The sequence below is a fragment of the Metabacillus sp. GQ13 genome, assembly GCF_059758525.1.
Window position 1 is genome coordinate 1 of record NZ_JCAXET010000025.1, and the last position, 47,282, is coordinate 47,282.

The window sequence follows — 47,282 nt, forward strand, 5'->3', positions numbered from 1 at the left end:
TCTTCAGCGCCGATGGTAGTTGGGGGTCTCCCCCTGTGAGAGTAGGACGTTGCCAGGTAAAAAGAAATGAGATCAGTAGAGATACTGGTCTTTTTGTTGATTTTAAAGATTAAAGTGAAAAAACTAAGGAAAGTATAATAGCCTTCTGTGAGAATAGGATGTTGTCAGTATTTTACTAAGCAGAAGTTTTACCCACTAACAGGGATGGTTCTATTTGTTGGGGTATCCCTCAATTTAATTTGCAACAAAAAACACACGCAAACATCACATTCTTATATACTTGAATTGTCGAGAAACAAGTAGAGAAGGAGTTTGCGTGTATATGATTTTTCCCATGAATATCCCAGGTTTAAAAGATGTTAACATAACGAAGATTAAACAAGTTGGAGAAGTAGTAAAGTTATATATAGAAATGGAACAAAGGATTCATAAGCGTCCTAGTTGTAATAGATCAACAAAGCGAATTCTTGATTATCGTCTACAACGAATCCAACATTTAAAATGGTTTGAAAGAAAGACTCAATTATTATATAAAAGACGTCGTTACGTATGTGAATGAGGAAAACGATTTTCCGAGAAATCAAAATAGTTGATCGATATCATCTTACATCAGTGGAGTGGAATCAATCTATAACTAGATTAGCTGACGGTGTCACGAAAGAATCATTAGGTATTGAACAAACCGATATAAAAATATGTTTAAACAGTACTTACAAAGACATGGCGAAGGTTCAGGTGGTTGTCATGGGATATGGGGAGTATCGTTCATAATAATTCCATAACACCCACAATAATAGCAGTGCCTAATAATCTGCACTGCTATAGAAAGAACAATCATTTATTTATTTTCTTTAAAAACATCTCTTCCGATTGCTCCAACGGACATGTCTGTGTCACCAGTCGAATTTGCTTCGTCTTCATGTCTGTCTTTTTTATGTGAATTAGGTTGGTCTGAACCTAGGTATACACCTTTATGTTTAGCTTCTGTTTTGATAAATCGGTCAAAGTTTTGGTTCACCATTTAAACTCCATCTCCTTATTCTGTATTTATATCTTTCCTATAATAACCTCATTTCGACTTCTTCATGAAAAAAACATTTGAAAAAGACACCATTTAAGGTGTCTTTCTTCCATAAAATATTAAGTTTTATTATCTTGTTCCTCCACCCATTTGTTGCTGAGCAAAAGAAACTAAACGTTTTGTGATTTCTCCACCTACTGAACCATTTGCACGAGATGTTGTTTCAGCACCAAGGTTTACACCAAATTCTGATGCGATTTCTAACTTCATTTGATCGATAGCCTGAGATGCACCAGGTACCAATAGTTGGTTTGAGTTATTACCGTTGTTTGCCATATAAATCCATCTCCTTTAAATTTTTTGGAGGGTTAGTTTGGATTTGCACCAAGGAAGGTTAATTCCTACTAAGCTAACCCGCATTTTGAGGTTTTAAGTTTATTTGTTAATAATAATGTAAATGTTGATAATTAATATCTCACAATTTAGCTTTAATATTCTAGATTATAAAGGTAAGTTTATCCAACAAGGATAAATTAATTTACTTTAGGTGATATCAATGGGTGTTAATACGGCTAACATACTTTAATTGTGGAATAATACACATAATACAATTATTGATTCATTGGAGGTCATTACGTGCAAAGGGCAATTCTAAATAATCATAAACACATTTCATATGAAGATTTTGGAAGTGGTAAGCCAGTTGTTTTTATTCACCCTCCCGGTATGGGGCGACATGTCTTTTATTATCAGCGTAAGCTAAGTAAAAAGATGAGAGTTATTTTACCTGATCTGTCAGGACATGGAGACAGTTCACGTATAAATGTAAACGATATATCTGTTCGTTATTATAGTGAAGAACTAATTGAATTTCTAGACAAATTGAGGATTGAAAAAGCAATTTTTTGTGGTTATTCAGCAGGAGGGGCGATCGCGCAATATATTAGTTCTCATTATCCTGGACGAGTGGATGGGATAATTTTAATTGGAGGATATCCAGCAGTATTAAATTCAACGTTGAGAATAGAACATAAGATGGGGATGTATTTTGTGAAGAACCATAGAAGTATTCTTACGAAGATATTAGCTATCAGTCATACGACAAATCCAGGATATCAAAAATTACTAATCTCTCACATGAATAAAGCACAAGGTGATGCTTGGTATAAATATTATAAAGAAGTTCTCAATATCAATTTAATTAATGACATTAAAGATATAAATATTCCATTACTCATATTGTATGGAACGAAGTCTGATGCGATTAACAAATATTATTCGTTTTTTAAAAAAAGAACATCTCATCATCGCATTGTTTTCATTAAACATGTGAGTCACCAAATACCAACAAAAAAGTGGGAAATAGCAAATGGGGAAATTATCCAATATATAAATCGAATTGATTAAAAGATAGAAAATTGCTTAGTTTTTAAATTATTTGCTAATAGTTCTAAAAAAATTTACAGATCTTGCAGGAATTTCTGGGTGAATGAGTAATAGTATAGAGATTGATGTTTTTGAAAAAGAGAACCTGAGAAAATTTCTGGTTCAAGTAAAGATCATCTCAAGACATACTAAACGTTTTTACATGGAGGAGAAAAAGATATGAAGATTGAAAAAGGACATTTCGGGGATTTAAGAGGGGAAACTGTTTATTCCTTTGCTTTACATAATAGGAATGGTATGAAAGTAACATGCATTACACTTGGATGTATCATTACTGAAGTTCTCACCCCTAACAAAGCAGGAAAACCAGAAAATGTTGTACTCGGTTTTGATGATGTAGATAACTATATAGAAAATTCACCATACTTTGGAGCAGTTATCGGTCGTGTAGCCGGAAGAATAAACAACGGAAGCTTTAAATTAGATGGAGAAACATATACATTACCTCAAAACGAAAACACAAACCATTTACATGGTGGACCAGAAGGATTTGATCGTAAGCTTTGGGATGCCAAAACATTTGAAAACGAAAATGAGGTTGGTGTCGAATTTATATATATAAGTAAGGATGGAGAAGCAGGGTACCCTGGAAATGTAACTGTTAAGGTAACATATGTGTTAACGAATCAAAATGATTTACTTATCACATATAGTGCAACTACGGATAAGAAGACATTAATAAATTTAACAAATCATACATATTTTAACTTAAGTGGTAATGTTAAAAATGATATTCAAACACATCATTTAAAATTAAAAAGTAAACAAGCACTTGAACTTAATGATAATTTTATTCCGACTGGAAATTATATCGATGTAGAAAATACGCCATTTGATTTCCGGGGTGGAAAAGCAATAGCAGAAGGGTTAACATCTAATCATAATCAAATCAAATTAGTTGGTCAAGGGATAGATCATCCATTCTTATTGGAGGAAAATCATAACCAAGAAATCGTGTTAGTGGATGAGAAAAGTGGAAGAAAATTGGTAATTGAAACTGATGAGGAAAGTGTGGTTGTCTATACCTCAAATATGGTTGATGATAGTTTTCAAATTAGGGATGTACAGTCAAAGAAATATATAGGCATTTGCCTTGAAACTCAAGGTCTGCCAGACTCAATTAATCAGCCTAATTTTTCACCATGTATTTTAGATGTCGGAGATGAGTATAAAACGACAACAAAATATTCATTTTCAATTGATAAATAATGAGTTTTTAATAACAAAGAGTTAGGCTCAAAATCCACTATGGATTTTGGGCCTTTTTATAATTTATCCGTTCACTATATTATTCACTATACGGATAGGAAACGTGAATACTGTTAATTGTACCTGGCTCATCTTGAACAATGGTTAGCGATTGAATATAATGTGAAAGTTCTTTTTGCAGCTGCTTAGGTGCTCCTTCTTTTAGATGCCAGTTACCAGGCTCAGCAACAAAATATTCACTCTTAATGAAATCGGGTAGCTTTTTAGACATATTTGCTCCTCCAAATAGTTTTTCTCCTAATAGCTTCCCCTTTATTATTCAAGTTAGTAATACATAAATTTACACTGATGGTATAAAAATAAAGCCAACCGTTAATTAAAAAGGAGCTTGATAATAGATGATTTTCTATGCTTGTATTAAATATGAGGAACACCAACCAGATACATATAAAGGAATAGAAGTTACAACATTAGGAAATCAGAACGACGTTGTTGCAAGCTTTGGTTCATATGATCCATTGGAAGATTTCAGAAACTTTGTAAGTTGGTCAGAAAGTGTTGGCGATGATAATGTAGGATTTTGTGATAGTTTAAAGCACTTTGCAAAAGATTATGAGAAGGTTTCTGATCATGACTCAACCCAAATGTTAAGCATGGTTTATGGTGAACATCAGGATTGTTGATAGGTCATAGCTGTTGTCACTTTGTTTTATCAAGAAAAAGGAAAACTAGCTTAGAACTAGGAAAGAAAAATAAGCTGCTTTAACTGTCGTATTTATTTAGTGAATTTCATAAATAGACAAATTTAAATCAGCTTATCTACACAAATTATTTTGGAGTTGTCGTTTCTTTCTTCTTTTTTTCTTTATCAACTGTAATCTTTTGAATAAATCCAGTTTTTGAAAAAAGCTGTGTGATATACCCAGTTATTTGTTTATAATTTTCTTCAATTTTATCAACAACAAAGCTTATTCTCTCAAATAGTGTTGCTTTTAAATTATCTATTTCTCTTGACATCTTTTGATTTATGGCATCTTGATGATCTAGACGCTCTAATATAGTTTTATGAAAAGATTCCTGTAGTTCTATTGAGTTTAGAATATCTCCGTTTATTCTTATTTGTTCTTCTAATTGCTCAGTAAGGCTGTAATTTAAATCGCGATATTCTTCAACTTTTTTTGAAATTTGGTTAATTTCTGTATCTTGTATGGTAAGTTGATCGACAATTACTTGATTAATTAATCCTTCATTTTCATGTTTCTTTATTAATTTATCATTAAATTGATCAACTGCTTCAAATCGTTCCAATAAGGTGTGGTAGATCTCCTCTTGCTTGTTTATATTTTCAAGTAGTGGGGTGGTACGTTGATTCTGTTGATCTAGTTGCTTAATAACATGCGAAAATTGCTGTAATTGTTCAACCTTTGTTTCATTTACCAGCATATTTACTTCAATAGATGAGTTCTTTAAAGAAGCATTCATATCGGATTGCTTTTCGATAAATTCCTGCAAGTAATTTTTACGAAACGACTCTTGATTTGAAGATAGCTTAAGTGTAGAAGGATTTTTAAATATAGTTGGATTTGTCTCATTTTTTATAAAGACCAATAATTATTCACTCCTTTCCTCACTTAATAATAGGCTGTTTTCTCAAAGACTGTTACTCTTCGTAATACTTCTACGTATCTTTATGCTTTTTCGTTAAAGGACTCAGCTATTTCCATTTTCAAATAGCTTCTATTGATACGAAATAAATCCAATGATAAATTTGGTTTGGTAAGTAACAAACATTTAGAAAAGAGCATATATAAAATGATGATTATATCTTATGTATCTATATGTTAATGTGATTCCAATTATTTCGATTAGGGCTATTCCTTAAAAGAGCATTACATATTTGTAATTAAAAATCAGCATTGATAAAAAAAATATGCAGATTTTCTGATCTACTAGGACATACTAGAAATGAAAACATACGAAGGGTGGTTCAATGATGAGTATAGAATGGTTTGATCGTGTGAGTGGTGAATTGCAGGAGCATCTTGAATCAATTTGTGAAAAGTATGATCAAGTGGGTCATATGTCTATTGACCGTGGTGCCAAGCATCCGAGAATAGAATTTTTCGTTGAGACCGAAGATGACGATCGTGATTATTTCTGTACATTGTTTTTTGATCCTTATAATGGGGATTTCTATATTGAAACATTTGATTTTGAATACGAACAAACTTCTAGAATGATTCTTTCAGATATAGAGGATATTATTGATGCAGTTCATGAGAGCTTTCATATCTATATGAATGATGATTATGAAGAAGAAGATGAAGATGAACTGCTTGATGAAACAGTAGTTCAAGAGGATTCAATTTTTGAAGAAATAGATGTTGATTGGGAAACACCTGAGGTTACAGCTTTTACATATGAGAATGAAGTAGAGGTTACCTATCAATTTGGTGTTGTTCAAGAAACAGGTGATGGCGTTCTCCGTAGAATTAACCGGATTCGAACAGAGGAAGATGATTTAATTAAAGATGAGACCAACTTTATATTCAGTAAAGAAGAAGCTAGTACAATTATAGCAATGATAGCAAGTCATATGGATTCTCTATCTGAATTTGACTTACAGTGATATAGTTGACAAAGGCTCTATATGATAGTTCTTGAAAAAAGTTATGTAAGAACCCCCCATAAAAGGGGAGATATTATTTAAAAAGTTAACAATTATGTTAGCTTTTTTTTCCTTTTTTAATACTCTTTTTTGAAGGTTTTTTATCATATATAGCGAACTAATATAGTCTAAGATTTATTAGAATAATAATTCCTTCATTTAATTTTTCAAGGACAGTAAGTAGTAGGAAGATAAAGGCGGGTTATCATGAGTCAAAATAAAGTTGATCTAAAAGAAGAACAAGCGAGAATCGATAAAGTCATATCGAGAATGACTGAAGATGTTGCTTGGATAGAGAAGCAAACTTCTTCAGTTAAAACGGATGTAGTGAAAATACGTAAGGACTTCTGGGAAGATGTAACAGTCAATATGGATGATGCTGTCGAAGCAGGAGAAACGGCAACAAGTATAAGGCAACAAGCTGAATTTTTATCAGAACGAGAGCGTCGTCATCGTAATTTAGACCAAGACTTAAAAAATTTAAAAAGACTAATTGAAGCTCCATATTTCGCTAGGATTGATTTTTTAGAGGAAGATGAAACCTTGGTGGAGAGTATTTATCTAGGAGTTGCCTCTTACATTGATCGTAATTCAGATGAGTTTCTTGTTTACGACTGGCGTGCACCAATCTCTAGCTTATACTATGATTACTCAATTGGACCTGCCAATTTTACTGCACCTGGTGGTACAGTAAGTGGTGAATTAAAACTAAAAAGACAATTCATCATAAAAAAGGCTAAAATAATAGGTATGTTTGATTCAGGAATTACAATCGGAGATGAACTGCTTCAAGAGGTTCTTGGTAAACAATCAGATATACAAATGAAAAGTATTGTTGCGACGATCCAGCAGGAGCAAAACAAAGTGATTCGCAATGAAAAGGGGAAATTGCTAATTGTACAGGGTGCGGCTGGAAGTGGGAAAACGTCTGCTGCACTTCAAAGGGTAGCTTATTTACTATATAAATATCGTGAAACATTAAATGCAGAAGAAATTTTATTATTTTCTCCAAATCCGATGTTTAACAGTTATATCAGAAATGTATTACCAGAACTCGGAGAAGAAAATATGCAGCAAACTACATTTCAACAATATCTACAGCACTCACTTGGTGATCACTTTAACGTCGAGGATCCCTTTTTACAAATGGAATATATGCTAACTGCTCATACAGACAGTCAATATCATGTCAGAAGGAAAGCGGCAAAATATAAATCGTCATTTCAATTTATGGAAACAATAGAAAAGTATCTTACTCTTTTGAGTGAACAGGGATTACTTTTCAGGGATATAGTATTCAGAGATAAAGAAATTATCAGTTCAAAAGAGATCTACTCATACTTTTATAATCTGAGCTCTGGTATGTCAATTACTAATCGGATGAAACTTGTAACTGAATGGTTGCTGAAAGAACTAAAGAAATTCTCAAAAGGTGAATTTAAGAAAGAATGGGTCGATGCAGAAATTCAATATCTAAGTAAAGATGAATATCAGTTTTATTTTGAAAAACTAAGTAAACAAAAGAGGTTTTCACAAGACACATTTGATGATTTTGATCGTGAACAGGACATACTTAGAAAATATGTTGTAAAACGACGTCTCAGTAAGGTTCGTAAGTTTATAAAAGCGCATTTCTTTATAGATATGAGTGCAATTTATCAGCAATTATTCTTATTACCAAGGGACACGTACATTCAGGAGAAACGTTTTGATTCTGATTGGAATGAAATATCTACATTTACTCTCAGTGAGATAAAGAATGGAAATTTACCATACGAGGATGCAACACCATATTTGTATATGAAAGAGATGATTGAAGGATTTAAAGTGAATACAAGTGTGAAGTATGTTTTCATTGATGAGGCACAAGATTACTCAGCGTTTCAATTTGCTTTTATAAAGCATCTTTTCCCAAATGCTCGGCTAACGGTATTAGGTGATCTGAACCAAGCGATTTACACACATAATTCATATTCAGGTATTATAGCGTTAAAAGAATTATTTGAATCAGAACGGACTGAAATCATCGAGTTAAAAAGAAGCTATCGTTCTACACAACAAATTATTGAGTTTACTCGTGCTTTGATTGAGAAAGGGAAGGAAATTGAACCATTTAATCGAGAGGGTAGTAAGCCAGTAATTATTCGTAAGAATTCTACAGCTGAAATAATCAGAAGTGTAGTTCAAACGATCGAAAGACTCCAAACAGCTAAAACTATTGCAATAATCTGTAAGACTGCTAAAGATAGCGAAGAGGTTTATCATTTATTAAAAGATGATATTCAAATTCATCTGGTGGATAAACACAGTAATGAGTTTGATTTAGGTGTTGTTGTCATACCTGCATATCTGGCAAAAGGTATTGAATTTGATGCAGTTATTGTATTTAATGCTTCTAACGAGCAATATGAAGGGGAAGATGTAAGGAATCTTTTCTATACAGCGTGTACAAGAGCAATGCATGATTTAATTATTTTTTATAAAAATGAATTAACCCCGTTTATAAGTGAAATTCCGAGTCATCTCTATGTTACCGAATAAACAGATAAGCGTATATATGTAAAAATCAACCGTTATCCTATATAATTGGTAGCAATGGAGACTGCTTAAGTCTCTCATTTTGTCTAGTCTAGATCTATTCTTGATAAAATAGAACTTATTTATTTGATTAGCAGATAGTTATTCCTATAAGGAGGTCATTGTGGATATTATCGCGAATCAACCATATTTTACAGTAACAAGATTTATTGATGGAATTGTTCAGTATCAAAAGGAAGAACAGCATGAAATAACATTGTCCTCTAATTTTGTATGTACATCAAATGATACATTTTTAATGGAAGAAGTGTTAGATATATCTTTTCGTGCTTTTGCCGATAAAATGGGATTTCTTTATTTACATACAATTAAAGGGATGTATTCATACACAGTGAAAACACGCCCAGATACATTTATAAATGAATTTAAGCAATTAAAGGGATAAGTAGTAAAGGAATTTACAGAAAAAAAGGACCTGTTAGTTATTCAAGAGGCTTGAATAATTACCCAGGTCCTTTTTTTACTGTTTATTTTGATTAGAAGTCTGTTTTCCTTTGTTGTTGATAAAATGTTTAAATTCGTCTTTGTTTATGCCAGATGACATGGCTTCCTTTACAAGTTTAATCATTTCTTCATCACTGGAATTTCCTTCATGACGAAAACCATTTTTATTTTGTTCGATCATATATTACCCCTCCATATTTTAATTATTAAGCTCTTTTCTAAAAGAGCATGAAGGTATCCTTAAAACGTGTACATTAGTACTTTGTAAGGAAAACAACAATCTTTGCGAAAACAGCCCATTATTAAAGACAAGTTTGTGTAACCGCGCTTTTTCCAGATATGTTTACGATCCTTTTATTTAAATGGAAAAGGATTTAACCATTATGAATGATACCCTTAAAACTATCCAACTAAACCTATTTCCTTTGAAGTATTTCTAATTTTAGCGGGGGATTTATAAATGAAGAAGGAGAAAACTAGGATTGAGTGATCAAATAAATTCTAGTTTTTGATGTAAGCGGTAATTAAAGTAAGTAAATGATCGTTAGAAAAGGTAGTATATGTTAAAATTAGGCAGGAGAGATTCCTTTTCTAAAAGCAAAATCGATTCAAAAAAAAGATTTGAACTCAATAATCTTTCATCTATAACAGTTCAAGGGGTTAATGAAATTTAAATAAAAGCAGGACGACAAGATTGAATATGGCGCTTTATATAGTGGTGAAATTAAAAAATGAGCCCGTTTAAAAATAATGAGGAGCTAAAAAAATGATCGCTTGGGATATGGTTACCGACATGGGAGTAATGGATAAAATCAATAAAAAATTACTAGAGTATTGTTAAGGTTGCGCATAACTAATTGAAGTGCAACTTTTTCTAGTATTTGAATTTCACGAGATAAAAAGTAAGATTCTAATGCTGAAAAAATCCTAACAGAGTATACCTGTCAGGATTTAATAAGAACTACTTTTCAGCTAAATCTGTACTGATAAATCCTTGTTGTTTAAGCATCACAGGAACATCAGGATAATGATTGTTGTAATGGTGCCCTGCATAAAAACTTGCTACTTTTTTTGTCCAGGTTGCCGCATTTTGTCCGTTCGTTCTTTTTAACTGATAATTCTTATATACTTCATTATATGATTTTATGTAATTTTCCTGATTTTTGTTGTATGTTTCATTATGGATAAAAGCCTCTTTAGGTAATCGAGGATTTAGTTCGGTGTCACCAAGACCGTAACCAATACATAGTCCTGCGATCGGTATAACAAACTTTGGTAACTCTAACAGTTCTATCACACCTAACGGATTTTTTCGAATGCCACCAATTGGAACAATACCTAAACCTAATGATTCTGAAGCAGCAATTGCATTACTTAATGCGATTCCGACGTCTGTTGCACCAACTAACAAGGCATCAGCATCATTAATTGATTCAAACGGTACTTTTTCGAGATCACTTGCAATTTTCGCTCGATTAAAATCAGCACAAAACACAAGAAAAGTTGGGGCTTGATTAATATAATCCTGATTCCCACATAGCTCCGCTAATTTTCCCTTGCGTTGCTTATCTTGAACGACAATAACGGATACTTGCTGTCCATGGATCCACGTTGGTGCGGATTGTGCAGCTGAAAGTATCGCATCCAATTCATCATTTGCTAATTGACTTTGATCATCATACTTGCGATAAGAGCGATGACTTGTTAATGTTTTTATGACTTCATTCATTTTTAATACTAGCCTCCTCTATACTATTGAAGTAACTGTACTGTATTTTATACGGAATTTCAAAGAATTAGACTTTGCTGGTAAAAAAGATAATGTTTAAACCATAGAAATGGAGGAAATGACACATGAAAATGAACTCCTTGATAACAAAATTTCCTCAAATAATTAAGAAGAAACCAACACTTCAATCTTTTAAAAGTTTATTAGGGAGATATAACGGTAGTAAAAAAGAAGAGTTTTTAGTGATAGCACATAGAGGTGCATCAGGTTATGCACCAGAAAATACGATCGCATCTTTTAATAAGGCACTTGAATTAAAAGCCAACTATATCGAGTTAGATGTACAAATGACAAAAGATCATGAACTAGTTGTCATACATGACACGAATATTGATCGGACAACAAATGGGTCTGGTGAAGTAAGAGAATTTACCTATGAAGAACTGAAAAAGTACGATGCTGGAAAGTGGTTCCATAAAAAGTATTCTGGTCAAAAAATTCCAACTCTTCAGGAAGTTTTGTTAAAATATTATGGAAAAGTGGGGCTATTAATTGAGATAAAAAACCCTAATCTCTATCCTGAGATTGCTGAAAGATTAGCAACAGAGCTGAAAAGTCATGGAGTAGTTGGCGTTATAAATGATAAAGTGATTGTCCAATCTTTTGATATTGATTTGTTAAAACAATTTAAGCAGCTTATGCCAAATATCCCTCTTGGCCTACTCGTTAAATTTCGTATGCAGGGGATTTCGAATATACAGCTCAAAGTATGGTCTGACCTGGTCCATTTTATCAATCCAAATAAGGCACTCATTACAAAAAAATTAGTTAAAAGAATCCATGCACACGATTTAAGAGTTATTCCGTATACAGTGAGAGATAAGAAATCGATAAAAGGATTAATGGATGCAAGAATAGACGGGATTGTAACAGATTACCCTGATTATTTCTTGAATGTAACGAATGAAGTTAAAGAGGGTTAAACACCTAAAAAAGGCTCCATTAAAAATTACAAGTGGAGCCTGCAAGTTACATGGAGAGGTAGTAATTTGTGAGGACCATTAATTTGACTAACCTTTATAGCTTAGTTATGAATTTTCCCGTTGTTGTTCAATTTCCTTTTCAGCTATTCATGAATTTGCGACCTCTTGGTTTTTATGTTCATTTACTGAGTCTCCAGCTATATTCTTTAGGTTAGGATATGTGCTATCAGTTTGTAAGGTTATTTCTTCCTGTTTAGGTGCATGTGTAAGATAGTTCTTTTTATCCATTATTTACACTCCTTTTAAAGCTTAATATTCTTATTAGATAGTAGCTTGCACAAATATTTTCCTTTTCATTCTTTATCTTCTCGATACATTAAAAAGCTCGGACATTAGGCTTTAGTAAACTAACAGGTTAATAAGTAATAATCCTAGACCGGATAGCAAAATACTTCCGATTAAGCTTGCGATAAAGGAGTTCTTGCCTTTTTGTTTGAACGCTCTTATTTCCACGTTTATTCCTAACCCAGCCATTGCCATCCCCATAAAAACATAAGCTACGTTGGCTAACAATGACACAAGTGAATCTGGAACAACACCAATAGTATTAATAAAGCTCATAAGGAGAAAACCAAAAATAAACCATGGTATATGCAGGGATGACTTTTCGGCGTCTTTATGCTGATATCGAGTTATCCATGCTATCACGATAGCGACAGGAATAAGAAGGGCTACCCTTGTTAACTTAGCAATTAGAGCCATTTCTACCGAATTTTCTCCGGCAGGTGCTGCAGTGGCAATGACATGCGCAATTTCATGAAGAGTGCCACCTGCGAATAGGCCGTAATGTTCAGGGGATAAACCTATTTTTGAGACAAATAATGTGTAAATAAATGAAAAAATGGTCCCTATTATGCAAACAGTAGCAGCTGCGATTGCAGTGTCATTCGCTTTTGCTTTAATTTGTGATGAAATTGCGATAACAGCAGCAGCGCCACAGATAGCTGTTCCACATGCTGTAAGGAGGGCTAAATTTTTTTCAACTTTTAACAATCGAGCTAATAAAAAAACAAATGTCAAAGTGACGAAAAGATTTATGAAGGAAATCAGAAACACATTTACTCCTGAATCATAAATATCGATTATGTTTAACTTTAACCCTAAAAGCACAACTCCTACGCGTAATAAACTTTTACTTGCATATGCAACGCCATCCATGAGCTTTTCAGGTACTCCAATTGTTTCTTTCCATACGATTCCAATAAAAATGGCAAGGACTAACTGACCAATAATTGAAAAAAGAGGCAGAATTGCAAGAATACCGGCCAAAATTGAGATCAATAGGGTTAGTAAAAGTCCTTTTGTAAAAGATCCATGTTTTTGGACATATTGTGCTAGTTCATTCATCTATGCCACTTCCTTATATTTTAAATCCATATAACAACTTTAAAACAGTTCCTATTATTAGTAAAATAGTGATATATGATAGTAGTTATTAAAATTATTAATGATAAGGATTTGATTTAGTGTATTATGACGCTTTAAGGACATTTATTGCAGTTGTTGAAGAGAGGAATTTTACCAAGGCAGCTGAAAAGTTATTACTTTCTCAGCCGAGTGTTAGTGTACACATTAAAAATTTAGAAGCAGAATTTCAAGCAAAATTGTTTATACGTTCACCAAAGGTATTAAAAATTACACCATCAGGAGAAATTCTCTACGAACGTGCAAAACAGATCGTCCAAATATATGATAATACGAAAGAAGAAATAGATGAACTCCAACGAACAGTAAAAGGGACACTAAAAATTGCTGCTAGTTTTACGATTGGAGAATATGTGTTACCAGCGATTTTGGCGGATTTATATAAACAATATCCACAGCTCGACTTTGTTGTCACAATAGGGAATACTGATGAAGTTGTTAAGCATGTTCAATTTTTTCGAGCAGATATTGGGTTAATTGAGGGGAATACAGCTGAAAAAAATGTAAAAATCAACTCGTTCATGGAAGATGAATTAACGATTATTGCTTCACCTAATTACTACCTATCAAAGTCAAATAGGCTACAAACGGATGACCTCCATGATGAAATATGGATAAGTAGGGAAAAAGGATCTGGAACCCGAGAGTATGTGGAGCATTTTATCCGTACAAATGGATTGAAAATGAATAATCTCATTACAATTAGTAGTAATCAAGGTGTAAAGGAAATGGTTATCAACGGCTTAGGAATTTCGATCCTATCAACATTTGTCGTGAGACGAGAGCTTGAACAAGGGACTCTCATCGAAATTAAACCGAAAAATGAAGTGTTTAAGAGAAAGTTCTCCTATCTAATCTCACCCATTGCAAGCGAGAAAAAGATTATTTCACTATTATTAGAGGCTCTAATGAAAAATAGCCAAACTAATTAAGTTTTAAGTTTCATTCATTTGGATCAGAAAAAGAAAGAATGAGGTTGACTCTGGATAAGGTCAGCCTCTTGAAATAATAGTTATTGGTATTGTTCAAGCATAGAGAAGAATTCTTTTACAAATTTGTAGAAGACCTTTTCGGATGGTGCAAGTTCTCTTTTGTTAGAGATAATAATCCCAACAGTTCTTCTCACAATGGGAAGTTCGATTGGTATTTTTACTGTAAATCGAGGAATCGCCTCGTGGAATGTACTATCAGGTAATAAGGTAACGCCGATACCAGCTGACACTAGTCCTTTTATAGCATCTAGATCTTCCCCTTCAGATGAAATAGTAGGGATAAAACCAGCTTGCTTACATGCCTCTACAACAATATTTTGTAGAATATATCCTTTTGGAAATAAGACAAATTCATCATTCCTTAGCTCATTAAGAAGGATGCTTTTTTTTGTTGACAGTGGATGAGAGATAGGAAGTAAGGCAGAAATACTTTCTGAAAATAAAATGGTGCCTTCGACTTCAGGTATATTTAGTGGAACTGGACCTAAAAAGGCTAAATCAATTTCCCGATTGATCACAGATTCAATTAAGAATTTATAAGAACCTTGTCTTAAGTGAAAAGCAACATTTGGATATTTTTCTTTAAATGCAGAAATCACAGTCGGTAATAAGTGACTAGCTAGGCTTGTTGGAAAACCAATTTTAATCGAACCTCTTTCTGGGTCAAGATACTCATCTATCTGCTTTTTTGCATAATCGATCGCCTTTATAGCAGTTCTAGTATGAGTTAGAAAAATTTTTCCAACTGGAGTTAACTTTACATTTCGTCCTTCTCTTTCAAATAATGTAACACCCAACTCTGATTCCAGATTCGCTATTTGTCTACTGATCGCGGATTGAGCTACATGTAAATATTGTGCCGCTTCTGAAACATGTTCCCGTTCGGCAACCTCCATAAAGTAGTGTAATTGACGTAATTCCATCGTTCTCCTCCGATCATATATCTCAATATTAGATTGATCTTATCTAAATTATATATTGTTAGTATCAATTTGTGAATATATAATATATTTATCTTGGAAATAAACGGGTGTAAGAAAATATGACAGGGGGAGATATAAATGACATACAATCAAATTCCTAAAGCGCAAGGTCTCTACCGTCCTGAGTTTGAACATGACGCGTGCGGTATCGGTTTATATGCTCATATTAAAGGTTATGCAACACATGATATTGTTAAAAAAGGATTAAATATGCTTTGCCAATTAGACCATAGAGGTGGACAGGGAAGTGACCCATTAACAGGTGATGGTGCCGGTTTGATGGTTCAGATACCTGATGCATTCTTCAAAAAAACGTGTCAGGAAATGACCATTCCTGAAAGTGGACGTTATGGTGTTGGTATGATGTTCTTTTCAAATGATGACACAGAGCGTGAGCAAATTGAAGCTCAACTTAACGAGTTCATTAAAGCTGAAGGTCAGGTTTTATTAGGTTGGAGAACTGTTCCTGTAAATGCTGATGAAATCGGACCGGTTGCAAAAATGAGCTGTCCAGTTGTTCGTCAAGTATTTATTGGTGCTAATGCAAGTGTTGAAGATCAATTGACTTTTGAACGGAAATTATATGTGATTCGTAAACAAGCTGAAAACTGGGCTAGAGAACGTGAATTACGTTTCTACTTTACTAGTTTATCAAGCAGTACGATCGTTTATAAAGGGCTCCTAACTCCTGAACAAGTTGATACATTTTACTTGGATCTTCAGGATGAAGACTTTGTTTCTGCATTCTCATTAGTCCATTCACGTTTTAGTACAAACACATTTCCTAGTTGGGAACGAGCACATCCAAATCGCTATTTAATTCACAATGGTGAAATTAATACACTACGTGGCAATATGAATTGGATGAAAGCTAGAGAGCAACAATTTGTATCAGAGGCTTTTGGAGAAGACTTGGATAAGGTACTACCAATCTTAGATGTAAGTGGAAGTGATTCATCTATTTTAGACAATGCATTTGAATTCTTCGTATTAGCTGGTCGTAAACCTGCACATGCTGCAATGATGATGATTCCAGAGCCTTGGACAGAGAATCCACATATGAGTCCTGAAAAAAGAGCATTTTACGAGTATCATAGCTGTTTAATGGAGCCATGGGATGGACCAACGGCAATTTCATTTACAAATGGTAAACAAATTGGTGCGATCTTAGATCGTAATGGTCTTCGCCCAGCACGTTACTATGTAACAAAAGATGACATGATTGTATTCTCTTCTGAGGTCGGTGTCATTGATGTAGAAGAAGAAAACATTTTATACAAAGATCGTCTAAGTCCTGGGAAGATACTACTTATTGACTTAGAAGAGGGCCATATTATTTCTGATGAAGAAATAAAATCAGAAATGGCGAATGAAGCTCCATATCAAGAATGGTTAAATGAGCAGTTAGTTAAACTAAATGATTCAGAAGTTCTTGTGGAGGAAGTTATTACAGATCTTCCCGTCCGCCAACGAGCATTTGGCTATACGTACGAAGATATTCAAAAATATTTACTTCCGATGATAACTGAAGGGAAGGATCCCCTTGGATCAATGGGGAATGACACTCCACTAGCGGTGTTGTCTGAACTTCCTCAATCACTATTCAATTATTTCAAGCAATTATTTGCTCAAGTAACAAATCCACCTATTGATGCGCTCAGAGAGCAAATTGTTACATCAACAATGACATTGTTAGGAACAGAAGGAAATATTCTTCATCCAAATAAAGAAAATGCACGAAGAATTCAACTAGATTCACCAGTTCTTTCGAACAATCAGTTAGCACAATTACGTTTAAATATGTATGAGGGTTTTAAAAGTAAAACATTGCCGACTTTGTTTTCTGAAGATTTAGAAAGTTCTTTGAGCCATTTATGTTCTGAGGCTGAAAATGCCCTTTCAAAAGATGTCAATATTATTATTTTATCTGATCGTGAGATGGATTCGGACAAAATTGCGATTCCAGCACTGCTAGCGGTTGGTGCGATTCATCAGCATTTAGTACGTCAAGGAACACGTACGAAAGTTAGCCTAGTGATCGAATCAGCAGAAGTTAGAGAGGTTCATCATTTTGCCGCGTTGATCGGTTATGGTGTCGATGCGATTAATCCCTATTTAACATTTGCTACTTATAAAGAAGCAATATTAGATGGAAGCTTGACTGTTAGCTATGAAGAAACAGTAGATAAATACATTGAGGCAATTACTGAAGGTGTTGTAAAAGTAATGTCTAAAATGGGAATTTCGACTGTGCAGAGTTATCGTGGAGCACAAATTTTTGAAGCTGTAGGTATTAATCAATCGGTTATCGATCAATACTTTACTGGAACAGCTTCACAACTTGGAGGAATCGGATTAGCTACTATTGCAAAAGAAGCAACTTTACGACATATAGAAGCATATTCAGATAAGGTAGATAAAGCGTTAGATTCAGGAAGTGACTTCCAATGGAGAAAAGGTGGAGAACACCATGCTTTTAATCCGACAACGATCCATACACTTCAATGGGCATGTCGGAAAAATGATTATTCACTATTTAAAAAATTCTCACATGCAGCTAATGAAGAACGGATTGGGTTCCTACGTAACCTCTTTGCTTTTGATACGAAAAGAAAGGTGCTATCGGTTGACGAAGTCGAGTCAGTGGATTCAATCGTCAAACGATTCAAAACAGGTGCGATGTCATTTGGTTCATTAAGTAAGGAAGCACATGAAACATTAGCGATTGCAATGAATCGTTTAGGCGGGAAAAGCAATAGCGGTGAAGGTGGAGAGGACTCAAAGCGTTATATAGCTGATGAAAATGGTGATCTTCGTAGAAGTGCGGTCAAGCAAATTGCATCAGGTCGTTTTGGTGTAAAAAGTCACTATTTAGTTAATGCGAACGAACTACAGATTAAAATGGCTCAAGGAGCAAAGCCTGGTGAAGGTGGTCAACTACCTCCTAACAAGGTATATCCATGGGTTGCAGATGTTCGTGGTTCAACACCTGGTGTGGGATTGATTTCACCGCCACCTCATCATGATATTTACTCGATTGAAGATTTAGCACAATTAATTCATGATTTGAAAAATGCGAATCGTGATGCACGTATAAGTGTAAAGCTTGTTTCAAAAGCAGGAGTTGGAACAATTGCAGCTGGTGTTGCAAAAGGTGCAGCAGATGTCATTGTGATTAGTGGATATGATGGTGGTACTGGCGCATCTCCGAAAACAAGTATTAAGCACACAGGTCTACCGTGGGAACTTGGTTTAGCTGAAGCCCATCAAACATTAATGTTAAATGGCCTTCGTGAACGTGTTGTATTAGAGACAGATGGCAAATTAATGACTGGTCGAGACGTTGTTATGGCAGCATTACTAGGTGCTGAAGAATATGGTTTTGCAACAGCTCCACTTGTTGTAATGGGTTGTATTATGATGCGTGTTTGTCACTTAGATACATGTCCAGTAGGTGTAGCAACTCAAAATCCTGAACTTCGTAACAAATTTGCTGGTGATCCAGATCATATTGTTAATTATATGCGTTTTGTGGCACAAGAAGTTCGTGAAATTATGGCTGAGCTTGGTTTTAAGAATATGGATGAAATGATCGGTAGTTCTGATGTACTTCATGTAAGTGATCGTGCAAAAGGACATTGGAAAGCGAAAGACTTAGATTTGTCTACACTTCTTTACCAACCAGAAGGTACACGTACAGCTAAAACAAAACAAAATCATAAAATAGATGAATCTCTTGATATGCTTAAAATATTACCTGTTGTTTCAAAAGCAATTGAAACAGGAGCTCCAATTGATGCAGCTTTTACAATTAAAAATACAAATCGTGTGACTGGTACAATCGTAGGTAGTGAAATTTCAAAGCGTTATGGTGAAGAGGGACTACCTGAAGATACTATTACCCTTCGTTTCTCTGGTTCAGCAGGGCAAAGTTTTGGAGCTTTTATACCACGTGGAGTGACAATGCACTTAACGGGGGATGCGAATGATTATATAGGTAAAGGATTATCTGGTGGAAAAATAATTGTTAGTCCACCTGAAGAATCAACGATCGTTCCTGCTGATAATGTCATTATTGGGAATGTACCATTTTACGGCGCTACAAGCGGTGAGGCATATATTAATGGGAGAGCAGGAGAGCGTTTTGCTGTCCGAAATAGTGGGGCAAATGTGGTTGTTGAAGGAGTAGGTGACCACGGCTGTGAATACATGACTGGGGGCCGTGTCGTAATACTTGGAGAAGTTGGTAAGAACTTTGCTGCAGGTATGTCTGGTGGTATAGCTTACGTGCTTCCTGATAATAAGGGGCACTTTGAGAAATTATGTAATAAAGAAATGATTGGCTTTGAAAGTTTAGTTAATGAGCTAGAAATCCGTTCTTTAGAGGATATGATTCAGGATCACTTTGACTATACAGGTAGTAAGAAGGCTGAATATATCTTAGACAATTGGGATGAATTTTTAACGAAGTTTGTAAAGGTAATTCCCAAGGATTATAAGCGAATGATGGATAGCATTGCAGAACAAGTGCAAGCGGGCTTATCAAATGAGGAAGCAATAATGAGTGCTTTCGAAACAAACGCAAATTCTGAAAAAAAGAAATCATTAACAGATATAGAGCGTGCTAGAGTAGCAGTACAGTAGAAAGGGGAGATGAAAATGGGGAAAGCAACAGGATTTTTAGAATTCAATCGTGAAAAGGCACCAGAACGTGAGCCGCTCACACGTCTAAATGACTGGAAAGAATATTCAGCTCCTTTCTCTGAGGATAAGTTAAGTCGACAGGGTGCACGTTGTATGGATTGTGCTACACCTTTTTGTCATGTTGGAGATGAGATTAATGGTTTCACTACAGGATGTCCAATTCATAACTTAATACCTGAGTGGAATGATTTGGTTTATCGTGGCCGATGGAAGGAAGCATTGGACCGATTAATGAAAACAAATAACTTTCCTGAATTCACAGGGAGAGTTTGTCCTGCACCTTGTGAAGGATCATGTAATGTAGCGATCTCTGACCCAGCCGTTACTATTAAAAATATTGAAAAAGCAATTATTGATAAAGGTTTTGAAAATGGCTGGATTACCCCACGTATTCCAGAGAAAAGAACTAGTAAAAAGGTTGCTATTGTCGGTTCAGGACCTGCTGGATTAGCAAGTGCTGACCAACTAAACCAAGCAGGACATTCTGTAACAGTTTATGAGCGTGCTGATAGACTTGGCGGTTTGTTAACTTATGGTATACCTAACATGAAGCTTGACAAAAGCATAGTTGAACGTCGTATCAAATTATTACGTCAAGAAGGGATCACTTTTATCACAAATACAGAGGTAGGTAAAGATATTACTGCTGACGAACTTCGTAATCAATACGATTCAGTAATCCTTTGTGTTGGTGCACAAAAGCAACGTGATTTAGTTATTGAGGGACGTGAAGCAAACGGTGTACATTTTGCAATGAATTATTTAACAACATCTACAAAAAGCTATCTTGATTCAAATTTTGAAGATGGAAAGTTTATTAATGCAGAGGGTAAAGATGTAATCGTAATTGGTGGTGGAGATACAGGTGCTGACTGTGTCGCTACTGCATTGCGACAAAATTGTAAATCCGTTGTTCAATTTGGTAAGCATCCTAAATTACCAATGTCACGTACACACGAAAATATGTGGCCAGAAGCTCCACACGTGTTTACAATGGAATATGCCTATGAGGAAGCTGAAGCAAAATTCGGTCAAGATCCTCGTGAATATTCAATTCAAACACAGAAGCTAATTGCTGATGAAAAAGGTCAATTAAAAGAACTTCATACAATTCAAATGGAGAAATGTAAGGATGAAAATGGATTATTTTTCTTTAAGGAAATTCCAGGAACTGAAAGAATTTGGCCAGCTCAATTAGTCTTTATTGCGATTGGTTTTGAGGGCACAGAGCAACCGGTTTTAAAGCAATTCAATGTAGAAACCACAGCACGTAATGTTGTAGCTGCAAAATATGGAGAATATAAAACCAATGTAGAAGGAGTCTTTGCAGCGGGTGATGCAAGACGTGGCCAAAGCTTGATCGTATGGGCGATTAACGAAGGTCGTGAAGTAGCACGAGAAGTTGATTATTACTTGATGGGTAGTACTGTCTTGGCATAATCCATTTAAAAAGAAAGCTATTTTAGAAAAGATCTAACCAATAAAAGAGCTTGATCTTGGTAGTATGGTAGTAAGTACTGTCTGAGATCAAGCCTTTTTTGTGTAGATTAATCTGCAAGAAAAGAGTGGAGGTTAATGTAATAATTCACTTTGTTGTTAGGAAAATTAAAATATTTATACTGTGGATAAGCTCTTCAACATCTAGCTTCATTAGTCCAATGACTAGTTGACTTCACCCTCCTCCTAAAGAGTAGTTACCATTGAATCCATTCCGCTCTTCGTGTTTCCTTTTTCTAATTGAGAATTGCTACAGTTCATGGGTCACTAAAAGGGGACTTGCGCCTTTGTTATCTAGAAAGGAATGACAAAACTAAAGGATCAGCACAAATAAGATGTATAGACGTATAGTATACAGTGGTAAAAATGAAGAGGAGATGATTAAAAATGTCTCGTTATTATTGTCATCCTATGTATCATCAGGCAAATACATTCTATGGTTATCCAGTAAGACATGTAAATGTCATTCCCCAAGCTTACTATTATCAACAATCAACGAATAGACAATTTCCGACTGTTGATTCCACATACTTTGAAAAATCAGCAAAATCAATGCAGTTATTAATGAGAGAAGCAAGTTTGGTATTAAACAAAGTAGCTGAATCTGGCCCTTTTGCAAATAAAATTATGGTAGCCGCACAACAATCAAATATGAATGAAGTCGAAAGGCTAATAAAGTCAACTGGAATTAAATCAAAGGTTGATACGACATTTAATCCGGATGGTATTAACCTTAAGTTATCTTCAAAGGTAGAGGCGTCCGATTGCTGTCATTTAACAATTGGCTTGAGATGGAAATAATAGTTAAATAGTATTGATGAGATTTGAGACTTGAAAACTCAAATATGATCCAAAAAATCAAGATCTAACAACCAGATCGTCAAATGCAGGTGAACTGAGCGATTATTAATAGAACAATTATTTAGCTAGAAGATCAGTCTATTTTCCAAAAAGGGAGGATTCATTCACTATTAACTTTAGAAAGTTGATTGGTTTGAATGGAATTAGGTGAATAACCATATAAAGAACTAGAAAAATGTTGAGTGAATATGGTTCTATTAAACTATTTAACTGTGAAGAATTGTCGAAAGCGTATATAATAGGATTATGGAAAACATTACATGGAGATAATTTTCTGTAAAATATCTGAAGATTGGGTCTACTTATTTATATTAATGGTTGTTTCCGCAATGTCACTTCTTTATTTTTAGGCTGTCTTCGTGCTCTTTTTGCTAGCTTGCTCAGCGATTTTCTTTTGAAATTTCTTCTATATTATACGGGAAAAGTCAATAATTTTTATTAGTAAAGTCTAATGGCCGACATTACTAGTTTTTAGAGCAAAAATCTTTTAGAAAAGCTCCTTATTATATTAATGAAAATAACTGTATTGATCTTCGTTTGAGAATTGAAAAGGAGGTGTGGAGTTTGTGGAAGGAAACGATTTTAATAATTGATGATGATGGAGACATTAGATCAATATTAAATATGTATTTAAAGAAAGATGGTTATTCAGTTTATAGTTCGGGTATGGGCACATCAGGTTTAAAACTAGCAGAAACACATCCTCCAGATTTAATCATTTTAGATGTGTTACTACCAGATATGGACGGATACGAAGTATGTAGATTATTAAGACAAAAAACGAGTGTTCCAATTCTCTTTTTAAGCTCTAAAGAAGATGATTTTGACAAGATTTTAGCACATCGTATTGGGGGAGACGATTATATAACTAAGCCGTTTAGTCCTGCGGTAATGGTTGCAAAGGTACAAGCTCAATTACGACGTAATCGCTCCATAACCTCTCAGGTGAATGTTGAGAAGGAACTCCATGGACATATGATTTTAGAATTTCCAGGACTATCAATTGATAAAAAAAGCTGTGTTGTGAGGGTTAATAAAAATAATGTGTCACTATCAGCAAAAGAGTATCAGCTACTATGTCTACTGGCAGAAAATCCGAATCAAGTTTTTACAGTTAAGCAAATGTTTGAACAGATCTGGGAAGAGGATAGTCTAGGTGATTATCGAACGGTAATGGTACATATTAGTAATTTACGTAAAAAGATAGAAGCGAATCCAGCAGAACCAATCTATATTAAAACATTGAGAGGAATAGGATATAAGTTCAATGGTTTTTAGGATTAACATCTTTGTAGGATTGTAAAAACTGTTTTATTTCGTCAATTGTAATACCCATTACTAGTGCCTCTTGAATCAGTATGACCCAATCATAATCAAGATTTTCTTCTAACAATTGCTTGGAATCTGTTAAAGGGCTCTGTAACTTTTCCATATGAAACCTCCATTTTATTAATTAATAATTTAATTATACTTTATGAACTATAAAGCTAGTATAAAATCACCTAAAGATTGATTAAAGTTTGCTGAAAATCCCATTACAAAAGGTGGATTTAAATGGAACTATTAAAGGGATACCAATCATTAGAAATTGTTGCAAGTCACCAATATTCTACCCTCTATAAAGGGTTTTCTATATCCACAAGAAGGAATGTACTCATCAAAACGATCAATGATAACTATATAACCTCGAAACTGATTGATTCTATTCACCATGAATGGAAATTAACGAATTCACTTGAGGATAATGAGCTACTCCGTCCTATAGCGAGAGAAGAGGACGAATACAATCCGTTAGTCCTATACGAGTATTTTCCTTGCATGACTTTAAGGAAATATATGTTGAATAGCGGAAAAATAGAATTGAAAAATTTCCTCTCTATAGCAATTAAGATTACTTCTGGACTAGTTAATCTAAGTCAACATCAAATAGTTCATAAAAATATCAATCCTTCAACGATTTTAATTAATCCTTCTTCATCAGATTTAAAACTAACCGGGCTGCAATATGCCCAAAAGATGGGTGTTGAAAATCACTCTTATTTAAATTTAGAAGAGACTGATATAGAACTTGCCTATATTTCTCCAGAGCAAACCGAAAGAATAAATCGGAAAGTAGATGCTAGGTCCGACCTTTATTCAATCGGAGTGATATTTTATGAAATGTTGTCAGGTCATTTGCCTTTTGTTGAAAAAACACGATTTGAATTGATCCATGCACATATAACGAAACAACCACCTATCTTAGCTGAGATGAATCAATCCATTCCACGGAATCTCTCGAACATTATTATGAAGTTATTAAGTAAATCCCCAATTGATCGATACCGAAGTCCATATGGTTTAAGAGAAGATCTTCTAATCTGTCAAAGACTTTTGGAGGATAACTTTTTACCGATTTTTGAAGTTGGTAAAAAAGATCCTTACCTGAATATTGAGTCAACCAATAATCGATTATATGGTAGGAAGGTAGAGGTAGAAAAATTAGCATCAATTTGTAAAAACCTTGAAGTAGGAAAGTCACAACTTGTTTTTATTACAGGTGAATCCGGCACTGGTAAATCTGCACTGGTTGATGAAGTAAAACAACAATTTACAAAAGAACAAGCTTTTTTCATCAAAGGTAAATTTGATCTACTTATTAAACACAGTCCTTATAGTGCTTTTACTGATGCATTTAAACTTTTAATTAAACAAATCCTCACAGAGGATGAAACAATAATCCAACAATGGAGTGAAAGAATAGAGAGCGAACTTGGTTCAAATCTCGCAGCCATTCTGAATGTTTTACCTGAAATGAAATGGCTTGTAGAGAAAGAAATTGATCAGACAGTGATAACCTCAGAAAATGCTCAAACTCATTTTTATTATTGTTTTCAAAAATTAGTTCGGGTATTTGCACAACAAAATCGCCCGCTTATTTTATTCTTGGATGATTTACAATGGGCAGATACCGCATCGTTGGGTTTGCTTGAGTACTTAATATCGAATCATGATACTCATTCTCTTTTGGTAATTGGTGCTTATAGGCAGAGTGAGGTCCTTGAAAATCACAAATTGACTCAAACTATTTTAAATATTGAAAAAGAGGTAACAATTTATACTATTTCTCTTCAATTGCTACCTGAAAGAACGATACAGGAATGGCTTACTGCATACTTCTTAGAAAATGTAGAAGGTGTAACAACACTAGCATCAACAATTTATAGAATTACACAAGGGAACCCATTTTTTATTAAACAAATACTACGATCTTTTTTTGAAAAGCGAATTCTCTATTTTGACCAAGTTAGAGGAACTTGGAAAATGGATGCTAAGAAATTAGTTGAAGCAACATTTCAAGATAATGTTGTAATTTATTTAATTAATCGTATAAAACAACTACCAGAGATTACACAAAGCTTACTGAAGTTTGCAGCATGTATTGGCAATGAATTTGAGTTGCAGATGTTGTCTGAATTGTCGAATCAAATTGAAGATGAAACTAGTCTGATTATTCAACATGCTGTAGAGATCGGCTTACTTATTTCATTAAATAAAAGTGAAAATAGCACGAAGCAAAGTCTAGATTTGAAAAGTAGACCAAAGTTATATCGATTTATACATGATCGGGTCCAACAGACTATTTATTCAACGTTAGCTGAGCATGAAAGGGCATCTATCCACCTTAAAATAGGGAAACGATTATCTCGAGAATCTAGTAAACTTACCGATTCCAATTTAGTAGATACTGTATACCACTTAAATATAGCAAGAGATTATTTACAAAGAGAAGAGAGGATAAACCTTGCTTCATTAAATGTAGATACAGGGATGTTTTCAATTCAGACTGCAGCATTTCAGGCTGCACTAAGCTATTTTACAATAGCATATGATCTACTAGGGGATGAATGGGAGAATCACTATGATTTAACATTTAAACTTTTCAAAGGTTGGGGAGAAGCTCAATATGTAAACAGTCAATTTAGCCAATCAGAAGGTACATTTAATACCCTAATAGAACAAGCAAAAACAAAGGAAGAGCGGTTTTTAATCTATCATTTGAAAATAACATTATATACCCATCAGCATCGGGTCGAAGAAGCGGTAGATGCGGGGATGTCTGTTTTGCAATTATTTAATCAAAACTTCGCACGCAATCCTAGTAAACTTCAAGTAGCTAAAGAGATATTCTTAGTGAAATTGGCCTTATTCGGCAAAAAGCCAAGAGACATTCTAAATTTAGCTGAGATCGATAGCGAAGAAAACCGTTTAATCATAAAAATGTTGATTTCTTTAAATGGACCATCGTTTCATGTGGATCAAAATCTAGCTGCGATTTTTATGTTAAAAGCAATGAGAATGACAATTCAGCATGGATTAACAGAGATGAGCCCATTGGTTTTTAATAATTTTGCACTGATATTAAGTTCAGGACTAAATGATTATAAGCTAAGCTATGAATTTGGAAAACTAGCTTTGTCATATGCTGAAGAGAAAGGCGATGTAGCAATAACTGGAAGGGTATATTTTGTATTTGCTAGTTTCGTAAATCATTGGAAAAACCATCTCAAGGAAAATATCACCTATTTTGAAAAATCACAAAAGCACTGTATTCAGGCAGGAAATATGCATCTTGCAGGTGCGAATAGTTCGTTTATCGTGATTTCCCATTTTTTGAAGGGGTCTAGATTGGAAATTCTAAAAGGTGTTATACAAGCCCAGAAATCGTTTATTGAAGAAATTCAATATCCAATCTCTGCGGGGTTTATGTCAGAAATGCAGGAGTGGATTGACTATCTTACAAATGAGAAAACGAAAGAATGGACATTTAATAAGATCATTGATGATGATTCGGCTAAAATAATCCATTATACTATTAGATTGAAAATGGCTTATTTATTTGATAAAGATAATTTTGCAGCTAAAGTTTTACAAGAATTATCGCCGATTGTTACTAAGCGACTAACGTTAGTCATTGCACCTGAATTTTACTTTTTTGAAGCATTATGTATGTTGAAACTTGCAAGAGAAAAAAACTATAAGTTATTTTCAAAAAAAGAACTGTATAAAAAAATCAAACGAGATCTTAGGCAACTTGAAACATATGCAAGCATGTCACCGATCAATTATCAATCGAAAAAAATGCTCGTAATGGCCGAATTAGCAGCAATTACTGGGGATAAGGTTAAGGCTGAGCATTGTTTTGAGGAAGCAATTAAATCAAGTGAAAAGTATCAATTTCTTCATACAATCGCCATCTGTCAAGAGGCAGCTGGTCGGTATTACGCTGATCAGAAAAGACACAACATTGCGGGTATTTATTTGAAGGAAGCTTATAATAGTTACCTGAATTGGGGAGCAAAAAAAAAGGCGCAGCAGCTTCTCATAAAATATGAAACGTACACAAACCTTAATGAAAGGAAATTTCTTGAAGGATATGATCAGCACGCAGAACAATACGATTTAAATGCTGTATATAAAGCCGCACAGATCATTTCGAGTGAAATGAAAATACAAAAATTATTAGAAAAAGTCTTACACATAACAATGGAACATGCAGGTGCTACAAAAGGAACAATATTGTTTAAAGAAGATGACGTTTTATCGATTGCTGTTCAGACAAATACCGAATCTCAAAGTGAAATAGACTTTTCAAATAATATAGTGAAATACGTCAACAGGACAGGTGAAATTGTACACCTCGACCATGCATGCGCAATAGGTATTTTTAAAAATGATGACTATGTTGTAAAAACAAATGCAAAGTCAATAATTTGTTTACCTATTTATCTAAATCATAAATTAGTCGGAATCCTCTATTTAGAGAATGATAAGGTATCACATGTGTTTACGAAGGAACGTATTAAATTGATCATGTTACTTATTACACAGGCAGCTATTTCAATAGAAAATGCATTGCTATATAAACATATGGAAGATAAAGTGAATCAGAGAACGATTGAGCTAGAACAGGTTAACCAAACATTAGCAGAAACCAACCATAATTTAGCTCAATCAGAAGAAATGAGAAGAGAATTATTATCTAATATTTCTCATGACTTGCGGGCACCAATCGCAAGTGTACAAGGCTATATGGAAGCAATATTAGATGGCTTTGCTCAAACTGAAGAAAAACGGAATGAATTTATTCGTAATAGCATTTTACGGATAAAAGGATTAAATGTGCTTATTAATGATTTATTTGATTTAACCCAACTAGAAGCTGGTAACATATCATTTAGTTTTGATTATGTTCCAATTGATCAACTCTTAGAAAATATAAAAAAACAATTTCTTCTTGAAGTTACTAGTAAGAATTTAACACTAGAGCTACGTCTAATTAAGGGAAGTCAACAAATCTTTCCACTTGTAGAAATAGATATTGAACGTATAGGTCAAGTCTTTGCAAATTTGCTGACGAACGCAATTAAGCATACTACGGTTGGGGGTATTCAGCTGCAGTTAGAAATAGAAGAAGAAACTGTATTAATCATATGTCGTGATACTGGTTTGGGAATCCACACCGAAGATTTACCTTATATATTTGAGAAGAACTATACTAAGTCAATTCATTCTACAAAAAAGGGCCATGGTCTTGGTTTGTCGATTTGTAAAGAAATCATAAAAAGGCATAATGGTGAAATTTGGGCAGAGAGTAAACCTGGAGTTGGGACAACTATTTTTATCCATCTTCCCATTGTCCGTATTGAAGAAGAATTAATGTTAATTTAGGCACGAAAAAATAACAAAGTAATGAATTAAGCGAAAAGAGCAAAAAGACGTGCTAAAACAAAAAGCCATGCACGGAAAATATCGATCTTAGTGAAGATTCTAATGAATGATCAGTATGCCTTCCAGATTATTGGGAGGCTTTTTGGCTTTGTTTAAAAACGATGTAATCCTGAAAAATGGGTGAATGACCTAAGGAATCGAATAAGATATTTACATACATTGGAGTAAGTAGTTAAATACCTAATTTTGGAGATGAAAAAGATCATGCATGAAAACTTACAAATTTACAGAAGTCATGATGAAAGAATATTTGGAAGACCCTTTCATAGACCATTCTTCTTTGGACGACCTTATTATGGTAGACCTTATTATGGCAGACCCTTTTTCGCTGGACCTATTCTTGGAGGAGTTTTAGGTGGGTTAGTAGGGAGCGCGTTATATAATCCTTACTTTTATGGGTATGGGTATCCTCCATATCCTTATTATCCCGGTTATTGGTAATTAACAAATCAACAAAATATTGGGCGCTGTTGATGCTTGGGAGTTACATAGAAGCTCTACACGTATTCAACAGACGCCTTTTTGTTTTGGGCTGGAACTAGTTATGTAATCTAACAAAGAGGAATATCATCTGTCCCAATTGAATAGATTCACAATGTTAGCGAGGATATATTTGTATGTAATAATCCTTGTTTTGTTGATATATACACTTAGTCAAAATGATGATTATTAAGCAAGGCTGACAGAAAACGTAAGTCTAACCGTCAATAGAAAGAAGGGATGTATTATGCCAAGTGAGTTATGCAGGGTTGAGGTTAACTTACCAATCGATGCTATTTGGGGTTTTATCAGCGTGATGGATAATTGGGCACCTCTCGTTCCTGGTTATATAGATCATGAAATCATCAATGACAGAGAATCAACCTGGATGTTCAAAAGTGATTTCGGTGTAATAAAGAAAAAAATCCATTTGAAAGTTAATATCACAAATTGGATGGAACCTACAAAAGTAACCTTTAACTTAACTGGAATCAATGAGAAGATGTCAGGTCAAGGGTATTTTGAGGCAGAAAAGATTAATGAAAACATCACAATAATGACAGGCTACTTAGAGATCACACCTGAAGGTAAAATGGCTAAATTAATTAATACAAAACTACAGAAAAATCTAAGCGAGATGACAACAGAATTAACTGAAACGATTGGAGAGAAAATAAAAGAAATCGAAAATGTTGTTAGGTGAAAAGTCTAGAATCGTTTAAACGTGAAATGACCCAAGCTAAAAAACAATTAGATAAGGTAGTAGAATTTACTGAGGTAAAGCATGGCTGTTGTAAAAGCTCCGGAAGCAGATATAAACCTTTTGGCAAGATTACTTAGAGCTGAACCTGAAGTGGAGGGAATACAAGGGATGCTTTTGGTTGGTAATGTAGGAATAAACCGGATAAGAGCAAATTGTTCTGATTTTAAAGGTCTTCGCACCATACCAAATATGGTTTACCAACCACATGCATTTGAGGCAAATACTAAGGGGTGTTTTTATCAAAGAGCTAGAGAAAAAGAAAAGAGATTAGCCCGAAGTGTAGTAAAAGGGGAGCGCTTATGGCCTGCCCGGTTTAGTTTATGGTATTTCAGACCAGCGGGAGACTGTCCAGAACAGTGGTATAATCAACCGCTAGTGGCTCGCTACAAACTACATTGTTTCTATGAACCAACAGATGCGGAATGTGAAAATATTTATAATACGATTTAAGGTGATGGACTAAAAGAGTTATCGTTGATTGAGCAGCAAGATTTTGAGGATGTTTTTTAAATAGATAAAAAGTATGAGGAAATATAATAATTTATTACATAAAATCTTTTCCTATTCCCATACTAACCTTGAGTAAGAGAGTTATATAGAAAGATATTGCAGAGACAATTAAATTTATTCCTTGAAGATAATTAATGGATATATAGACTGTTTTATTATCATCTTTTTAAGAGAAGGGGTGTAAATTGTTATGGAATGGGATTTTATATGGAAAGCGATTATTACCGTAATTGCGGGAACAGTACTTTTGAGGATTGCTGGAAGGAAAACTATTTCTCAAATGACCTTGGCAGAAACTGTGATTATGATTGCGATTGGTTCTTTACTTATTCAGCCTGTTGCCGGTAAAAATATCTGGACAACCTTTTTGGTAGGTGGTGTCCTTGTTGGGACACTATTAGTAATGGAATATTTACAAATAAAATCCAATAGCATTGAAAAAATTATAACAGGTAAATCGAAGGTGATCATTGAAAACGGTACTTTGAATGAAAAAAACTTAAAAAAACTTAGACTATCTGTTGATCAACTTGAAATGCAATTAAGACAAAAAAGTGTATCTCATATTACCGATATAAAATGGGCAACGTTAGAGCCAAATGGTCAAGTGGGATTTGAATTGAAAAATGATGCTCAACCTGTAACCAAAAAGGAATTTGAAGATTTTAAGCAAACGATAATTAAATTAATACCTAGTAGCTCACAGTTCGCTCATATTAATGAAATTGTAAAATTATTAAATAAACAATATCAAACCGATAGTGAAGAAAATATATTCGAAGAGCTTGATAAAAACGCAGCCAAAAAATCCCCAGAGCATTTGCAATAGAAATGTGAGGATATCTGTTCTTTACCTACAATAATATCTTTAGCATATCTAAAACAAATAACCTCTAATTAACCCTCTTCTTTTCACTAGTCTCCTCAATAATCACACCGGACTCATCGGGTCGATGAAATTTCAATTGACGGTACATCTTTCTTAAACTCATTCATATCCTCTTCAATGAGCGAAATATATTATTCGATTAAACCTCTATAAATGAACATTCTCAGTGGAATCTACAATCATACCTTTTGATTGGCAATGCACGGCGTCGCTCCAGTTCTACACTCATCTCTTCCCGTTTATCATCCAGATTATAGAAACATATAGCAATTCCAATCAGCACACATATGACTAAAGGAGTCCAGATATAACTTAGTTCAATATATCGTAATGCAGTTGCGGATTGTGTAGTATTTGGAACATAACCACCCATATTCAGAATAAATCCAATAAAAGCACTTGCGAGCCCCATGCCCCTTTTACAAAAAAGCCTTGAAAAGCAGCAATCATACCAGAAATACCTTTTTTTAAAAAAACTCCGATTAATCAATGACATCAGGCTGAATAGCAAATGTGGTGCCAAAAATGCCATAGATGCCAAGCCTGGTTACAGCTAGACCTAAAATAAGTAAAATGGGTGATGACTTTCCGAAATATATCAGCTAATCTCCAACCATATAAATGACAGTACTTAAAAGCAGTACATTTTTCTTTGACATCTTCTTTTGAAGCCCAGGTAAAATAAGCAACATTGGAAGTCCAGAAAGAATACCAAATAGTCCTTTACGAAATTTAGCCAATCCGTACTACCCAGATTGTACGAATCCACATACTACTCAGTTTGGAATCTATCGAATTACGAAAAAATAAATGGCGTTTGATTTGGGTTATTCGATTGAGAGTGTTTTAATTCGTAATGGAACGATTCACCCGGTATCATAAGTTGATTCGTTACAATCCTGAAACAAGAGAATTGGCAATTAAAAACAATTGGAAAGAAAACCTACCTAAAGGTGGGAAACGGGTCTTGGATTGTATTTTTTCCGAATTAAAAGAGGTTGAAGATATCTCGCTTATTTCATATGTTTCTTAATCATTCAAAAACAGCAAATTTATAGCCTTTATGAATCTTTTTGAGAGCTAGGAAGGAAGACCTTTGACAAGGAAAATAGAGACCGAAATGAAAATGATAAATATCTAGATACGGAAAGTGAAGAATTTGACGATACGTTTAAGCATCGTTATACGATACGTGGACAAAAAGAAAAAGAAAAACAACAATGCTTTTGGCCCTAATATTGAGAACGATCCAGAAAAAGAGAATCAATTACCAAATCAAAAAACAATTGCTGTTAAAGAAATTGTTGAGTTTTTTGGGACAGCAATGGGTTTGGTTATTCAAACGTGAATGCTAAAGAGCAGCTGTTATCTAGGTTAGATGATTATAACTTTTCACAACCGAAAGATGTGATCTTAAAAGCCATGTCCATTGCCTCTACCAATCACAAGCGAAAGCATAACTATGTTATTGTAATTCTGAAAAACTAGGAAAATATTCCTTAGCGGACTGTTGAAGAAATTGATTTTTATCATGTGAACCAAAAGACTGTACCAAAGCATAGCCAATTAACGGAACCTTTTCCTGCTGGAAGAGCTATTCCTAGTAGATTTGAACTTGATCTAACTGCAGGGAAAAGTGATGAGCATTGCTGAAAAAGTGTTTTTTAGGATGCTTGGTGAAGGTGGATTACCTATTCCAGAATACCGGCATTCAAATTTACTAGTTGAAATAAATGTGCCTATGATATTTCTATCCACTTTTGCGATAGGGAAAATCACCCGAACTATCTAGATTTTTCATTGCGTTTAGCCAATCCTACAAACCACCTAAGAATAAAGAAGTTTAGTTTTTTCCGTAATAACTGAAAAAATGCGTTCCAATTAAGGATGCAATACAAAAAAATTCTCAAACTAACATCTCATTCCTAACTTCAATATTCTCCTTTTAAAAAATACACTATTTTAAAAAATTGTTTTGAAGCATAATGAATTGTTTAGCTAAGAAAGATGGTGTATATGGCATGTCATTTTGAAGCCAAGAAATAATCACACCTATTAAAGCTGATGAATTATACCAAAGGATGACATCTTTTGAAATGCCTGCTTTTACAATAGACGATTCATCCACTATTTTCTCTATTCCTAAAGCTATTTTTTCGCTTATCAACATATTTAATCTTTCTCTAAAGATTGGTACTACTTTAGATGCAAGAGTTATTTTATAAAAATCACCATCCTCAGCTATATGTTCAAGTAATTTTTCAATCTCATTGTCATCTTTTGAATGATTGTTAAACACATTTGTAATGTCTTCGATCATATCGTCTGCCATCTTTTCCATCATGTCAGGAATGTCGCGATAGTGTAAATAAAAGGTGACACGATTAATGGTTGCTTTTTCTGCCAATCGATTGACAGTTATTTTATCTATATCCATTTCTTGAAGCAATTCAACAAAAGCATCTCTCAGTAGTTTACGAGTTCGAATTTTACGTGGATCAGTTTTAGTGTTTTTCTTGTTCACTTTAAATACCCCTTTCATTATTCGATAGAAAACTACAATAATTTATTATCTGTCTATTATTTTGTTGGTAAACGACACATGTTTCTGGTTATGTAAACTAATAAACACTTTTTAGCTATGTGTAGGTTGTAAAGACCGTTTATTGTAATGTAGTCTATTTTATATGATGTAAATTATACAACATAATGTAAATTAGCTCTACATTTAGAAAGGAGAACTTGGTTTGAATAAAAATAAGTCAACAGATCGAGTAAATACAAAAAAGGGTATCATTGTGTTTGTTCTGATTTTAGGAACTTTTCTAACTGCCCTTAATCAAACGGTCATGAGCGTTGCTACTCCGGAATTAATGAAAGATCTTAATATTGAAGCATCAACTGCTCAGTGGTTAACGACAGGTTATATGTTGGTGAATGGTGTTTTAATACCAATTACTGCCTTTTTAATGAAACGATTTACAACCCGACAACTATTTCAAAGTTCCATGATACTTTTTCTTGTCGGCACGTTCGTTTCAGCAATAGCTATAAATTTTCCAATCTTACTAATTGGGCGTGTGATTCAAGCAGCTGGGGCTGGTATTATTATTCCCTTGCTCTATAATGTCGTTTTAACGCTATATCCTCCTGCGAAGAGAGGAGCTATCATGGGTATGGTGTCGTTTGCGATTTTATTTGCTCCAGCAATTGGACCAACTCTAGCCGGTTATGTTCTAGATGTTTTTTCTTGGAAAGCATTGTTTTATGGGATGATTCCTTTTGTTGCGATTGTTATTATCTGTGGGCATATTTATCTGAAGAACGTGTCGGAAACAGTGCATGCAAAGGCGGATATTAACAGTGTCATTCTATCAACAATTGGTTTTTCAGGTTTATTATACGGTTTTAGTGTAGCAGGTAACAGTGGTTGGTTAAGTTTGGAGGTCATTGTTTCTCTTGCTGTGGGAGTCATAACTCTTGGTCTATTTACACGGAGACAGTTAGTGATGAAAAGTCCGCTTCTTGATCTTCGGACCTTTAAATACAGTACGTTTACCTTGACGAATATAATCAATATAGGAATTACAATAATAATGTATGCAGATATGATACTGCTGCCTCTATATCTTCAGGATGCTCGAGGCTACACTGCAATGGAGTCTGGTATATTAATGCTCCCCGGTGCAATTCTGATGGGCTTGTTAAGTCCTGTAGCCGGAAAGCTCTTTGATCGGTATGGAGCAAAATGGATTACTATAATTGGAATCATCATTACCATAGTTACGACAATTCCATTTACTGTGTTGTCTGACTCAACTAGTTATAATTTTCTTCTCTTAATGTCTACTGGTCGACGAATCGGAATGGCTTTACTCATTACACCAATACAAACAGCTGGTTTAAATCAGATTCCATCAGCACTTAGTGCTCATGGGACCGCGATATGGAATACAATTAGACAAGTGGCTGGAGCAATCGGGACTTCTCTACTTGTAACTGTCATGACTAGCAGTACAAATGCAAGCCTTCAGGCTCAAATGTCTGTTGGAGAAACAAATGGTGAGACACAACAACATATGTTAACGGCAGCTTCCATACAAGGAGTCAATGATGCTTATTTTGTGATTGTCATTATTGGAATCATTGGTTTGGTTCTTTCATTCTTTATCAAACGTGGAGAACTATATTCAGACGAAATACGAAAAAAACCTAATGAAAAGTTGAAAAGGCGAGCGATAACAGAATCATAAAAAAAATCTAGTTTTCAGCTCTAAAAACTTTTTCTAATCGGTACGAACAGTTTGAGAGGCATTCATAATCGAATGCCTTTTATTTTTCACCAACATAATGATTGAAAAAAAATAACATATTCATATAAACTGATTAATTAGTGTTTCCTGTTAAAAAATCACGTAATTGGAGAGGTTAAATTGTTAGATGAAAATACGCGTATAGAAGATAATATTTTTGACAACCTTCCAATCTATAGATATCGTATTTTATTTTGGGTTGTTTTAGTATTTACTGCTACTATCTTTTTGCAATTTTTAGAAGAAGTCATTTACGTTCAAACTGTGTTTTTCACAATGTTAATGATCCTCCATTTAACGCTACATAGCTTTTCAGGAAAGTTTAAAAACAATTATGCTTGGTTTTATTTTTTCCTACAATGTACTATTATATTTGTTTCAGCTTTCATTATGCCACACGGGTCTCCGGCAGTGTTACTTGGTTTATTACCAATATTAATTGCTCAAAGTATCCATATATTTAATCATTCTCTTAAAGTGATCTTTGCTGTGGTGCTGTTATATTTGCCTTATTCTTACGCAATTAGTGTAAATTATGGAATTCAAGAGTTGCCATTTTTTATTCCAATTTTATTTTTTATTGTGGCTATCGCTGTGTTTTATTCAATTCTGTATGTGCGACAAGCTAATGCTTGGAGACGGATGCAATATTATTTATATGAATTACAACTGGCAAATCAAAAAATTGAGGAATTAACAATTGTAAGTGAAAGAAAGCGTATCGCCAGAGATTTGCATGATACATTAGCACAGGGCCTTGCGGGACTTATTATGAGATTAGAAGCTATAGATATCCATCTTCAAAACGAAAATAATGATCGAGCAAAAGAAATTGTCCAAGAATCTATGAGTCAAGCAAGAATCGCGCTTAAGGATGCAAGGGAAGCAATAGATAATTTAAGATCCGATTCAGATGCTGAAGTGAACTTTGTTCATGAGGTAGAAAAGGAAATTTTAAAATTTACTGAAGCAACATCTATTGAGGTGAATAGATCTTTTGAGTCATTACCTCCATTATCAAGTCTCGTTAAACAACATTGCATATATGTTATAGGTGAGTGTCTAATGAATATAGCTAAACATGCACAGGCATCTAAGGTTATCATTTCAATTTGGTGTGAAAAAGGGGAGTCAATAATTAAGATCGAAGACAATGGTGTGGGCTTCAATACAAGCAAAATAGGTAAGCAGGTTGGACATTACGGTTTGATAGGACTGAATGAACGAGTTCGAATATTAAATGGTGAAATTGATATTAAAAGTGAAAAAGGAAAAGGAGCAAGAGTACTTGTGAAAATTCCTCTTACTGGATCAGAGAAAAAAGATGAAAAATAATAAAAGTTTGATTTGCCCAAACGTGCATAAGGTTCATGGCCTTTTGTATGATTTATTTAAATTGCTTTACCAAATCTAATAGTACAAACAAACTAACTTGAATGGAGAGTAAAAGAAAATATATCTAGATCCCAGGATTAATTAAGATAGATTAGCATGTAAAAATAGTGAGAAAGATAGCTTTTTCAATAAATAGGTAGTATGAGAGTGATTCTTTGTCATAAATAGTTAATGCCCAATCGTACAGTTGGTACTTACCCAACTGTACGATTTTTTATATTGTATAGTGACGTATAATTTGGATTAATAATGAAAGTGCTTTAAATGAGTTAGCACTTTTGTTAAAAGGAGGAGCCTAAAAGTATTTGATCATGTTGATCCGATAACTACGTAACAAGCAAGAAAAAACTAAATGCTTAACATTGAAGAGACCTTATCCAAAGAAAAGAGCTTGTATTAAGGTGAATTCTAATTTCCTTGAGGGAAATGAACAGGAGTTTATCAGATTCTAGTGAAATTAGAGGTGGTTAAAGATGCAGAAGAATGAAGTAGTTGATATTACCATTATTGGAGGAGGACCAGTTGGAATGTTTACTGCTTTTTATGCAGGCATGAGGCAGGCATCAGTAAAGATTATTGAAAGTCTCCCACAGCTTGGCGGGCAGCTTTCTGCTTTATATCCTGAGAAATACATTTACGATATTGCAGGATTTCCCAAAGTACGAGCTCAAGAACTCATAGACAATTTACAGGAACAAATGAATCTATTTAAAGAACAAACAGAGCTATGTTTTGGGCAATCAGTTCAGCAGATCGAAAAGGTTAATGGGGTGTTTACCATTCATACTGATACAGGAATACACCTTTCAAAATCAATCATTATTACAGCAGGAAACGGTGCGTTTCAGCCAAGAAAATTGGCTATAGATGTACCGAAAAATCTGGAGGATTTGAATGTTCATTACTTTATAAATGATTTAAGTAAATTCTCCAATAGAAAAGTCGTTGTTTTTGGAGGGGGAGATTCAGCGGTTGATTGGTCCTTAATGCTGGAGCCGATTGCAGAAAAAGTTACACTTGTACATCGACGTGATAAATTCCGTGCACACGAGCATAGTGTGGCTCTTCTTGAAAAATCAAAAGTGGAGATTCTTACTCCTTATGTACCGGTTAGTTTAGAAGGAAAGAGATCTTTAGAAAAAGTCATTCTTAAAGAAGCAAAAGGAGATAGCGAAAAAGTGATTGAGGCAAACGATGTGATCATCAATTATGGATTTGTTTCGTCACTAGGACCTATCAAAGGCTGGGATCTTGATATCGAAGGAAACTCGATTGTTGTGAACTCGAAGCAGGAAACAAATATTGAAGGAATCTACGCTGCAGGTGATATTTGTACGTATGATGGAAAAATAAAGCTCATTGCAACAGGTTTTGGAGAAGCTGCGACAGCTGTAAGTAACGCAAAGGTTTATATTGAACCATCAGCAAAAGTCCAACCATTGCACAGCACAAGCTTAATGGAAAAGAAGGATAAATCATTGGTGTAAGTGAAGAAGATTCTTCCATCAATTGTAGTACGTATGGAGTAGATGCATGGTTGAAGAAACGGTTGAAATTATTTATTAAAAACATATCAAACCCTTTATAAATTCCATTTTGAGAAAGGAAGGTTTATTCATGAATCATTCAGATCAAATAGCACCAGAACAAGGAATATTAGGAGTACTAAGTGGAAGGAACGGAGAAAACGCATTTCAAATATTTGCACAGAATAGGGAAATAGGATCAGTGGTACGACTCCCGTTTCCAATGGGGGAATCAAATAATCAAGCTTGGGCTGTTACACATCTTGATGAGGCGATGAAGGTACTAAAAGATCAAGAGCATTTTTGCGTTGACCCTAAGTCCATTGATAAGAACAGTAACATTAAGGAATCTTTGACAGGTAACTCTGATTCATCCAGTTCTAATCTATTTCTATCTAATTCCTTAAACGCTATTGATGAGCCTGATCATAGACGGCTCCGTACACTAGTATCCAAAGCTTTCACGCCAAGGTATATGGAAAGCTTACGCCCACGTGTCCAAAAATTAGCGGATGAATTGCTTGATCAGGTACAAGACCAAGGAGAGATGGATCTTGTTAAAGACTATGCCAATCTCTTACCAATCAATGTTATTTCTGACATGATCGGTGTCCCTAAATCAGATCATTCAAAGATACATGAGTGGTCAGAGGGGATCGCAAACGGTCTTGGTTTGGGAACTGTTGACCCAAAGGCAGCTGAAAACCTGAAAGGATTTGGTGACTACATTAAACAGCTTGTAGCACACAAACGTAAGCAGCCTTCTGATGATTTAATCAGCCAATTAATCTCCATTGAAGAGCAAGGAGATCGACTTGATGAAAAAGAGCTCATTTCAATGATACAGTTATTGATTTTTGCCGGGCACGAAACCACTTCAACTTTGATTTCTATCGGCACCTTAATGTTGCTGGATCACCCGGAACAATTGGAAATGCTTAAGACTGACCACAGCTTAATTCCATCTGCAGTTGAAGAATTGTTGCGTTTTAACGGCCCCTCCACAACCGCTGGTCCGCGTTATGCTTTAAAGGATCTTGAGCTTGGTGGGCAATTCCTTAAAAAAGGAGATATGATTTTTCCCTTATTGAAATCAGCGAATCGGGATGAGGAACATTTTACAAAATCAGAAGAGTTGGACATTACGCGCAAAATCAAACGTCATCTCGCATTTGGACAAGGCGTTCATTTGTGTTTAGGTGCACCTCTTGCTCGTGTGGAGGGAGATATTGCGTTTACCACCCTACTAAAGCGCATGCCAAATTTGCAACTTAGCATCCCACGGGAGAATGTCAGCTGGAAATTTAAGCTGGCTGCTCAAGGTCTATCCTCTCTTCCAGTTTCTTTTTAAGTGGGAGATTTCTGTTGGTGGTTTAATTAATATTAATCTAATGGAAGTAAGTTATGTAGTTCCTTAATTGGATATTTAACAGAGGGCAAGCAAGTTCCTAATGCCTGACTTGCCTCTATAAATCGTTTACTAGGAATTTTTCAATAATAAAAAATAGGGAGGCTCTATCATGGGACGTTTAGATAACAAAGTTGCCATTATTACAGGTGCAGCTAGTGGTATGGGCTTAGCTGCGACAAAACTATTTGCAAAAGAGGGAGCGAAATTAGTAGCTACTGACATTGCAGCTGCAAAATTAAAAGAGGAATTCTCCAACCAACAGGGGAACATCCTTGCCCTTGAATTAGATGTTACTTCTGAGGAGCAATGGAAAAAAGTGAGTGAACAGACTCAACAGACTTTAGGCAAAATTGATATATTAATTAACAATGCAGGCGTGTCAGTTCATAAAGGTCTACTAGAGGAAGATTTAGAAGGCTGGAATAAAGCTATAGCATTAAACCTTACATCTGTATGGTTAGGTATGAAAACAGTTATTCCTTATATGCAGAAAAGTAATCTAGGTTCAATTGTGAACTGTGTTTCATTAGCAGCAATCGTTGGAGGATGCGACGGTGGAGCCGCAGCATACAGTGCAGCTAAAGGGGGCGTTCGCTCTCTGACAAAACATGCTGCAATCAATTTTGCTGAAAATAATATTCGTGTGAATTCTGTTTATCCAGGTGCTATCTTAACGGGTGCAGCAAAAAAATATGGTGTAACTTCTCAAGAACAACTTGGTCAAGCATTTACTAATACCATTCCATTACCTCCACATGCAGGGGAGGAAAATGATATTGCCTATGCTTATTTATATTTAGCTTCTGACGAATCAAAATTTGTTACAGGTGAAGAGTTAATTATAGATGGTGGTTGGAGTTCTCATTAAATTCAAATCGATATTCGTTCCTATGTAAACAAAAAATAAATGATACGAAAGACAATTCATTGGTGTGAAAGAATTAATTTAATTATAGGAGGTAAAAATGACTACAAAGTATACATTTGTCAATCAAGAAACATGTATTGCCTGTGGTGCTTGTGGAGCAGCTGCACCTGATATTTATGATTTTGATGATGAAGGAATCGCCTTTGTCATGTTAGATGGTAATCAAGGTACATGCGAAGTATCTGAGGAACTGTGGGATGAAATGGACGATGCTTTTGAGGATTGTCCGACTGATTCCGTTAAAGTATCAGATCGTCCCTTCACACATGGAGAATAGTTATAAATATATATCTTACAATATATAAAGAAATAAAAGAGGCAAATATTCTAGGAGGTTGACATAATGAATAAAGAAATAATAGATATGCAAAAAATCACAAAATTTCAATCTAGATCCGAAGAGTTTTGTCCAATGGATTGGTTTAAGAAAATGCTAGTAAATGATCCAATATACTACAATAAAGAAACAGATACATGGAATGTTTTTAGATATAAAGATGTCAAACAGGTCTTGAGTAAACATGAATTCTTTTCAAGTGTAGGGAATAGATCAACAGTTGCTGTAGGCGCGAATAATAAAGAAGGTGAGATCCCAGAAAAAATGAATATTGCTGGGAGCGATCCACCCAAACATCAAAAATCTCGTTCCCTATTGTCGGCAGCATTTACTCCTCGTAGCTTAAAAAGCTGGGAGCCTCGAATCCAGGAAATTGCCAATAAACTTGTGCATGACATGGAGGCAAACAGCACTGTCGATATTGTTCGGCAATTCTCAGGACTCTTTCCAACAATGGTAATGGCTGACTTGATTGGAGTTCCTTCAACGGATAGTCTTAGGTATAAAAGATGGGTTGACGTTCTTTTTCAACCTTATACAAAAGGAAAAGAACAAGAAATTGATGAGAAAAAACAGACCGCTGCTCGAGAATATTTTGAATACCTATATCCTATTGTTATTCAAAAACACTCAAATCCAGCTGATGATATTATTTCGGATTTGATAAAAGTTGAGTTAGATGGTGAAAGATTTACTGATGATGAGATTGTTCGAACAACGATGCTTTTACTAGGAGCTGGGATTGAAACAACTGGTCATATGATCTCAAGCATGTTTTATTCTCTATTATATGATGATACAACCTTATACGAGCAATTAAGAAACGATCTGGAACTTGTTCCAAAGGCTGTGGAAGAAATGCTTCGTTATCGATTCAATATATCGAAAAGAGAACGCTTCGTAAAACAGGACAATAATATTTTAGGTGTGGAACTGAAAAAAGGTGATGTAGTGATTGCATGGATGAGTGCGGCAAATATGGATGAAGAAATGTTCGAAAATCCATTTGAATTAAATATACATCGACCAAATAATAAAAAACATTTAGCTTTTGGTAATGGCCCACATTTTTGTCTAGGAGCGCCGCTTGCTAGATTAGAATTGAATATTGCCTTAAAAACATTTTTACAAAAGTTTTCACGTATAGAACCTGTTGAATCCTTTAACTTAGAAGAGAATCTAACTGAATCTGCTCCAGGTCAATCTTTAGTACATTTACCTTTAAACGTGTACAAATAATAGATTTATTGTGAAAAATAATCTAAATCATAATGATTTATTCAGCCCGAATATGGGGATCATATTCGGGTTATTTTTATCTTTAATTAATAAAACAAACATTATCCAGCACGCTTAAATCAGTAGATTTGCCTCATTGTACATAGGTGAATTGCCCGAAAGTACGATATATAAATTAGCCATTCTTGATAGAATATTCATATACAAGATTCATGTTTTAGAAAAATACCAAAAATCTAATTAATGAGGTGTCGTAAATGAAACTTAAAGACAAAATAGCAGTTGTAACAGGAGCAGGATCAGGAATGGGAAAAGCGATTGCGATAGTTTATGCCCAAGAAGGTGCTAAAGTAGTAGTTTCAGATATTAATGAAGATTCAGCAAATGCTACGGTGGAAGAAATTAAATCAAATGGTGGAGAAGCGGTAGCAGTTTTAGCTAACGTTGCAAATGAAAAGGATGTTCAAAATCTTATAGACAACTGTATTGAAACATTCAATACAGTCGACATTTTAGTTAATAATGCTGGTATTATGGATAATTTTATCCCTGCTGGCGAAATTGAGGATGAAATGTGGGAAAGAGTATTTGCTATTAATACTACAGGTGTCATGCGCACAACTAGAAAGGTATTACCTATCTTTTTAGAGAAGAAACGAGGTGTTATTGTTAATATTGCATCAAATGGCGGACTTCAGGGAGCACGTGCTGGTGCAGCATATACCGCCTCAAAACATGCGGTTGTTGGTTTCACAAAGAATACTGGATTTATGTATGCGAAAAGTGGAGTCCGATGTAATGCGATTGCACCAGGAAGTGTGGAAACAAATATAGCTGCTACATTGACGAATGTTAGTCAATTTGGTATGGAAAGATCTAGACCGGGGATGGCGACTAACCCACGTTTAGGACAACCAGAGGAAATTGCAAAGGTAGCTTTATTCTTAGCTTCTGATGACTCTAGTTTTGTTAATGCTACAACAGTTACAGTTGACGGTGGTTGGACTGCTTATTAATTAATACTAACACTCTAAATAATCATTTACAGGATGAACATAAAGAATGAATCGAAGATGTAAAATACTGGTGTGAATTGAACACTTATAAAAAAGGTAATCTAAATGGTGACTTTTCTAAGATGATTTCTGTATATACAGTGTCATCTTTTTAATAATATCAGACAGTTTTACTTAAGAAAGTATAAAAAAGTAATGCCTTCCCTCCAAAAGGAATAGGCAATAAACCATGTTTTTCTATTTATTTGTATTCGTTTGAGTAAAAGGAGGTGAATAGATATGTTTAAAAGAAAGGTATCTCTTGATTATAATAACAAGGTTAACAATCATTCTATTTATAAGAATAGAATGATATTTTGGGTAACCCTAGTTTATGTAGGCACTATAGTATTGCAATTCTTAGAAGAAACTCTATATGCTCAAGCAAATATATTTACTGTATTAATGATCTTACACGTAATATTATATAAATTGACGTACCAATTTAAACTTAAGTATTCATCCTTTTATTTTTTTCTACAATGTACGATCATTTTTATTTCAGCATTTATCATGCCACATGGCTCACCAATTGTTCTTATAGGATTATTACCAATCTTAATTGCAGAAAGTATTCATTTTTTTGAAAACTCTTTTAAGGTTCTTATAGCCGTTATACTTTTATATTTACCGTACACCTTTGTTGTTTCAATTAATTATGGGATCAAGAAGATACCTTTTTACATTCCGATTCTGTTTTTCATTATTGCGATTTCAGCCTTTTATTCGATCCTTTATGTGAAACAAGCGAATGCTTGGGCTAACATGCAGTATTATATTAAAAAGTTAGAAGCAGCTAATCAAAAAATAGAGGAGCTCACAATCGTAAACGAAAGAAAACGACTTGCGCGAGATTTGCATGATACATTAGCACAAGGCCTTGTGGGGCTTATTATGAAGCTAGAAGCTATCGATGTACACATTCAGCATGGAAACAGGGAACGTTCAAGTCAAATTGTCAAAGAATCTATGCATCAAGCTAGAATTGCACTTAAAGAGGCAAGGGAAGCAATTGATGATTTAAGATCTATATCTAATGTAAGCTTCGTTAAAAATATCGAGGAAGAAATTAGAGAGTTCATAAAAACAACATCAATCCAAGTAAAAACAACCGTAGAAGTGATTCCAGAACTCCCTGAAAAGGTAAATCAAAATGTCATGTATATGATAAGTGAAGGATTAACGAATATTACGAAGCATGCACAGGCAACAAAAGTTAATGTTACAATATTTATTGAAAACAAAAAAATTGTTATTCATATAACCGATAATGGTATTGGATTCAATACAAAAATAATTGGAACGCAAAAGGGACATTATGGGATAATTGGTATCAATGAACGGGTGCGATTATTAAATGGTAACATCAAGATTAGGAGTGACTTAAATAGAGGAACTAGTGTAATGGTGAAAATTCCACTTGGTATGGAAGGTGAGAAGGTTGAAAAAGAATATCCTGATTGTTGATGACCATTTAGTTGTAAGGGAAGGGCTAAAGTTGATTTTAGAAACAAATGAATCCTTTAAAGTCATTGGTGAAGCAGGAAATGGTCAAGAAGCGATTGAGCTTCTTGAAATAAATAGTGTAGATGTTATTCTGTTAGACTTAAATATGCCTGTTATGAGTGGACTAGAAACAATTCAACATCTTAATCAAGAACAGATTAACATTCCAGTCATAATCCTTACTACCTACAATGAAGATGAATTAATGTTAAAAGGCATCCAATTAGGTGCAAAAGGTTATTTATTAAAAGATACGAGTAGAGATGATTTATTTCGTACAATCGAGTCTGCACTAAGAGGAGATACTCTGCTTAAGCCAGAAATCATGATGAAAATTTTAAATATGAAAGAAAAAGGTGAGAAAAAGGATGATAACGATAAGTATAAGCAGTCAATTTTAACGGAAAAAGAGTTATTTATCATACGAGCTGTATCGAAAGGCTACCGAAATAAAGAAATTGCATTTGATATGGGAATTGCTGAACGTACAGTTAAGGCACATTTAACGAACATCTATAATAAATTGAATGTTGATTCAAGATCGGAGGCAGTTTCTGTTTCGATTAAGCAGGGTTATATTTCCTTATAACTGTTATTAACTAAAGCTGGAAATTCACTCCCCGATCGTACATTTGGATTGCCCCTGTGTACGATTTTTTTGTTGTTGAAACGATGCAATAATAGGATTAACCTTAACTGACTTAATAGTAGTATCCCACTTATCGTGACCATTGAAAGCATGAGTTTTATTAGCGAAAATATTACCATTCTTTTTGAAAGAAATTTTGCCATTGTTATTGTGTAGAACTATTGAATTAAACATATAGTGCATCATTCTTATCAATGATAAGAGCATTTTGAATATACACTATACCGGTAGACAATACAGATACGATACCATAACAAAATCACCATGAATAGTTAGTTCAACAACTTTGATTTATTTCAGAAGCAGTAATTTCCTCGATAATAGTGAAACTCAGATCCTTACCAGATGCAAGATGAACTTCAGCAAGTGTTTGATACTTAACATCAGAACAAGAGTGATACATTCCGGAAGTAGAATCTTGATCTTTTGATGTTTTCATCGATTCTTCTATTATCTCCTTAGCATTTTCATACGCGACCAAGACAAAAACTGATTTTAGTCCTCTCATACGTATTTTAAATTGTTCATATGCAATAGGCAAAACGTCAACCATTCCTCTTTTAAGGTGTTATAGTGGTAATATATAAAAGGGATCCTGTGGCATCCGATTGGCAAAAAACTGAAGAAAAATATTGGATATTGGAGAATACTTATAACTTAAAATGTCCACAAATCCTTTATGAATAGGGAATTTGTAGATACTATCGGTAACAAGAGGTAACGGTAAATAATCTATAAGTAGACCTTGACAGGGAAGTGGTCGTAGGTTCAAGAAGTTTTAGTATTAATAAAAAGAAGTTCCTTAAATGAACTGTGCCCCATTTTACGGACAGTTTAAAAAAGCACCTATACCTATGCAACTAATAAATGACCCCGGTATTGTACCGGGA

At 34.4% G+C, this 47,282-nt stretch carries 47 protein-coding genes; 33 read left to right on the forward strand and 14 right to left on the reverse strand.

Annotated elements, in window-relative coordinates; all coding sequences use genetic code 11:
- Window positions 1-334: 334 nt before the first annotated feature.
- Both AC6CHR_RS22845 and AC6CHR_RS22850 read left to right on the forward strand, forming a co-directional pair.
- Window positions 335-559, forward strand: coding sequence for a transposase family protein (locus AC6CHR_RS22845; protein WP_498251360.1), 225 nt, complete (start codon window positions 335-337; stop codon window positions 557-559).
- 53 nt (window positions 560-612) lie between these two features.
- The gene (locus tag AC6CHR_RS22850) at window positions 613-771 is read left to right on the forward strand and encodes a hypothetical protein (RefSeq protein ID WP_498251361.1); all 159 of its coding nucleotides are present in this window, start codon (window positions 613-615) and stop codon (window positions 769-771) included.
- Window positions 772-838: 67 nt separating this feature from the next.
- Here the strand turns inward: AC6CHR_RS22850 and AC6CHR_RS22855 are convergent, their stop codons facing one another.
- Together AC6CHR_RS22855 and AC6CHR_RS22860 are read right to left on the reverse strand one after the other, a co-directional pair.
- Entirely contained in the window at window positions 839-1,021 is a 183-nt protein-coding gene (locus AC6CHR_RS22855; protein ID WP_498251362.1) for a hypothetical protein, read from the reverse strand.
- 129 nt (window positions 1,022-1,150) lie between these two features.
- A complete protein-coding gene (locus AC6CHR_RS22860) occupies window positions 1,151-1,357 on the reverse strand; it encodes an alpha/beta-type small acid-soluble spore protein (protein ID WP_498251363.1) in 207 nt (68 codons plus the stop codon).
- Between the two features lie 300 nt (window positions 1,358-1,657).
- On the opposite strand from AC6CHR_RS22860, the gene AC6CHR_RS22865 reads away from it, so the two are divergent.
- Window positions 1,658-2,428: an alpha/beta fold hydrolase gene (locus AC6CHR_RS22865; RefSeq protein ID WP_498251364.1), complete on the forward strand. Its 771-nt coding sequence runs from the start codon at window positions 1,658-1,660 to the stop codon at window positions 2,426-2,428.
- A gap of 198 nt (window positions 2,429-2,626) precedes the next feature.
- A complete protein-coding gene (locus tag AC6CHR_RS22870; protein WP_498251365.1) occupies window positions 2,627-3,676 on the forward strand; it encodes an aldose epimerase family protein in 1,050 nt (349 codons plus the stop codon).
- A 79-nt stretch (window positions 3,677-3,755) separates the two neighbouring features.
- On the opposite strand, the gene AC6CHR_RS22875 is transcribed toward AC6CHR_RS22870, so the two are convergent.
- Complete coding sequence (locus tag AC6CHR_RS22875) at window positions 3,756-3,947, reverse strand: hypothetical protein (RefSeq protein ID WP_498251366.1); 192 nt, start codon at window positions 3,945-3,947, stop codon at window positions 3,756-3,758.
- A gap of 127 nt (window positions 3,948-4,074) precedes the next feature.
- Between AC6CHR_RS22875 and AC6CHR_RS22880 the strand changes: the two genes are divergently transcribed.
- Window positions 4,075-4,359 (forward strand): hypothetical protein, encoded by a 285-nt coding sequence (locus tag AC6CHR_RS22880; protein ID WP_498251367.1) that lies wholly within the window; start codon window positions 4,075-4,077, stop codon window positions 4,357-4,359.
- Between the two features lie 145 nt (window positions 4,360-4,504).
- On the opposite strand, the gene AC6CHR_RS22885 is transcribed toward AC6CHR_RS22880, so the two are convergent.
- Window positions 4,505-5,284, reverse strand: a complete 780-nt coding sequence (locus AC6CHR_RS22885; protein ID WP_498251368.1) for a hypothetical protein — start codon at window positions 5,282-5,284, stop codon at window positions 4,505-4,507.
- A gap of 385 nt (window positions 5,285-5,669) precedes the next feature.
- Here AC6CHR_RS22885 and AC6CHR_RS22890 point away from each other — a divergent pair, with 385 nt between their 5' ends.
- The 3 genes from AC6CHR_RS22890 to AC6CHR_RS22900 all read left to right on the forward strand — a co-directional run bounded on the left by AC6CHR_RS22890 (window position 5,670) and on the right by AC6CHR_RS22900 (window position 9,327).
- Window positions 5,670-6,305 carry a hypothetical protein gene (locus AC6CHR_RS22890; protein WP_498251369.1) on the forward strand — a complete coding sequence of 212 codons (636 nt, stop codon included), beginning with the start codon at window positions 5,670-5,672 and terminating at the stop codon, window positions 6,303-6,305.
- Between the two features lie 246 nt (window positions 6,306-6,551).
- Window positions 6,552-8,885 carry an RNA polymerase recycling motor HelD gene (gene helD, locus AC6CHR_RS22895; protein WP_498251370.1) on the forward strand — a complete coding sequence of 778 codons (2,334 nt, stop codon included), beginning with the start codon at window positions 6,552-6,554 and terminating at the stop codon, window positions 8,883-8,885.
- Window positions 8,886-9,045: 160 nt separating this feature from the next.
- Window positions 9,046-9,327 carry a hypothetical protein gene (locus AC6CHR_RS22900; protein ID WP_498251371.1) on the forward strand — a complete coding sequence of 94 codons (282 nt, stop codon included), beginning with the start codon at window positions 9,046-9,048 and terminating at the stop codon, window positions 9,325-9,327.
- Between the two features lie 75 nt (window positions 9,328-9,402).
- Here the strand turns inward: AC6CHR_RS22900 and AC6CHR_RS22905 are convergent, their stop codons facing one another.
- On the reverse strand, window positions 9,403-9,567 hold the full coding sequence (locus tag AC6CHR_RS22905; protein WP_498251372.1) for an anti-repressor SinI family protein: 165 nt from the start codon (window positions 9,565-9,567) through the stop codon (window positions 9,403-9,405).
- Window positions 9,568-10,347: 780 nt separating this feature from the next.
- The gene (locus tag AC6CHR_RS22910; protein ID WP_498251374.1) at window positions 10,348-11,115 is read right to left on the reverse strand and encodes an NADPH-dependent oxidoreductase; all 768 of its coding nucleotides are present in this window, start codon (window positions 11,113-11,115) and stop codon (window positions 10,348-10,350) included.
- A 125-nt stretch (window positions 11,116-11,240) separates the two neighbouring features.
- On the opposite strand from AC6CHR_RS22910, the gene AC6CHR_RS22915 reads away from it, so the two are divergent.
- Window positions 11,241-12,098, forward strand: a complete 858-nt coding sequence (locus tag AC6CHR_RS22915; protein WP_498251376.1) for a glycerophosphodiester phosphodiesterase — start codon at window positions 11,241-11,243, stop codon at window positions 12,096-12,098.
- A 147-nt stretch (window positions 12,099-12,245) separates the two neighbouring features.
- Here the strand turns inward: AC6CHR_RS22915 and AC6CHR_RS22920 are convergent, their stop codons facing one another.
- Entirely contained in the window at window positions 12,246-12,386 is a 141-nt protein-coding gene (locus AC6CHR_RS22920) for a hypothetical protein (RefSeq protein ID WP_498251378.1), read from the reverse strand.
- Window positions 12,387-12,497: 111 nt separating this feature from the next.
- The gene (locus AC6CHR_RS22925) at window positions 12,498-13,505 is read right to left on the reverse strand and encodes a YeiH family protein (RefSeq protein WP_498251380.1); all 1,008 of its coding nucleotides are present in this window, start codon (window positions 13,503-13,505) and stop codon (window positions 12,498-12,500) included.
- A 119-nt stretch (window positions 13,506-13,624) separates the two neighbouring features.
- On the opposite strand from AC6CHR_RS22925, the gene AC6CHR_RS22930 reads away from it, so the two are divergent.
- Window positions 13,625-14,515, forward strand: coding sequence for a LysR family transcriptional regulator (locus AC6CHR_RS22930; RefSeq protein WP_498251381.1), 891 nt, complete (start codon window positions 13,625-13,627; stop codon window positions 14,513-14,515).
- 80 nt (window positions 14,516-14,595) lie between these two features.
- Here the strand turns inward: AC6CHR_RS22930 and gltC are convergent, their stop codons facing one another.
- Complete coding sequence (gene gltC / locus AC6CHR_RS22935; RefSeq protein WP_498251382.1) at window positions 14,596-15,498, reverse strand: glutamate biosynthesis transcriptional regulator GltC; 903 nt, start codon at window positions 15,496-15,498, stop codon at window positions 14,596-14,598.
- Between the two features lie 138 nt (window positions 15,499-15,636).
- Between gltC and gltB the strand changes: the two genes are divergently transcribed.
- From gltB to AC6CHR_RS22955, 4 genes are all read left to right on the forward strand, one after another.
- Entirely contained in the window at window positions 15,637-20,202 is a 4,566-nt protein-coding gene (gltB, locus tag AC6CHR_RS22940) for a glutamate synthase large subunit (protein WP_498251384.1), read from the forward strand.
- Between the two features lie 15 nt (window positions 20,203-20,217).
- Entirely contained in the window at window positions 20,218-21,702 is a 1,485-nt protein-coding gene (gene gltD, locus AC6CHR_RS22945; RefSeq protein ID WP_498251385.1) for a glutamate synthase small subunit, read from the forward strand.
- 444 nt (window positions 21,703-22,146) lie between these two features.
- Window positions 22,147-22,560 (forward strand): YuzC family spore coat inner layer protein, encoded by a 414-nt coding sequence (locus AC6CHR_RS22950; RefSeq protein WP_498251386.1) that lies wholly within the window; start codon window positions 22,147-22,149, stop codon window positions 22,558-22,560.
- Window positions 22,561-23,184: 624 nt separating this feature from the next.
- A complete protein-coding gene (locus AC6CHR_RS22955) occupies window positions 23,185-23,898 on the forward strand; it encodes a response regulator transcription factor (RefSeq protein ID WP_498251388.1) in 714 nt (237 codons plus the stop codon).
- Here AC6CHR_RS22955 and AC6CHR_RS22960 read toward each other — a convergent pair.
- Window positions 23,885-24,052, reverse strand: coding sequence for an anti-repressor SinI family protein (locus AC6CHR_RS22960; protein WP_498251389.1), 168 nt, complete (start codon window positions 24,050-24,052; stop codon window positions 23,885-23,887). The two genes, AC6CHR_RS22955 and AC6CHR_RS22960, sit on opposite strands and share 14 nt — an antisense overlap.
- Before the next feature lie 122 nt (window positions 24,053-24,174).
- Here AC6CHR_RS22960 and AC6CHR_RS22965 point away from each other — a divergent pair, with 122 nt between their 5' ends.
- From AC6CHR_RS22965 to AC6CHR_RS22985, 5 genes are all read left to right on the forward strand, one after another.
- On the forward strand, window positions 24,175-29,331 hold the full coding sequence (locus AC6CHR_RS22965; RefSeq protein ID WP_498251391.1) for an AAA family ATPase: 5,157 nt from the start codon (window positions 24,175-24,177) through the stop codon (window positions 29,329-29,331).
- A 264-nt stretch (window positions 29,332-29,595) separates the two neighbouring features.
- A complete protein-coding gene (gene ymaG, locus AC6CHR_RS22970; RefSeq protein WP_498251425.1) occupies window positions 29,596-29,832 on the forward strand; it encodes an inner spore coat protein YmaG in 237 nt (78 codons plus the stop codon).
- 286 nt (window positions 29,833-30,118) lie between these two features.
- The gene (locus AC6CHR_RS22975) at window positions 30,119-30,574 is read left to right on the forward strand and encodes an SRPBCC family protein (RefSeq protein WP_498251393.1); all 456 of its coding nucleotides are present in this window, start codon (window positions 30,119-30,121) and stop codon (window positions 30,572-30,574) included.
- An 81-nt stretch (window positions 30,575-30,655) separates the two neighbouring features.
- Window positions 30,656-31,084 (forward strand): cell wall hydrolase, encoded by a 429-nt coding sequence (locus AC6CHR_RS22980; protein ID WP_498251394.1) that lies wholly within the window; start codon window positions 30,656-30,658, stop codon window positions 31,082-31,084.
- 250 nt (window positions 31,085-31,334) lie between these two features.
- A complete protein-coding gene (locus AC6CHR_RS22985) occupies window positions 31,335-31,973 on the forward strand; it encodes a DUF421 domain-containing protein (RefSeq protein ID WP_498251395.1) in 639 nt (212 codons plus the stop codon).
- A gap of 223 nt (window positions 31,974-32,196) precedes the next feature.
- On the opposite strand, the gene AC6CHR_RS22990 is transcribed toward AC6CHR_RS22985, so the two are convergent.
- Both AC6CHR_RS22990 and AC6CHR_RS22995 read right to left on the reverse strand, forming a co-directional pair.
- On the reverse strand, window positions 32,197-32,565 hold the full coding sequence (locus AC6CHR_RS22990; protein WP_498251397.1) for an MFS transporter: 369 nt from the start codon (window positions 32,563-32,565) through the stop codon (window positions 32,197-32,199).
- A 70-nt stretch (window positions 32,566-32,635) separates the two neighbouring features.
- The gene (locus AC6CHR_RS22995) at window positions 32,636-32,773 is read right to left on the reverse strand and encodes a hypothetical protein (protein WP_498251398.1); all 138 of its coding nucleotides are present in this window, start codon (window positions 32,771-32,773) and stop codon (window positions 32,636-32,638) included.
- 116 nt (window positions 32,774-32,889) lie between these two features.
- Between AC6CHR_RS22995 and AC6CHR_RS23000 the strand changes: the two genes are divergently transcribed.
- The 4 genes from AC6CHR_RS23000 (at window position 32,890) to AC6CHR_RS23015 (ending at window position 33,825) form a co-directional block, all read left to right on the forward strand.
- On the forward strand, window positions 32,890-33,066 hold the full coding sequence (locus AC6CHR_RS23000; RefSeq protein WP_498251400.1) for a hypothetical protein: 177 nt from the start codon (window positions 32,890-32,892) through the stop codon (window positions 33,064-33,066).
- A gap of 159 nt (window positions 33,067-33,225) precedes the next feature.
- Entirely contained in the window at window positions 33,226-33,381 is a 156-nt protein-coding gene (locus tag AC6CHR_RS23005) for a hypothetical protein (RefSeq protein WP_498251402.1), read from the forward strand.
- Complete coding sequence (locus AC6CHR_RS23010) at window positions 33,378-33,521, forward strand: DnaD domain protein (RefSeq protein ID WP_498251404.1); 144 nt, start codon at window positions 33,378-33,380, stop codon at window positions 33,519-33,521. The genes AC6CHR_RS23005 and AC6CHR_RS23010 overlap by 4 nt, the downstream gene beginning before the upstream one ends.
- A gap of 151 nt (window positions 33,522-33,672) precedes the next feature.
- Window positions 33,673-33,825, forward strand: coding sequence for a hypothetical protein (locus AC6CHR_RS23015; protein ID WP_498251406.1), 153 nt, complete (start codon window positions 33,673-33,675; stop codon window positions 33,823-33,825).
- A 165-nt stretch (window positions 33,826-33,990) separates the two neighbouring features.
- On the opposite strand, the gene AC6CHR_RS23020 is transcribed toward AC6CHR_RS23015, so the two are convergent.
- Entirely contained in the window at window positions 33,991-34,557 is a 567-nt protein-coding gene (locus AC6CHR_RS23020) for a TetR/AcrR family transcriptional regulator (protein WP_498251407.1), read from the reverse strand.
- Between the two features lie 223 nt (window positions 34,558-34,780).
- Here AC6CHR_RS23020 and AC6CHR_RS23025 point away from each other — a divergent pair, with 223 nt between their 5' ends.
- From AC6CHR_RS23025 to AC6CHR_RS23070, 10 genes are all read left to right on the forward strand, one after another.
- Window positions 34,781-36,286: a DHA2 family efflux MFS transporter permease subunit gene (locus AC6CHR_RS23025; protein ID WP_498251408.1), complete on the forward strand. Its 1,506-nt coding sequence runs from the start codon at window positions 34,781-34,783 to the stop codon at window positions 36,284-36,286.
- 180 nt (window positions 36,287-36,466) lie between these two features.
- On the forward strand, window positions 36,467-37,681 hold the full coding sequence (locus AC6CHR_RS23030) for a sensor histidine kinase (protein ID WP_498251409.1): 1,215 nt from the start codon (window positions 36,467-36,469) through the stop codon (window positions 37,679-37,681).
- Window positions 37,682-38,214: 533 nt separating this feature from the next.
- Window positions 38,215-39,228, forward strand: a complete 1,014-nt coding sequence (locus AC6CHR_RS23035; protein WP_498251410.1) for an NAD(P)/FAD-dependent oxidoreductase — start codon at window positions 38,215-38,217, stop codon at window positions 39,226-39,228.
- 130 nt (window positions 39,229-39,358) lie between these two features.
- Entirely contained in the window at window positions 39,359-40,618 is a 1,260-nt protein-coding gene (locus AC6CHR_RS23040; protein ID WP_498251412.1) for a cytochrome P450 family protein, read from the forward strand.
- A gap of 169 nt (window positions 40,619-40,787) precedes the next feature.
- A complete protein-coding gene (locus AC6CHR_RS23045; RefSeq protein WP_498251414.1) occupies window positions 40,788-41,546 on the forward strand; it encodes an SDR family NAD(P)-dependent oxidoreductase in 759 nt (252 codons plus the stop codon).
- A gap of 97 nt (window positions 41,547-41,643) precedes the next feature.
- Window positions 41,644-41,883 carry a ferredoxin gene (locus tag AC6CHR_RS23050; protein WP_498251416.1) on the forward strand — a complete coding sequence of 80 codons (240 nt, stop codon included), beginning with the start codon at window positions 41,644-41,646 and terminating at the stop codon, window positions 41,881-41,883.
- Window positions 41,884-41,949: 66 nt separating this feature from the next.
- A complete protein-coding gene (locus AC6CHR_RS23055; RefSeq protein WP_498251417.1) occupies window positions 41,950-43,182 on the forward strand; it encodes a cytochrome P450 in 1,233 nt (410 codons plus the stop codon).
- 257 nt (window positions 43,183-43,439) lie between these two features.
- Window positions 43,440-44,198, forward strand: a complete 759-nt coding sequence (locus AC6CHR_RS23060) for an SDR family oxidoreductase (RefSeq protein WP_498251418.1) — start codon at window positions 43,440-43,442, stop codon at window positions 44,196-44,198.
- Between the two features lie 279 nt (window positions 44,199-44,477).
- Window positions 44,478-45,704, forward strand: coding sequence for a sensor histidine kinase (locus AC6CHR_RS23065; RefSeq protein ID WP_498251420.1), 1,227 nt, complete (start codon window positions 44,478-44,480; stop codon window positions 45,702-45,704).
- Window positions 45,679-46,332: a response regulator gene (locus AC6CHR_RS23070; protein ID WP_498251422.1), complete on the forward strand. Its 654-nt coding sequence runs from the start codon at window positions 45,679-45,681 to the stop codon at window positions 46,330-46,332. Before AC6CHR_RS23065 ends, AC6CHR_RS23070 begins: the two co-directional genes overlap by 26 nt.
- Window positions 46,333-46,669: 337 nt before the next feature.
- On the opposite strand, the gene AC6CHR_RS23075 is transcribed toward AC6CHR_RS23070, so the two are convergent.
- Window positions 46,670-46,945, reverse strand: coding sequence for a hypothetical protein (locus AC6CHR_RS23075; protein ID WP_498251423.1), 276 nt, complete (start codon window positions 46,943-46,945; stop codon window positions 46,670-46,672).
- Window positions 46,946-47,282: the final 337 nt, after the last annotated feature.

Coding starts and splice junctions, on each gene's coding strand:
- gltC (WP_498251382.1), bottom strand. CDS start 15,498: ATGGAATTACGTCAATTACACTACTTTATGGAGGTTGCCGAACGGGAA.
- AC6CHR_RS23050 (WP_498251416.1), top strand. CDS start 41,644: ATGACTACAAAGTATACATTTGTCAATCAAGAAACATGTATTGCCTGT.
- AC6CHR_RS23065 (WP_498251420.1), top strand. CDS start 44,478: ATGTTTAAAAGAAAGGTATCTCTTGATTATAATAACAAGGTTAACAAT.
- gltB (WP_498251384.1), top strand. CDS start 15,637: ATGACATACAATCAAATTCCTAAAGCGCAAGGTCTCTACCGTCCTGAG.
- AC6CHR_RS23000 (WP_498251400.1), top strand. CDS start 32,890: ATGGAACGATTCACCCGGTATCATAAGTTGATTCGTTACAATCCTGAA.
- AC6CHR_RS22965 (WP_498251391.1), top strand. CDS start 24,175: ATGGAACTATTAAAGGGATACCAATCATTAGAAATTGTTGCAAGTCAC.
- AC6CHR_RS23045 (WP_498251414.1), top strand. CDS start 40,788: ATGGGACGTTTAGATAACAAAGTTGCCATTATTACAGGTGCAGCTAGT.
- AC6CHR_RS22990 (WP_498251397.1), bottom strand. CDS start 32,565: ATGGCATTTTTGGCACCACATTTGCTATTCAGCCTGATGTCATTGATT.
- AC6CHR_RS22905 (WP_498251372.1), bottom strand. CDS start 9,567: ATGATCGAACAAAATAAAAATGGTTTTCGTCATGAAGGAAATTCCAGT.
- AC6CHR_RS23015 (WP_498251406.1), top strand. CDS start 33,673: ATGAGCATTGCTGAAAAAGTGTTTTTTAGGATGCTTGGTGAAGGTGGA.
- ymaG (WP_498251425.1), top strand. CDS start 29,596: ATGCATGAAAACTTACAAATTTACAGAAGTCATGATGAAAGAATATTT.
- AC6CHR_RS22880 (WP_498251367.1), top strand. CDS start 4,075: ATGATTTTCTATGCTTGTATTAAATATGAGGAACACCAACCAGATACA.
- AC6CHR_RS23035 (WP_498251410.1), top strand. CDS start 38,215: ATGCAGAAGAATGAAGTAGTTGATATTACCATTATTGGAGGAGGACCA.
- AC6CHR_RS23075 (WP_498251423.1), bottom strand. CDS start 46,945: ATGGTTGACGTTTTGCCTATTGCATATGAACAATTTAAAATACGTATG.
- AC6CHR_RS22855 (WP_498251362.1), bottom strand. CDS start 1,021: ATGGTGAACCAAAACTTTGACCGATTTATCAAAACAGAAGCTAAACAT.
- AC6CHR_RS22860 (WP_498251363.1), bottom strand. CDS start 1,357: ATGGCAAACAACGGTAATAACTCAAACCAACTATTGGTACCTGGTGCA.
- AC6CHR_RS22875 (WP_498251366.1), bottom strand. CDS start 3,947: ATGTCTAAAAAGCTACCCGATTTCATTAAGAGTGAATATTTTGTTGCT.
- AC6CHR_RS22985 (WP_498251395.1), top strand. CDS start 31,335: ATGGAATGGGATTTTATATGGAAAGCGATTATTACCGTAATTGCGGGA.
- helD (WP_498251370.1), top strand. CDS start 6,552: ATGAGTCAAAATAAAGTTGATCTAAAAGAAGAACAAGCGAGAATCGAT.
- AC6CHR_RS22975 (WP_498251393.1), top strand. CDS start 30,119: ATGCCAAGTGAGTTATGCAGGGTTGAGGTTAACTTACCAATCGATGCT.
- AC6CHR_RS22960 (WP_498251389.1), bottom strand. CDS start 24,052: ATGGAAAAGTTACAGAGCCCTTTAACAGATTCCAAGCAATTGTTAGAA.
- AC6CHR_RS22910 (WP_498251374.1), bottom strand. CDS start 11,115: ATGAATGAAGTCATAAAAACATTAACAAGTCATCGCTCTTATCGCAAG.
- AC6CHR_RS22845 (WP_498251360.1), top strand. CDS start 335: ATGAATATCCCAGGTTTAAAAGATGTTAACATAACGAAGATTAAACAA.
- AC6CHR_RS22920 (WP_498251378.1), bottom strand. CDS start 12,386: ATGGATAAAAAGAACTATCTTACACATGCACCTAAACAGGAAGAAATA.
- AC6CHR_RS22890 (WP_498251369.1), top strand. CDS start 5,670: ATGAGTATAGAATGGTTTGATCGTGTGAGTGGTGAATTGCAGGAGCAT.
- gltD (WP_498251385.1), top strand. CDS start 20,218: ATGGGGAAAGCAACAGGATTTTTAGAATTCAATCGTGAAAAGGCACCA.
- AC6CHR_RS23055 (WP_498251417.1), top strand. CDS start 41,950: ATGAATAAAGAAATAATAGATATGCAAAAAATCACAAAATTTCAATCT.
- AC6CHR_RS22980 (WP_498251394.1), top strand. CDS start 30,656: ATGGCTGTTGTAAAAGCTCCGGAAGCAGATATAAACCTTTTGGCAAGA.
- AC6CHR_RS22915 (WP_498251376.1), top strand. CDS start 11,241: ATGAAAATGAACTCCTTGATAACAAAATTTCCTCAAATAATTAAGAAG.
- AC6CHR_RS22870 (WP_498251365.1), top strand. CDS start 2,627: ATGAAGATTGAAAAAGGACATTTCGGGGATTTAAGAGGGGAAACTGTT.
- AC6CHR_RS22950 (WP_498251386.1), top strand. CDS start 22,147: ATGTCTCGTTATTATTGTCATCCTATGTATCATCAGGCAAATACATTC.
- AC6CHR_RS23040 (WP_498251412.1), top strand. CDS start 39,359: ATGAATCATTCAGATCAAATAGCACCAGAACAAGGAATATTAGGAGTA.
- AC6CHR_RS22925 (WP_498251380.1), bottom strand. CDS start 13,505: ATGAATGAACTAGCACAATATGTCCAAAAACATGGATCTTTTACAAAA.
- AC6CHR_RS23060 (WP_498251418.1), top strand. CDS start 43,440: ATGAAACTTAAAGACAAAATAGCAGTTGTAACAGGAGCAGGATCAGGA.